The organism is Acaryochloris thomasi RCC1774 (assembly GCF_003231495.1).
Taxonomy (GTDB): domain Bacteria; phylum Cyanobacteriota; class Cyanobacteriia; order Thermosynechococcales; family Thermosynechococcaceae; genus RCC1774.
In genome coordinates this window covers 1-56590 of sequence record NZ_PQWO01000017.1, presented here as the reverse complement: position 1 = coordinate 56590, position 56590 = coordinate 1, and the positions used below count along the sequence as shown (strand labels likewise).

General features: G+C 50.5%; 58 protein-coding genes and 1 tRNA gene (1 of these 59 cut by a window edge). 37 read left to right on the top strand and 22 right to left on the bottom strand.

What is annotated here, in order from left to right; all coding sequences use genetic code 11:
- Positions 1 to 305, bottom strand: partial view of a hypothetical protein gene (locus tag C1752_RS21240; RefSeq protein ID WP_146242393.1) — the 5' portion only. It extends 94 nt beyond the left edge of the window; only the first 305 of its 399 coding nucleotides appear in the window; its start codon is at positions 303 to 305; its stop codon lies off the left edge, out of view.
- A gap of 754 nt (positions 306 to 1059) precedes the next feature.
- Between C1752_RS21240 and C1752_RS21230 the strand changes: the two genes are divergently transcribed.
- From C1752_RS21230 to C1752_RS21215, 4 genes are all read left to right on the top strand, one after another.
- Entirely contained in the window at positions 1060 to 1758 is a 699-nt protein-coding gene (locus C1752_RS21230; RefSeq protein WP_110988062.1) for a hypothetical protein, read from the top strand.
- A 40-nt stretch (positions 1759 to 1798) separates the two neighbouring features.
- The gene (locus C1752_RS21225; RefSeq protein ID WP_110988061.1) at positions 1799 to 2746 is read left to right on the top strand and encodes a DUF1822 family protein; all 948 of its coding nucleotides are present in this window, start codon (positions 1799 to 1801) and stop codon (positions 2744 to 2746) included.
- A gap of 12 nt (positions 2747 to 2758) precedes the next feature.
- Positions 2759 to 5383, top strand: a complete 2625-nt coding sequence (locus C1752_RS21220) for an ABC transporter substrate-binding protein (RefSeq protein ID WP_110988060.1) — start codon at positions 2759 to 2761, stop codon at positions 5381 to 5383.
- Between the two features lie 178 nt (positions 5384 to 5561).
- A complete protein-coding gene (locus C1752_RS21215) occupies positions 5562 to 6278 on the top strand; it encodes a TPM domain-containing protein (protein WP_110988059.1) in 717 nt (238 codons plus the stop codon).
- 156 nt (positions 6279 to 6434) lie between these two features.
- Here the strand turns inward: C1752_RS21215 and psbD are convergent, their stop codons facing one another.
- The 3 genes from psbD to C1752_RS21200 form a co-directional block, all read right to left on the bottom strand.
- Positions 6435 to 7490 (bottom strand): photosystem II reaction center subunit D2, encoded by a 1056-nt coding sequence (gene psbD / locus C1752_RS21210; protein WP_110988058.1) that lies wholly within the window; start codon positions 7488 to 7490, stop codon positions 6435 to 6437.
- 286 nt (positions 7491 to 7776) lie between these two features.
- Positions 7777 to 8808, bottom strand: coding sequence for a M28 family peptidase (locus C1752_RS21205; protein ID WP_110988057.1), 1032 nt, complete (start codon positions 8806 to 8808; stop codon positions 7777 to 7779).
- Positions 8809 to 8906: 98 nt separating this feature from the next.
- On the bottom strand, positions 8907 to 9599 hold the full coding sequence (locus C1752_RS21200; RefSeq protein WP_233501795.1) for a hypothetical protein: 693 nt from the start codon (positions 9597 to 9599) through the stop codon (positions 8907 to 8909).
- Positions 9600 to 9716: 117 nt separating this feature from the next.
- On the opposite strand from C1752_RS21200, the gene C1752_RS21195 reads away from it, so the two are divergent.
- Positions 9717 to 9986, top strand: coding sequence for a DUF3493 domain-containing protein (locus tag C1752_RS21195; RefSeq protein WP_110988056.1), 270 nt, complete (start codon positions 9717 to 9719; stop codon positions 9984 to 9986).
- Here the strand turns inward: C1752_RS21195 and C1752_RS21190 are convergent.
- The 5 genes from C1752_RS21190 to C1752_RS21170 all read right to left on the bottom strand — a co-directional run bounded on the left by C1752_RS21190 (position 9983) and on the right by C1752_RS21170 (position 14787).
- Positions 9983 to 10630, bottom strand: coding sequence for a response regulator transcription factor (locus C1752_RS21190; protein WP_110988055.1), 648 nt, complete (start codon positions 10628 to 10630; stop codon positions 9983 to 9985). The two genes, C1752_RS21195 and C1752_RS21190, sit on opposite strands and share 4 nt — an antisense overlap.
- Before the next feature lie 151 nt (positions 10631 to 10781).
- A complete protein-coding gene (obgE, locus tag C1752_RS21185; RefSeq protein ID WP_110988054.1) occupies positions 10782 to 11810 on the bottom strand; it encodes a GTPase ObgE in 1029 nt (342 codons plus the stop codon).
- A 124-nt stretch (positions 11811 to 11934) separates the two neighbouring features.
- Positions 11935 to 12321, bottom strand: coding sequence for an Hpt domain-containing protein (locus C1752_RS21180; protein ID WP_110988053.1), 387 nt, complete (start codon positions 12319 to 12321; stop codon positions 11935 to 11937).
- A gap of 55 nt (positions 12322 to 12376) precedes the next feature.
- Positions 12377 to 13546 carry a serine hydrolase gene (locus C1752_RS29060; protein WP_233501794.1) on the bottom strand — a complete coding sequence of 390 codons (1170 nt, stop codon included), beginning with the start codon at positions 13544 to 13546 and terminating at the stop codon, positions 12377 to 12379.
- A gap of 473 nt (positions 13547 to 14019) precedes the next feature.
- Positions 14020 to 14787 carry an RNA methyltransferase gene (locus tag C1752_RS21170; RefSeq protein WP_110988052.1) on the bottom strand — a complete coding sequence of 256 codons (768 nt, stop codon included), beginning with the start codon at positions 14785 to 14787 and terminating at the stop codon, positions 14020 to 14022.
- Between the two features lie 343 nt (positions 14788 to 15130).
- On the opposite strand from C1752_RS21170, the gene murC reads away from it, so the two are divergent.
- From murC to C1752_RS21125, 9 genes are all read left to right on the top strand, one after another.
- On the top strand, positions 15131 to 16639 hold the full coding sequence (gene murC, locus C1752_RS21165; RefSeq protein ID WP_110988051.1) for a UDP-N-acetylmuramate--L-alanine ligase: 1509 nt from the start codon (positions 15131 to 15133) through the stop codon (positions 16637 to 16639).
- A complete protein-coding gene (gene murB, locus C1752_RS21160) occupies positions 16636 to 17553 on the top strand; it encodes a UDP-N-acetylmuramate dehydrogenase (protein ID WP_110988050.1) in 918 nt (305 codons plus the stop codon). Before murC ends, murB begins: the two co-directional genes overlap by 4 nt.
- Before the next feature lie 89 nt (positions 17554 to 17642).
- Positions 17643 to 17999, top strand: coding sequence for a YbaB/EbfC family nucleoid-associated protein (locus C1752_RS21155; protein ID WP_110988049.1), 357 nt, complete (start codon positions 17643 to 17645; stop codon positions 17997 to 17999).
- Between the two features lie 314 nt (positions 18000 to 18313).
- A complete protein-coding gene (rpsL, locus tag C1752_RS21150) occupies positions 18314 to 18694 on the top strand; it encodes a 30S ribosomal protein S12 (RefSeq protein ID WP_110988048.1) in 381 nt (126 codons plus the stop codon).
- Between the two features lie 143 nt (positions 18695 to 18837).
- Complete coding sequence (rpsG, locus tag C1752_RS21145) at positions 18838 to 19308, top strand: 30S ribosomal protein S7 (protein ID WP_110988047.1); 471 nt, start codon at positions 18838 to 18840, stop codon at positions 19306 to 19308.
- 84 nt (positions 19309 to 19392) lie between these two features.
- Positions 19393 to 21468 (top strand): elongation factor G, encoded by a 2076-nt coding sequence (gene fusA / locus C1752_RS21140; RefSeq protein ID WP_110988046.1) that lies wholly within the window; start codon positions 19393 to 19395, stop codon positions 21466 to 21468.
- A gap of 25 nt (positions 21469 to 21493) precedes the next feature.
- Positions 21494 to 22723 carry an elongation factor Tu gene (tuf, locus tag C1752_RS21135; RefSeq protein ID WP_110988045.1) on the top strand — a complete coding sequence of 410 codons (1230 nt, stop codon included), beginning with the start codon at positions 21494 to 21496 and terminating at the stop codon, positions 22721 to 22723.
- A gap of 134 nt (positions 22724 to 22857) precedes the next feature.
- Positions 22858 to 23175, top strand: a complete 318-nt coding sequence (rpsJ, locus tag C1752_RS21130; protein WP_110988044.1) for a 30S ribosomal protein S10 — start codon at positions 22858 to 22860, stop codon at positions 23173 to 23175.
- Between the two features lie 162 nt (positions 23176 to 23337).
- Entirely contained in the window at positions 23338 to 23982 is a 645-nt protein-coding gene (locus C1752_RS21125) for an LON peptidase substrate-binding domain-containing protein (RefSeq protein WP_110988043.1), read from the top strand.
- Here C1752_RS21125 and pheA read toward each other — a convergent pair.
- Positions 23979 to 24836: a prephenate dehydratase gene (gene pheA / locus C1752_RS21120; RefSeq protein ID WP_110988042.1), complete on the bottom strand. Its 858-nt coding sequence runs from the start codon at positions 24834 to 24836 to the stop codon at positions 23979 to 23981. The two genes, C1752_RS21125 and pheA, sit on opposite strands and share 4 nt — an antisense overlap.
- Before the next feature lie 151 nt (positions 24837 to 24987).
- Between pheA and C1752_RS21115 the strand changes: the two genes are divergently transcribed.
- The 3 genes from C1752_RS21115 (at position 24988) to C1752_RS21105 (ending at position 27015) form a co-directional block, all read left to right on the top strand.
- Entirely contained in the window at positions 24988 to 26520 is a 1533-nt protein-coding gene (locus C1752_RS21115; RefSeq protein WP_110988041.1) for a helicase C-terminal domain-containing protein, read from the top strand.
- A gap of 83 nt (positions 26521 to 26603) precedes the next feature.
- Positions 26604 to 26819 (top strand): DUF2839 domain-containing protein, encoded by a 216-nt coding sequence (locus C1752_RS21110; RefSeq protein ID WP_110988040.1) that lies wholly within the window; start codon positions 26604 to 26606, stop codon positions 26817 to 26819.
- Between the two features lie 125 nt (positions 26820 to 26944).
- Positions 26945 to 27015, top strand: a tRNA-Cys gene (locus C1752_RS21105).
- Between the two features lie 320 nt (positions 27016 to 27335).
- On the opposite strand, the gene C1752_RS21100 is transcribed toward C1752_RS21105, so the two are convergent.
- From C1752_RS21100 to C1752_RS28550, 3 genes are all read right to left on the bottom strand, one after another.
- Positions 27336 to 28391, bottom strand: a complete 1056-nt coding sequence (locus C1752_RS21100) for a CobW family GTP-binding protein (RefSeq protein ID WP_110988039.1) — start codon at positions 28389 to 28391, stop codon at positions 27336 to 27338.
- 19 nt (positions 28392 to 28410) lie between these two features.
- Entirely contained in the window at positions 28411 to 28854 is a 444-nt protein-coding gene (locus C1752_RS21095) for a SufE family protein (RefSeq protein ID WP_110988038.1), read from the bottom strand.
- 158 nt (positions 28855 to 29012) lie between these two features.
- Positions 29013 to 29177, bottom strand: coding sequence for a hypothetical protein (locus C1752_RS28550; protein WP_158535159.1), 165 nt, complete (start codon positions 29175 to 29177; stop codon positions 29013 to 29015).
- Positions 29178 to 29451: 274 nt separating this feature from the next.
- Between C1752_RS28550 and C1752_RS30490 the strand changes: the two genes are divergently transcribed.
- Together C1752_RS30490 and C1752_RS21085 are read left to right on the top strand one after the other, a co-directional pair.
- Positions 29452 to 29937: a zinc-ribbon domain containing protein gene (locus tag C1752_RS30490; protein ID WP_110988037.1), complete on the top strand. Its 486-nt coding sequence runs from the start codon at positions 29452 to 29454 to the stop codon at positions 29935 to 29937.
- 310 nt (positions 29938 to 30247) lie between these two features.
- Positions 30248 to 30877: a GNAT family N-acetyltransferase gene (locus tag C1752_RS21085; protein WP_110988036.1), complete on the top strand. Its 630-nt coding sequence runs from the start codon at positions 30248 to 30250 to the stop codon at positions 30875 to 30877.
- Between the two features lie 217 nt (positions 30878 to 31094).
- On the opposite strand, the gene C1752_RS21080 is transcribed toward C1752_RS21085, so the two are convergent.
- Genes C1752_RS21080 through folE form a run of 5 tightly spaced genes read right to left on the bottom strand, consistent with a single transcriptional unit; the run spans position 31095 to position 35091 of the window.
- A complete protein-coding gene (locus C1752_RS21080; RefSeq protein WP_110988035.1) occupies positions 31095 to 31832 on the bottom strand; it encodes a metallophosphoesterase family protein in 738 nt (245 codons plus the stop codon).
- A gap of 25 nt (positions 31833 to 31857) precedes the next feature.
- The gene (locus C1752_RS21075) at positions 31858 to 32670 is read right to left on the bottom strand and encodes a metallophosphoesterase family protein (protein ID WP_110988034.1); all 813 of its coding nucleotides are present in this window, start codon (positions 32668 to 32670) and stop codon (positions 31858 to 31860) included.
- A complete protein-coding gene (locus C1752_RS21070) occupies positions 32667 to 33443 on the bottom strand; it encodes a GTP-binding protein (RefSeq protein WP_110988033.1) in 777 nt (258 codons plus the stop codon). The genes C1752_RS21075 and C1752_RS21070 overlap by 4 nt, the downstream gene beginning before the upstream one ends.
- Positions 33444 to 33447: 4 nt before the next feature.
- Complete coding sequence (locus C1752_RS21065) at positions 33448 to 34428, bottom strand: CobW family GTP-binding protein (protein WP_110988032.1); 981 nt, start codon at positions 34426 to 34428, stop codon at positions 33448 to 33450.
- A 27-nt stretch (positions 34429 to 34455) separates the two neighbouring features.
- A complete protein-coding gene (gene folE, locus C1752_RS21060) occupies positions 34456 to 35091 on the bottom strand; it encodes a GTP cyclohydrolase I FolE (protein ID WP_110988031.1) in 636 nt (211 codons plus the stop codon).
- Positions 35092 to 35234: 143 nt separating this feature from the next.
- On the opposite strand from folE, the gene thrS reads away from it, so the two are divergent.
- The 5 genes from thrS (at position 35235) to C1752_RS21035 (ending at position 39068) form a co-directional block, all read left to right on the top strand.
- A complete protein-coding gene (gene thrS, locus C1752_RS21055) occupies positions 35235 to 37085 on the top strand; it encodes a threonine--tRNA ligase (RefSeq protein ID WP_110988030.1) in 1851 nt (616 codons plus the stop codon).
- Between the two features lie 60 nt (positions 37086 to 37145).
- Positions 37146 to 37631, top strand: a complete 486-nt coding sequence (gene hisI, locus C1752_RS21050; RefSeq protein ID WP_110988029.1) for a phosphoribosyl-AMP cyclohydrolase — start codon at positions 37146 to 37148, stop codon at positions 37629 to 37631.
- 35 nt (positions 37632 to 37666) lie between these two features.
- Positions 37667 to 38308: a gamma carbonic anhydrase family protein gene (locus tag C1752_RS21045; RefSeq protein WP_315865272.1), complete on the top strand. Its 642-nt coding sequence runs from the start codon at positions 37667 to 37669 to the stop codon at positions 38306 to 38308.
- A 111-nt stretch (positions 38309 to 38419) separates the two neighbouring features.
- The gene (locus C1752_RS21040) at positions 38420 to 38773 is read left to right on the top strand and encodes a type II toxin-antitoxin system RelE/ParE family toxin (protein WP_110988028.1); all 354 of its coding nucleotides are present in this window, start codon (positions 38420 to 38422) and stop codon (positions 38771 to 38773) included.
- Positions 38751 to 39068: an addiction module antidote protein gene (locus C1752_RS21035; RefSeq protein WP_110988027.1), complete on the top strand. Its 318-nt coding sequence runs from the start codon at positions 38751 to 38753 to the stop codon at positions 39066 to 39068. The genes C1752_RS21040 and C1752_RS21035 overlap by 23 nt, the downstream gene beginning before the upstream one ends.
- A gap of 301 nt (positions 39069 to 39369) precedes the next feature.
- On the opposite strand, the gene C1752_RS21030 is transcribed toward C1752_RS21035, so the two are convergent.
- The 3 genes from C1752_RS21030 to C1752_RS21020 form a co-directional block, all read right to left on the bottom strand.
- Positions 39370 to 40623 carry a DUF3644 domain-containing protein gene (locus C1752_RS21030; protein ID WP_110988026.1) on the bottom strand — a complete coding sequence of 418 codons (1254 nt, stop codon included), beginning with the start codon at positions 40621 to 40623 and terminating at the stop codon, positions 39370 to 39372.
- Positions 40624 to 40924: 301 nt separating this feature from the next.
- On the bottom strand, positions 40925 to 41215 hold the full coding sequence (locus tag C1752_RS21025) for a type II toxin-antitoxin system RelE/ParE family toxin (RefSeq protein WP_110988025.1): 291 nt from the start codon (positions 41213 to 41215) through the stop codon (positions 40925 to 40927).
- Complete coding sequence (locus C1752_RS21020) at positions 41215 to 41442, bottom strand: addiction module protein (protein ID WP_110988024.1); 228 nt, start codon at positions 41440 to 41442, stop codon at positions 41215 to 41217. Before C1752_RS21020 ends, C1752_RS21025 begins: the two co-directional genes overlap by 1 nt.
- A gap of 415 nt (positions 41443 to 41857) precedes the next feature.
- Here C1752_RS21020 and C1752_RS21015 point away from each other — a divergent pair, with 415 nt between their 5' ends.
- The 5 genes from C1752_RS21015 to C1752_RS20995 all read left to right on the top strand — a co-directional run bounded on the left by C1752_RS21015 (position 41858) and on the right by C1752_RS20995 (position 46171).
- Entirely contained in the window at positions 41858 to 42250 is a 393-nt protein-coding gene (locus tag C1752_RS21015) for a DUF1636 family protein (protein ID WP_110988023.1), read from the top strand.
- A 20-nt stretch (positions 42251 to 42270) separates the two neighbouring features.
- Positions 42271 to 43392 carry an NAD(P)/FAD-dependent oxidoreductase gene (locus tag C1752_RS21010; protein WP_110988022.1) on the top strand — a complete coding sequence of 374 codons (1122 nt, stop codon included), beginning with the start codon at positions 42271 to 42273 and terminating at the stop codon, positions 43390 to 43392.
- Between the two features lie 47 nt (positions 43393 to 43439).
- Positions 43440 to 45089: a nucleoside recognition domain-containing protein gene (locus C1752_RS21005; protein ID WP_110988021.1), complete on the top strand. Its 1650-nt coding sequence runs from the start codon at positions 43440 to 43442 to the stop codon at positions 45087 to 45089.
- A gap of 120 nt (positions 45090 to 45209) precedes the next feature.
- Positions 45210 to 45437 (top strand): VOC family protein, encoded by a 228-nt coding sequence (locus C1752_RS21000; protein WP_110988020.1) that lies wholly within the window; start codon positions 45210 to 45212, stop codon positions 45435 to 45437.
- Positions 45438 to 45538: 101 nt separating this feature from the next.
- The gene (locus tag C1752_RS20995; protein ID WP_110988019.1) at positions 45539 to 46171 is read left to right on the top strand and encodes a hypothetical protein; all 633 of its coding nucleotides are present in this window, start codon (positions 45539 to 45541) and stop codon (positions 46169 to 46171) included.
- 308 nt (positions 46172 to 46479) lie between these two features.
- On the opposite strand, the gene C1752_RS20990 is transcribed toward C1752_RS20995, so the two are convergent.
- On the bottom strand, positions 46480 to 48450 hold the full coding sequence (locus C1752_RS20990; protein WP_110988018.1) for a heavy metal translocating P-type ATPase: 1971 nt from the start codon (positions 48448 to 48450) through the stop codon (positions 46480 to 46482).
- Positions 48451 to 48516: 66 nt separating this feature from the next.
- Between C1752_RS20990 and C1752_RS20985 the strand changes: the two genes are divergently transcribed.
- The 8 genes from C1752_RS20985 to C1752_RS20950 form a co-directional block, all read left to right on the top strand.
- Positions 48517 to 49620 carry a precorrin-8X methylmutase gene (locus C1752_RS20985; RefSeq protein ID WP_110988017.1) on the top strand — a complete coding sequence of 368 codons (1104 nt, stop codon included), beginning with the start codon at positions 48517 to 48519 and terminating at the stop codon, positions 49618 to 49620.
- A gap of 370 nt (positions 49621 to 49990) precedes the next feature.
- Positions 49991 to 50371, top strand: coding sequence for a GNAT family N-acetyltransferase (locus C1752_RS20980; RefSeq protein ID WP_158535157.1), 381 nt, complete (start codon positions 49991 to 49993; stop codon positions 50369 to 50371).
- A 180-nt stretch (positions 50372 to 50551) separates the two neighbouring features.
- On the top strand, positions 50552 to 51130 hold the full coding sequence (locus C1752_RS20975; protein WP_110988015.1) for a Uma2 family endonuclease: 579 nt from the start codon (positions 50552 to 50554) through the stop codon (positions 51128 to 51130).
- 334 nt (positions 51131 to 51464) lie between these two features.
- The gene (hemB, locus tag C1752_RS20970; protein WP_110988014.1) at positions 51465 to 52484 is read left to right on the top strand and encodes a porphobilinogen synthase; all 1020 of its coding nucleotides are present in this window, start codon (positions 51465 to 51467) and stop codon (positions 52482 to 52484) included.
- Positions 52485 to 52524: 40 nt separating this feature from the next.
- Positions 52525 to 53688 (top strand): metal ABC transporter solute-binding protein, Zn/Mn family, encoded by a 1164-nt coding sequence (locus C1752_RS20965; RefSeq protein WP_110988013.1) that lies wholly within the window; start codon positions 52525 to 52527, stop codon positions 53686 to 53688.
- A 10-nt stretch (positions 53689 to 53698) separates the two neighbouring features.
- Positions 53699 to 54484, top strand: coding sequence for a metal ABC transporter ATP-binding protein (locus C1752_RS20960; protein WP_110988012.1), 786 nt, complete (start codon positions 53699 to 53701; stop codon positions 54482 to 54484).
- Between the two features lie 34 nt (positions 54485 to 54518).
- Entirely contained in the window at positions 54519 to 55355 is an 837-nt protein-coding gene (locus C1752_RS20955; RefSeq protein ID WP_110988011.1) for a metal ABC transporter permease, read from the top strand.
- 180 nt (positions 55356 to 55535) lie between these two features.
- The coding region (locus C1752_RS20950; protein WP_158535156.1) for an iron uptake porin at positions 55536 to 56590 on the top strand (1055 nt) is incomplete at its 3' end.

Below are 56590 nucleotides of genomic sequence, written 5' to 3'. Positions count from 1 at the left end.
GATACATCTTGCTGTTCTTGAAACGTCCACCGTACAAATGCATCAAAAGACATCTGCTTTTGAACTTCATCAATCGAGCACTGACAGAATCCGGGCGGCGCTTCACCACTCCGCTCACATCCCTTCATGAAGGCTTGCACAGCGATAGAGGGGTACTCTGACGGGGGACGTTGAGAGAACGTGGAACGATCTTTCTCTGGAGCAGCTTGCTGATCATTTGCGGGTAGACAAGCAGCGACAGCACTCGTTAAGGCCGTCGGCGATGGAGTCTTTGGATTTTGCTGCAGCGCGAGAGAAAATTTCATGTAATCTCCGAAGCTCATGGTTCGCTGCAGTTCTCAAATGGTGCATTCACAGTAGGACTGAGGAACATGACTATCTTTGGAACATGCTGCGAGATAAGTCTCAACGACAACCGATGGATAGGGCTGAGCCTGACCTACAGCGGGTGGTGCCGTCATGCCGGAAAGGATAGCGCTGACGGTTCATCCAATACAGCGAGTTGTGATTCGCATGATTTAAATGCCTCATTGAGTAAAGAGTCCTAGAATATTTGGCGAAATTTTTTTCAGATAGAATTGATGATGCAAACCGCCTCAAGAGGAGAATTGAAGAATAAAAATAACCCTCCGTTCGGCTTAGTTCTAGCGTCTGATGATGAACTTCAAAGAACAATTGGATATTTTCAGGATTTATTGGAAATCGGTAATGAGGACGTGACCCAAATGTTCTGGATAATTCTGTATTGCCTGCGCAACAGCCTTACCTAAAATTCATGCAGACGCTTGTGAAAACAACAGGACTGGATCGTGGAATTTCGTGGATTGATTTGGAGCCTTCACCACATGGGGTAAAAGAATCCGGCACATCTTTTGCCAAAACAGGCTAACAGTTGATGCCCGCAAACCCTTCTGATGTTCTATAGAGAAAAGTCATCCCTTTTTCTGCAAAATCGGAAAATATTAACCTCTGTAACGAAATGCAGAATATAGGACCATCAGTCCATAAGACCCTATGAATGGAGCCGAATTTTTGCACGAATAGGGGCCAAAAGCGCCAATGCTGGAGACCACAGTTCCTGATTCAAAAGAAATAGAGACCTTAGTGCTTACAAAGGAGGGACTCTCTCATTTCTCTTCAACCTCAGAGCCAGATATGGATGAGTCCATTGATCAAAAATTATTGGCGTTAGTGTTAGAAGCTCAAGGCCATCCTTCACAGTCCATTGCTCGGCAGCAAGCATTGACTCGGCTGGTGATCACCATTGAGCAGTCAGGGCAACTGAATCGATTGAGAAAGTATGCTCAGTTCTATTCAGCCCCTGCCTTTGCTGACCTATATAACGAGGCTAAACAGAAAATGTATTTCTATATCTGTCAGAAGCCTGAGCTTTACCGACGCGAGCATCCCGTGATGGCTTGGGTCAACAGTACGCTGAGCTTCAAGTTTCGAGAGCTGATGGGCGAACAGCCTGCTGTCCCTCTTTTTGAGCCGGATAAAATCCCCTATCCTGAGGCAGATCGTGAACATGAAAAACTTCAGGTTTTTCTAGAAACAGATCCAGAGGGCAAGCTGGCCGCCTATGCCGTTAGACATCACCCAACGGTTACGTTTCAATGTTTGGCGATCGCCCGTCATATCCAAGGCAAAACCTGGCGAGAGCTGGCGGACCAAACCGGCATCCCGATCCAAACGCTGTCCTGTTTTTTCCAGCGGACTCTGCAGAAACTACTGCCCTACTTTAATCAGTATCTCTAGAATTACTCCTTAGAACCTGTCGTTGCTTTAACCCTTACCTATGACCTCTTCAACTTCAATCTCAGGTTTTCCGGTTCCGCTGACTTCTAAAGCCTGGAACATTGCCCAAAAACAGGTACAGCCGCAGTTCGATGCCGATCACAATCAGCAGCAGTTTCGCAATGGTCTAGCGGTTTATGCCGTTGATTTTTATCTGAAATGCATGGCCTTTGAGGTTGAACCGCGCCACAGTTCCATTCTTTCCCAGCTGCTAGAGGGAGCAGATCTCGTGGTCAAAGATATGGGCCGACTGGAGTGCTGCCCGATCCAGGCTGGCGAGACAACCTTTCAGGTGCCGGTGGATGCTTGGTGCGATCGCATCGCCTACGTAATGGTGCAGATTGAAGATCATCTTGAGCAGGCTCAAATTCTAGGCTTTAATCCTCAGCCCATTCCACCCAGCGGAAAAATTTTCCTTAGTCAGCTTCAGCCTATTGAAGCACTCCCTCAGTACCTGCATGAGAGTCAAACTACGGTCCTAAGTCAAGTCTGGGCCTGGGCAAGAGAACAAGGGAATATACTGGTAGAGTCTGCTGTGGGAGCATTCCACGGGTGGCAGCTATCGCAAGACTTCACGTTGGCAGAGATGAGCCTCGCCACTCGCAGCGTTGAGGCTGAGAAGCTCCAGTTATCTGCTTCTGACCTTCGTGATCAGGCGTTGGTGTCCAAAACGATTCAGCTCCATGATCTTAATGTGGAAGTGATCATGGCTCTATCGCCGAAAGCAGAGGGTAGCTTCAAAATTGAACTAGTCATTGAGGCTGAGCAGCCACTGCCCAGTAATCTACAGCTTGCCGTTGTCGATGCCGCCGGACAGACCTTTCAGCAGCTCTCGCCAACGAGTAGTGGTGACCTGATTCCTCGACCCTTTAGTGCGGCTCTCGATGAACGTTTCTATCTTCAACTGAGCTATGGCGAGGCCCAACACGTTGAAAATTTTGTCATTTAGGCGAGTAAAGTGATGCATATTATCGTGCTGAGGCTGCGGGGCCAACTGTCTGAAGGGGTCCAAGCTGCACTGGAGTGGCGCACAGAAGGAAGCTTTCAAACCCAGGGCACCCTGCTGGGCACTTTGACACCGAATACCGATCTAACGACTCTCTATGCAGACTGGCACGGATACTACTGCAATTTGGGTGAAGCCACTCGACTCGAATTTGAAGCGGCCTCAGCACAGAGTCTGAATCTAAGGCGCAAAAAGCAGCAGGCTAAGCAGCAGTGTGATGCTGCTGCCCAGCAATTGGAGAGTCGCTTTCGGCAATGGCTCAACGCCTCTGGAGATTTTCAGCGCATCACTCGTCAGCTTTCTGAAGTTTATGGTGCTTCTGAGGATATCCGGCTGCTGATTCGAACGGATAACCCTGAGCTGCAGCGGCTACCGTGGCATCTTTGGGATCAGTTACAGCGACACGATCGCCAAATTCCTATTTCGCTAGGTTCTCTAGAGTATCAGCAGGGTCAGGCCAGTACCTTGACCTCTCCGGTGCGGGTGTTGGCAATATTGGGATGCGATCGCAACCTTAACCTAACCCCAGACCTAGAAATCCTCAATGCGATTCCCCACATCGAGCTAACCTGTCTCGAACAGCCTAATCGTCATCAAGTTGCTCAAGCCCTCATGCATGAACAGGGCTGGGATATCTTATTCTTCGCTGGCCACAGCCGCACAGAAGACCAGCGAGGCATCTTATCCATTAACGAGACCGATAGCTTTACCTCGAAAGAACTCCATCATCATCTAAGGATCGCAGCCGCCAGTGGACTGAAAATCTGCATCTTCAATTCCTGTGATGGTTTAGGATTAGCGCGTCATCTCTCAGATCTAAAGATTCCCTACGTCATCTACATGCGAGAGCCGGTCCCTGATCCGGTCGCCCACCGTTTTTTCCAGTCTTTTATCCAACAGTTCTCAATTGCGGGTCGCTCAATTCACCACGCGGTGCTGGCGGCCCAGCATGATCTAGAGGCTCTTCAAGATCGTTTTCCCTATGCAACTTGGCTACCGACCCTCTTCCAGCAGCCTCAGGCTACTGCTCTGACTTGGCCTCAGGCCCCTACTGTGCCGAACAGATTACTCAAGCCTCTTCGTCTTTGGGCAAAATGTGGGGGAATTCTGGGTGCTGTCGCTGCGGGCATTCTACTCGTAGCACAGCCCTGGAGAAATCCATTAACTCATCCGCTGCAAGGTGACTACATCAGCACGGGCGAGGAGATTCTAGGGTCTCGTCCGGTTCACAAAGTTAAAGCAGTTCGTTTGCTGGCCCAGGCAAAGTATCAAGAGGGTATCCAGAAACTACTGGAATCTTGGCAAGACGATGGAGCCGATCCTGAAACGCTGATCTATCTCAACAATGCGATCATAGATGCCTCTCAAATCAAGCACCACACGATTGCCGTGAGCGTTCCATTTCTGCATCGTCAAGATAACAACCAAATTTCAAGTCACGCATTGGCTTATCAACTCCTTCGAGGCATTGCCCAGGCCCAGACAGAGGCCAATCTCAATCTAGGTAAGCTGCCAAAACCGCTAGATGTCTCATTTCTGAAACCAAACCCTGTGGGTGACCAAATCGGTCTCAAAGTTGTGATTGCCGATGACTGGAACGTGGCCGATCAAGCTCAGCAGCGAGCACGGGATCTAGTCTCTAACCCGAGGATTATGGGGGTGGTGGGTCACTACGCTAGCGACATGTCTGAACCTACAATCCCCATCTATCGGGAGCATCAGGTTCCGGTCATTTCGCCGGGTTCGACAGCCAAGGATCTGGTGCAAATGGGTGGGGGATACTTTTTCCGTACGGTTCCGGTCACAACGGTGGAAGCAACGTCTGTCGCGAACCATCTGATCAAAACCAATCAGAAAAAAGTGATGATTTACTACAACCCTCAGAGTCCCTTTACCCACTCTTTTTGGGATGACTTCAAGGACATCTATCAGCAAGCAGGCGGCCAGATCGTTCGGCAGGTGCAGCAAAACGATCCACTCTCAGATTTAGCTAGCCCTGGATTTGATCCTGAAGATGCGATCGCAACCCTAGCCCAATACGGCAACCCCAGTGAGATTGCAATCCTGCTGGTTCCAGACGGCGAAGTCTCTCCGGCTCAGGAGAACGCCTTTCAACTGATTGCTGCCAACGCCGGACGCCACGCCATCGTCGGTTCGTGGGGAATCCACAACGCTAAAACCTTAGAAGTGCTGCCGAATGTACGCCAGCCATCCCTTGTCGTCTCTGTCCCCTGGCATCCTGCCACTAGCCCCAACCCAGATTTCCCCAAGCACACAGCCCAACTGTGGGGCACCTCGATTCAAGGACAAACGGCCCTGACCTATGATGCAACGCGTGCCATGATTGCTGCCTTGCGGACCCAGACTCAACCTAGTCCGACAGGAACCCGTAATGCCCTAGCTGACCCTAGCTTCAGTGTTTGGGGGGCAACCGGGAAGATTGCCTTTGAGAAGAGTGGCGATCGCAAGTTCCCTCCACAGGTATTGATTGAGCCCCTGCAGTGCAACTCAAAAATAGATTTCGTACCCCTTGACAATACCTGTCAAACAGAAACTCAGAAACAAGAGTCTTTTTCCTGATCCGAAGCGTTTCTCTGCAGCTTCGGAAAGAGACGGAATCTCCCTAAAGCTAATTCGAGCCGTTGAGGATCGCATGACAAAGATCTGAAAAAACCCGATTGTAGTGCTCCTATTTTTACAGGAAGCTACTCATAACAGCACAAGGACAGTGCTTTCAGTTACAACTACGAGGCAACGAATGCTAGCTTCTACGCCCTTCAAAATTCAGTGTGCAGGTTTTGCAAGTGCTGCAGCCATTGCGAGTTCAACTTTGCCTGCGATCGCCGTTTCTATTGAACAAGTTCCCAACCCGCGACAGAACAATGGTGGTTGGGTCACTGATATGGCTGATGTTTTGAGCGCGCCGACAGAGCTGAAGCTTAATCAGATGATCTCAGAGCTAGAGGCTGAAAATAGTAGTGAGATTGCAGTGGTCACGGTCCCAGAGACTTCTCCCTCGAAATCTCCAAAGACATTTGCAACCGAGTTGTTTAATACTTGGGGGATTGGTAAAAAAGGGAAAGATAATGGCGTCTTATTTTTGGTCTCAAAGGGCGATCGTAGAGTAGAAATTGAGACCGGCTATGGCATCGAACCCATCTTGCCCAATACCGAAGTGAAGCAGCTCATTGACGATCAGATTATCCCCAGTCTCAAGCAAGATCACTTTGATCAAGGCGTTCTTTCGGGAACATCGGTTTTAGTCACAGCATTGCAAAACAAGGACTCAGGTCGTTCGAGCCGCCCCTGGTCTACGTGGATTAAGCAATGGTGGAAGATAATGCTCTTCGGTATTTTATGGTTATGCTCTCTATTCTTTAATCGAGGAAGTAGCCACAATCATCATGCAGGGAGTAGCGGTGGAGGTTTTGGAGGTGGTTCCAGTGGAGGTGGGGGTGCTGGAGGTGGTTTTTAGAATCAACCTTCCGGCTCACCTATTGACTTATCAATTACAACATTCAGATAGATGATTTAGCTGGCTGGAAGCTTCCAGATGGCTAAGCATAAAAAAGGAGCCTCGACTAGCAAGGCTCCTTTCAGCTATAAAGCTAAAACTTTGACATCTTTCTCTTTAGAGAGCATTACCGCGAGGCAGTACTTCTTCAGGGAAGATGAAGTTTTCATGAGGCTGGTCTTGCGGAGCCATCCAGGCACGCAGACCTTCGTTGAGCAGAATATTCTTGGTGTAGAACGTCTCAAACTCAGGGTCTTCTGCCGCTCTGACTTCCTGAGAGATGAAGTCGTAGCTACGCAGGTTCAAAGCAATACCCACAATTCCAATCGATGCCATCCATAGACCGGTAACCGGTACAAACAGCATGAAGAAGTGCAGCCAGCGCTTGTTGGAGAAAGCAATACCGAAAATCTGTGACCAGAAACGGTTTGCTGTGACCATTGAATAGGTCTCTTCTGCTTGAGTCGGGTTGAAGGCACCAAAAGTGCTGGACTCTGAACCGTCTTCAAACAAGGTGTTCTCCACTGTGGCACCGTGAATCGCACATAGAAGCGCGCCACCCAACACACCGGCAACGCCCATCATGTGAAAGGGGTTGAGGGTGAAGTTGTGGAAACCTTGAACAAACAGAATGAATCTAAAGATGCCCGCGACACCAAAGCTCGGTGCAAAGAACCAGCTTGACTGGCCCAAGGGGTACATCAAAAAGACTGAGACAAAAACTGCAATGGGTGCACTAAAGGCAATGGCGTTGTAAGGACGCACGCCGACAAGACGCGCAATCTCAAACTGACGCAGCATGAAGCCCACCAGTGAAATGGCACCGTGCAGTGCCACAAAAGTCCACAGGCCGCCCAGCTGGAACCAGCGGGTCAGGTTACCCTGTGCTTCGGGTCCCCAAGGTAGTAAGAGGGAGTGCCCTAAGCTATCGGGAGGTGTGGAAATGGCAACGGTCAAAAAGTTGCAGCCCTCTAGGTAGGAGCTGGCAAGACCGTGGGAATACCAAGATGTAACGAAGGTTGTGCCGGTAAACCATCCACCCAGTGCCAAAAAGGCGGTGGGGAATAGTAAAACGCCGGACCAACCAATAAAGACGAACCGATCACGCTTGAGCCAGTCGTCGAGGACGTCAAACCATCCTCGCTCTTGGCCGCGTCCGACTGCTATGGTCATGGACAATTCTCCGGATAATAATGGCAAATTTCACAAATAGACTCAGCCACTCGCTTAACTGATAATGATGGTGGCTCATCAGAATTAAATATGAGCCTCAACGAGTGATTGTTTAAGTTTCTTTATGATTTGTACGTTTTCTCATTATATAGAGAAGTTCTAAGATTTTCATCCAATAGAGCGGATTAGGTCATAAGCGATGCTCCTTCTAGGGTAAGCAGCTATGGAGCAGAGCCGAATCAAAAATTAATATAAAGATGCCCAATTCTCATAATCACGGGCGATCTTAAGGGCGAGGCGTGAGTAGTGGGGTTTGTCCAGCTAAGAGGCCAGAGGTGGCGTTGGCGACTATTTGCGTTACGCCCTGGAAAAAGTCGCGGTCGAAGGTGTCAGGGGTGTCGCTACTGCGATGGTAGTGAGGATTCCGCAAGAAGGCGGTATCTGTGACCATGACGGCACCCACGTTCTTGAACCAAAAGGGGGTGTGGTCGCTCAGCAGCAACATGGGGGACAGTAGGCCTTTTGCGGGGACCGGTAGGGTCAAGGTAGTGGGCAGATTGGCATCCGTTCGTTCAAAGGCTTCTAACAGTGGGCGATGTTCGGTGTCTCCGACGACGGCGAGAAAGTCACCGACTTTACTGGGGGTGGCGATGGACAAGCCTGCGGGTTGTTGCTGGCATCCCTCTGTATAGCAGGCATAGCCCAGCATTTCCAGAACGACAACCCCTGCTACATTTTCTAGATTGCGAGCTTCTTCGACATAGGCGGAGCTGCCCACTAATTGAGCTTCTTCTTGATCAAAGAGAACAATCTGCAGCGTCCGGTTTGTAGGGCGGTTGCCTAAAATGCTGGCGACTTCGAGCGCTGCGGCCACGCCGCTGGCATTGTCGTCTGCGCCTGGAGATCCTCTAACGCTGTCATAGTGGGCGGCGACTAGGATTTTCTCTGCGCTGGGATCGGCATCGGGACGTTGGGCGACAAGATTAACGCCGGTGTCAAAGGTTTGTTCACTGATCACCCATCCCTCGGCTTGCAGAACCTCTGAAGCGTAGTCACGGGTGCGTCGGCGATCGTCCTCTGTAAATCGCTCATGATTGAGGGCTTCCATATGCCCCATCAATCGCTCAATACTCACCTGTGGAGCTGGGGGCTGAGCCGATGCTGTCGGTTCTGGAATGGGGGCTGGGCTTGCCGGGGCTGCTGTAGGGATGGGGTCTGTTGGGGGGGCAATGCTGTTGCAGGCGATCAGCGTTAGGGAAAGTGCGATCGCAAATAATCCTAAGACTTGTCCCCATCTTACCCACTTTGCTCGACGCACCCATTCACTCCAATACTTCAAAACTGTCTAGTTTCCACATATATGCAATCCAACATTTAGACGCTTGACAGCTAGTAATCGTGCCCCATCTCAAAAATCTAGGCCTGGGGCCGGGCCATGACTTCTTTTCCCCACTGGGCGCGACTTCCCCAAGGCTGCAGAGCAGAGGGGAGCTGCCAATGTTTCCAGTTGAAATCATCTTTTGCGGCCCAAGCCAGATCGACGGTCTGAGGGATATGGGCTGAGCTGCTGTATTTCAAGTCGGCCTGATATTCTGCGACAAGCTTGGGATCTTGTTTCATCTCAGGGGACTGAAGATAGAGAACCGCACAGCGATAGCGCTGCTGCCACCCTGCGATCGCAAACTCCAGCTTCTCCGCTGAGGTATTGCAGACAACGGCAGCACAGCCCCACCACCAGGCTGCAACCACCCACTGCGGAAGGCTCAGATCATGGGCAATCGCTTCTTCCCAGAGCTGATCGTGACAGGTGAGTAAATGCAAGAGTTGAGGGTGAGTGGTGATTGAGTTGCGATCGCATTTCCAAACGGGAGCCGGGGGTTCCTGTTCAGGCCGCTTATCTCGCCAAGTCTTCATCAGAGCATCAATCCGAAGGTTTAGCACATCAGTATCTGGCTCATCGTACGACCAATGACGATCTTGCAGTCCCTCAGGGAAAAACGTTTCAAGCTGACAGAGGACCGATAGCTGCTCAGCACCCAAAAGCTGTTGTGTTGCAAAAATCCGCAATGGCACCGGCATTTGGTCGGTTTCAAGAGAAGGCTGAGGCATAGGAACTCCTGCTGAGAATGAGCCACACGCTCAAACTAAAACGTGAGACTTGAGCCAGATTGATATGATTAGTATTCTAGTCCCCCTGCCACCCCGTCTAAAGCCGACTGCACCTGCATGACAAATCCCAACTCATCTAACCCCAAAAACTCCCTTGATCCAGAACGCCTAGAGCGCCTGCGGGCTGAAGCCAAAGCACCTTTCCGAGGCCTGAGGCAGTTTTTCTACATCGCCTTTGCCGCCTCTGCTTTGCTAGGAGGCTTCATCTTCTTCTTCAAGCTTCTAGCCGGAGAAGACTTCAGCACGACCTTCTTTAACCTAATGGTGCAGCTCAGTGTTTTTGGTTTGATGGTTGGCCTACTGTGGCTGGAACGTCGCCCATCTTAGATCATGCGTTGTTCAATGGCCCAGCGAGCAAGCTCTGTCCGGTTGTTGAGTCCCGTTTTGCCCAGCATATTGCTGACGTGACTCTCAACCGTACGCTGACTCACGCTTAACCCTGCCGCAATTTCACGGTTTGACATGCCCTTCGCCACCAGCTGAATCACCTTTTGTTCTGTCGGTGTCAAATCAACATCAAAAGGAACATTAATGGAGACTTCACCCTCAATGGGGGCATTCTGTTGCTGCTGCATTCGCGCCGTTTGTTTCAGCGATGCCTCAATTTGAGCGACTAATTCATCCGGTTCGAAGGGCTTCACCATGTAAACATCGGCCCCAGTATTCAAACCTGTAACTCGATCCTGAATTTGTCCTTTTGCAGATAAAAATAAGACCGGTAACCAGCTCGTTTGAGGATTGTCGCGAACCCGCTTTACAAACGAATAGCCGTCCATCTCTGGCATCATGACATCGCAAATAATCAGACTGGGCAAATTTTGCTCCAGAACTCTCAATGCCTCGCGGCCATTCTTTGCGGTGACCACTTCGTAGCCCCGCAGCTCTAAATAATCTTTCACCAATAAAACAAGGTTCGGATCATCATCAATGAGCAGCAGTTTATTTTGTTCAGTGGTGCTTAGGTCTGGCATGCTTAAGGGTCCAATCTGGAGTCTATATTGATTCGCTAATATCAGGCTGCGACCGGGCAAGATCGCGTACAAAAATGATTAAAACAACGATAAATCTTCAAAACGATACGAAAATAAATAAACCTATGCTGACTCTACTGTTTATTTTGACCTAAGAAATGACATTCATGTTGGTGGTTACGGATTTTTTAATGACTTCAAGTTGTGACCAGATCTTTTGTAGTAAAGGATCGAGGCCTGTCTTCGCCACAGCAGAAATCGTCAGGACAGGAGTTGCTGTTGCCTGCTGGACTTGCTCCAGAGTGTGCCCCAACTGTTCAGGCAATATTGCATCGACTTTATTTAAGACCACAATCTGGTGTCGTTGGGCCAGGTCACGATTGTAGGCCTGCAATTCTTTCTGGATTGTTTGGTAGTCTCGTACCGGATCTTCCGCAGTGGCATCAATCAGGTGAACTAACAATCGGGTTCGCTCGACATGCCGAAGAAAGTCATGCCCAAGGCCCGTTCCTTCATGGGCACCCGCGATTAGACCTGGAATATCGGCAAAGACAATTCCGTCCCCGCTCGGGTGAGGAACAACGCCTAAATTAGGGATCAAAGTGGTAAACGGATAGTCTGCAATTTTAGGACGCGCTGCAGATAGCACTGCTATCAGCGTTGATTTCCCGGCATTGGGTAGACCAATGATACCTACATCTGCCAGCAGCTTCAGCTCTAAACGGAGGTTCCGCTCTTGTCCCAACAGTCCAGGCAGCGAATGTTCGGGGGCGCGGGTTCGATTGCTCAGAAAATGCTTGTTTCCCAGCCCCCCTTTGCCACCGATGGCAACGATCAAAGTTTGATCGACCTCTGTCAGATCACCAAGTAGTTCACCCGAGTCAACATCGTATACCGCCGTGCCGCAGGGAACTTCGACGTTCAGATCATCTCCTCCCGCTCCCGTCAAATTTTTGGGGCCTCCCTTTCGCCCATCCTGGGCTGCAAAGATCCGGGAATATTTGAAGTCTAATAAAGTCTGGAGGTTCGACACAGCCTGCAAAATGACGGAGCCACCTTTCCCACCATTGCCGCCTGCCGGTCCGCCCGCTGGCACATATTTCTCGCGCCGGAAGGCCACCATTCCATCGCCCCCCTTGCCGCCTTGCACTCGAATGTCTGCCTGATCAATAAATCGCATCTAGCGGTTAGTACCCCAACATATTTACTCTGATTGTAGAGGTTGGCCCTGTGATCCATCACTTTGGAGCGCGACAAAACTTGAAAACCCTTTCTATAAATTGGATCTGATGCAGGGCTGCAGGCTAGACCTTGGACCATTCCTGGACCTGATCGGTTAGATCAACAAAAACACGCTTTAGATCAGCTAGGTGATGCTCACAGCGCTCAGCTAATTCCTGCTTTGCATCCTGTTCTAACTGCGCCGCGATGCTTTGAAAGGCATCGGCACCGATATTGCCGCTGGCCCCCTTGAGTTGATGGGCTTCTTCATAAATAATCTCCAGCGTTTGAGAGATGTCACTCCTCTGTAAGCCTGTTGCTGAAGACATACCGTTAACTGCATCTTCTATTCTGTTCAGGTGCTGCCGTGCATCCGTTACGAATAGATCCAAGAGTTCTTGCTCAAACTCAATATCTCCCCCAGAGTATTCTTGTAACCGATTGCGATTGATGGGCGCTGACAAAGTCATGAACGTAACATCCCAGTTGTATTGCAGGCCACGCCACGATGGAAGCGGCAGATGCCTATTGGGGTAGCTCTGGCTGAGTTTTTTGACTGAACACCTTGTAGGTCATGCGAGAAATCTTACGAATCAGCTCCTGAGCCCGAGGATCATTATGGGGACGTTCAACCATCACGGTTGCAACATACCGTTGACCGTTGGGCATCTCGATTAGACCTGTATCTCCGACAATTGAACCAATATCTCCGGTTTTATGAGCAATGCTGGCCGCTGAATCGAGTCCCCGAGGCAGCAGCGTTTTGGTCACCGTGTTGCGCATAATCTTGAGTGTCTGATCGCGACTCTCGATAGACAGTAGCTCGCCACGGCTTAGCTTCAGCATCAAGTTAGATAAATCTTGAGGGCTTATGGTGTTTGTCCCATCTAGATCAGGCAGTGGATTACGAATCTCAGTATGCTTCAGCCCCCACCCCCGGAACTGGCGGTTGAGACGATCTGCGCCACCCAGTAAATCAATCAGCATATTGGTCGCAGTATTGTCGCTGATGGTGATCATTTTCTGCGCTGTTTCCAGGGCGCTGAACTCAGTCCCGGGGGGCTGATACTGCATCGTCCCTGACTCTGTTGCAATCAGATCAGGACGCATGACCAGCTTATCGTCAAGGTTAACTTCACCCGCATCAATCGCCTGGAAGAAGGCCAGCAGTACAGGTACCTTGATAGTGCTGGCCGCAGAAAAAGCTTGGTCTCCAGCAATATCAAGAGTTGCGCCTGTGTCTGCATTCAGGAAGTACATGCCTGGCGTCAAACCCTTTTGGGCCGCCGCCATTTGCCCAATTTCCGATTTCAGAGCATCGAGCGCTAGCTGTTGGGGGTGTCGTGGCTTGCTGACTTTTGGTTGCTTTGCCTCTTCTGCGAGGGTTGCATTGATAGATGAGTTAAGTGTACTTGGAGAACCTGAAGGGCCTAACGCCTGTACTGTGGCTTCCGGGACAGATAAAACCTCTGTTGAGCGAGTTGATAGTGTTGACTTAGGCGTTGGATCGACAATGGCAAGAATTGTGCCTGCGATCGCACCTACCCCTAACCCTGTCACCAAGAGCCGAACCGGGTAAAGGATCGGACGCTGTGCAGAAGTTTCATTGCGAGAGGAATTTAACGGCGCTCGCTTAGATGGGATGGCTTTTGTGCGGGTCTCGACCACCGGTGACACCACAGGTTTTCGATTCACTGCTGATTGACTAGCGATTGTGAAGCGAGGAGCAGTGGCTGTTTGCAGAGGCTTTATCTGGGGCGACCTTGTCCGTGATGAAGGCGTAGACGAAATCATCGGGGAGCGACGCTTTGACGCTATGCCATGGGCCACGTTTCGAGAGCTTCCCTGAGGAGATGGAGTGTTGCGATGGAACGAAACGGTTCGAGACCGTTGATGGGCACGCTGCCGTCGCTGTTTAAGAAGGTATCGACGTTTTCGGTAACTTAATGTTTGTCCAGAGCTTTGTAACACTGGGAATTCTCCTCGATTAAGCGACCTAAAATATACGGCCATGAATGCTAGCACGCTACAGTTGCTAGAGGAATTTCACCGATCCTACAACCGGTCTAAATTGTTCTTGCTACTCTAGCGCCTTGTGTACTGGCTGTATCAAAGTATCTGTTTTTTGGCAATATTGCCAAGGTTCTCGAACAATGCAGACCCAAATCTTAACGAATTTGCGACAGCTTCCAGCTAATCTGGCGATGAATACCGCGCAGCATTGCAACCTCTGATTCTGAGAGATTGGCTCGATTAAACAATCGCCGCAGCTTCATCATCCGTGCCTGGGCCGTATGAGGGTATAGAAACCCAACCTCCAACAAGAGTGCCTCTAGCTGCTCGTAGTGGGCTTCTATTTGATCAAGCGTTGCAGGCACATGGTCGCGGGGTAAGATGTTGTGCGGTTCTACTATAGGTGCAGGAAGGTCAGGACCGGAATGAATGATCGCCTGACGCAGTTCATAGGTACAGACTGCAACGGCCTGAGCCAAGTTGAGCGCTTTGTACTCATCGCTGGTGGGAATGCACAAAAATCGCTGGGCATAGTTCAATTCCTGGTTGCTTAAGCCTCGATCCTCTGGACCAAAAATAAGGGCTGACGGGCAATCTAACAGCCACGGCAGCACGGTGCGAGGTGGATGCGGCTCAATAGCTAAATGACGCTGGCTCCGGGCTGTTGTGGCGATTGCTCGCTGGCAACCCGAAAGGGCCTCTGGTAAAGTTGCAACTTGCTGAGCTGATTCAAGTAAGTCTTTAGCATGAACTGCCATCCATTGGGCCTCTTGCCCCAGGGGATCGCATTGAGGGTTTACAAAGGTAAGGTGCTGCAGCCCCATGTTCTTCATGACTCGGGCCACGGAGCCTACATTGGCTGCCCCAGCAGGTTCAACCAAGACAACGCGAATATTATTGAGGGTTTGAGAGGAGAGACTCATCTATAGGTGGAGAGCCTTTAGCGATAGGGCGAGCATCCGTTTTTAGGGGGATAACGCCAGCAACATTACGGATAGAATGTGGGTCTCTAGCATACAGGCAAAGCTTCATCCTGCTTTACGAAAATTTGTGTTGACACAAATCCGACAATCCCGCACACTCTGGTTAAAACACGTGTTCTACTGGCGAGCTAGGCTCCGACCGTTAATCAATGTTTTGGGCAAAGATTAAGCAAATGTAGAGCCATCTGGGGGTAAGGCTTAGAATCTACCGAGATCTCAGTGGATTCCTGCTATGATGTCGCGTGTAATCCAGTGTGATGCGTGAAGGAGTAAAGCTGAAGAGATGCCTGATTCCGTTGATTTAACTGGTCGACCAGTCCACTTTATCGGGATTGGCGGCATCGGAATGTCGGCCCTTGCTCACGTGCTGGTTCAGCGAAATTTACCCATTTCTGGCTCGGATGTCCGTCAGAGTAGCATTACTCAGAAGCTACAGGCACTGGGTGCTCAGATTTTTTGGCGGCAGGATGCGGGTAATCTCACTCAACTTCTAGCGTCACAGGCCGAGGCAAATCAAAAGAGTCAGGATGCCTCTCCCGTTCTGCCTCAAGTCGTTTGTTCAACCGCGATTCATGCTGATAATCCCGAGTATCGGGCAGCAGTGGAGTTAGGTTGCCCGATCTTTCATCGTTCAGATGTACTAGCGGCCTTAATTAAGGAAACGCCCTGCGGTATTGCTGTGGCTGGAACGCATGGTAAGACGACGACTAGCAGTTTGTTGGGCTACGTTCTCTTAGAGGGGCGGTTAGATCCTTCAATTGTGGTGGGTGGAGAGGTGGCGGCCTGGAATGGTAATGCTCGGGTGGGTAATAGTCCTTACTTGGTTGCTGAGGCCGATGAGTCCGATGGGTCGCTCGTCAAGTTTTCTCCAAAAATGGGTGTGATTACGAATATTGAGCTCGATCATCCTGATCACTATACGACGCTGGATCAGGTACTCGAGATTTTTCAGGCTTTTGTCAACCACTGCCAATGTTTGATTGTGTGTATTGATTGCCCAAATATTCGTGAACGTCTGATTCCGGCAAATTCCACAAAAGAAATTTTGACCTACAGCCTCAACGAAGAGGTCGGGGCTGATTATTCTGTGCGACAGGTGATCTATACGGCCTCTGGGACAGTTGCACAAGTCCTGGAAAAGGGAGAGTTATTGGGAGAGATGCATCTCAATTTGCTGGGAGAGCATAATCTGAGTAATGCGCTGGCTGCAGTTGCGATCGCACGTCAACTCAACCTAGACTTTCCCACCATTGCTAATGCTATGGCTAGCTTCGAAGGGGCCAGACGACGGTTTGAACATCGCGGCGAAGCCCAAGGAATCTGCTTCATTGATGACTATGCCCACCATCCTAGTGAAATCACGGCGACTCTGGCTTCAGCGCGACTGCAGGTACAGCCGTCACAGTCAGCACCAGCCCCCATCTATAAGCGCGTAATCGCCGTCTTCCAGCCCCATCGCTTCAGCCGGACCCACACTTTTCTAGAAGAATTTAGCCAAGCCTTTAGCGACGCTGACGTCGTCCTTGTGACCGACATTTATAGTGCAGGTGAAGAGGATTCTGGCCTGATCGATGGCGAACAGGTGACGGCAAAAATTGCTGCTCATCATTCAGGTACCGTGTGCTACCAGCCCGAGCTTACAAATGTTACAAACTATCTTTGTCAGAATCTTTGCTCTGGTGATCTCGTCATGTTCTTAGGGGCGGGAAACTTGAACAGAATTATTCCTGATGTTCTTTCCCATTTCCAAGCTAAAGCAGCGGATTCCTTAGATAGGGTAGCGCTACCATGACTCCGATGCTCATTAACCTACCCTCTGGCAGCGAGATTCAGACGCAGTTCACTCTGTCAGATCTAACAACTTTCAAGGTCGGTGGTCCTGCTGAATGGTTTGTTGCACCGCAGTCCGTTGAAGATCTGCAGGCCAGCTATGTATGGGCCGTTGAGAATAATATCTCTGCTACCTTGCTGGGGGCAGGGTCTAACCTACTCATTAGCGATCAGGGATTACCTGGCTTAATTATCTCTACGCGTTTTCTCAAGCATCACAACTTTGATGAGCAAACCGGGCGAATCACGGTTGAAGCCGGCAAACCTCTCCCCAAGCTTGCCAAACAAGCCGCGCGCAAAGGCTGGGCCGGTCTAGAATGGGCGGTTGGAATCCCCGGGACCGTGGGTGGAGCCGTGGTGATGAATGCCGGTGCCCACGGCGGCTGCACCGCTGACAACTTAGTTGAGGCCCACGTTCTCAATCCCGACGGCTCTATTGAAATTTTGCCCGCATCAGCCCTCAACTATACCTACCGCTCATCTATCCTGCAGCAAGATAGACGTCCTCTGATTCGCGCCGTGCTGCAGCTGCAGCCAGGTGCAGATCCTAAGGTTGTGCAGACCACCACCCAGACTCACCTCAGCCATCGCCTCAATACCCAGCCCTACGACTGGCCAAGCTGTGGCAGCGTCTTTCGAAATCCCCTACCGCGCTCTGCAGGGTGGCTCATTGAGCAGGCGGGGCTGAAGGGCTACCAACTTGGTGGCGCTCAGGTTGCGCAGAAACATGCCAACTTTATTCTGAATTGTGGGCATGCTACGGCAAGTGATATCTTCAACTTGATTCGCCATGTTCAGCATCGCGTTGAGCAAGAATGGTCTCTCTCTCTGCATCCAGAAGTCAAGATGTTAGGAGAATTCTTTGAGGTTGCGTAGAGATATCCCAGTATCATGAAGAGAGTCTGTGCCGTACGGCCTAGATCTCGAAATCGTCAATACCCATCTATAGATTAAAGCTAGGAAATATGGCAGAAGGACAAGGACAAGGTTTTGGTTTCGGTCTCGGCAAAATGAAAGAGCTGGCTGAAGCCATTAAGAAAGCACAGCAGGTTCAAGAAGGTGCCAAGCAGCTGCAGGAAGACCTAGAGGCTATGGAAATCGGAGGCGAATCCGGTGGCGGCATGGTCAAAGTTTTCATGAGTGGTAACCAAGAACCCCTTCGAGTAGAAATTTCTCCAGCGGCCATTGAAGAAGGTGCTGAAGTTCTCTCTGATCTGGTCGCCGCTGCGATGAAAGATGCCTACGTCAAATCAACAGATACCATGCGAGAGCGGATGGAAGATTTGACCGGCGGGCTTGATCTGCCCGGTCTCAATATGTAATTTCAAGAGACCGTTGATCTTCGGCGATACTCTACAGCGATTCTGTTTGGGTAGAGTCGAGGCGTTGTCCCATTGATAATTCATTGATATCAGTACAAGACACGAGCGTTAGAGATAAAAATGCTCATGTCTTGTACTTTTTTTTGCTGCTCAGTCCTTGTATCATATGAAGTCACTGCGTTGTATAAGAAGCCATTGAGTAGATGGCTCGGAAATTAACAACTCGACATTTGACAGTTGTAATTGGCAGGCGATATAGTCAGGGTTTGGTAAAATAATCACTACTGAGCATACGCTTGCTTCGATATTAATCCATGCCCACAATTCAGCAATTAATCCGTAATCAACGGCAAGAAATCCTGAAGAAGACGAAATCTCCAGCTTTGAAAAGCTGTCCCCAGCGCCGGGGCGTCTGCACACGGGTTTACACTACAACACCCAAAAAGCCAAACTCAGCTTTGAGAAAGGTTGCTAGGGTTCGTCTCACCTCCGGTTTTGAGGTGACAGCTTACATCCCAGGGATTGGACATAACCTTCAGGAACACTCGGTTGTGATGATTCGTGGTGGTCGTGTTAAGGACCTGCCAGGTGTGCGCTACCACATTATCCGAGGCACCTTGGATACAGCCGGCGTGAAGGATCGCCGTCAGAGCCGTTCTAAATATGGTGCTAAGAAGCCTAAGCCAGAGAAGTAAGCATTGCTTGCCCGTCAAGATAGATGTTTCGAGTCCTGGGAAAAGGTCTGGAAATAGGCTCTGAGATTAATTCCATCGAATTCTAGCCCTCTTCTATGGGTTAGTTGTTCAATCATTGTCCTGAAAGATTAAAGTAGGTCTCCATGTCTCGTCGTATTCGCGTCCAAAAGCGTCCCGTCCCACCTGATTCTGTTTACAACAGTCGATTGGTCAGCATGACTATTCGTCGTCTGATGACAAGTGGCAAAAAGTCGGTTGCCTCGCGCCTCCTCTATGACGCCATGAAAGTCATCGAAGAGCGCACCAATCAAGACCCCCTTGAGGTCTTTGAGACGGCGGTGCGGAATGCGACGCCACTGGTTGAAGTCAAGGCTCGACGGGTGGGTGGTGCAACCTATCAGGTGCCCATGGAGGTTCGCTCTGAACGTGGTATTGCGCTTGCGTTACGTTGGTTGGTTTCTTTCTCGCGTCAGCGTGGAGGTCGCTCGATGGTTAGTAAGTTAGCTAATGAGCTAATCGATGCAGCCAATGAGACCGGTGGTGCAATTCGCAAACGAGAAGAGACGCATCGCATGGCTGAAGCAAATAAGGCCTTCGCTCACTATCGCTATTAAAGCGGATTGAGGACAGGCATCAGTTGATTGAAAGATCCAGTGGAGCCTGGGTAAGTTAGCTTGCTCAGACGTAAGGAGAGAGCTGTGGCAAGGTCCATCCCCCTCGAAAAAATACGTAATATCGGAATTGCTGCTCATATTGATGCGGGCAAAACGACAACAACAGAGCGTATTCTGTTCTATTCCGGCGTGGTTCACAAGGTGGGAGAGGTTCACGATGGCAACACCGTGACGGACTGGATGGATCAGGAGCGAGAGCGGGGAATCACGATCACAGCTGCGGCTATTTCAACAACTTGGAAAGACCACCACATCAATATCATTGATACGCCGGGACACGTTGACTTCACCATTGAGGTGGAGCGCTCGATGCGCGTGTTAGATGGCGTGATTGCTGTGTTTTGCTCTGTGGGAGGAGTGCAGCCCCAGTCAGAGACGGTGTGGCGACAGGCTGAGCGTTATTCAGTACCTCGGGTTGTGTTCGTCAACAAAATGGACCGCACGGGAGCCGATTTCTTCAAAGTTTACGATCAGATCCGTGAGCGGCTGAGAGGAAATGCGATCGCAACTCAAATTCCCATCGGTAGCGAAGACAACTTTCGCGGAATCGTTGACCTCGTCAGAATGAAAGCCTTCATCTACAACAACGATGAAGGCACCGATATTCAAGAGACAGAGATTCCCGCCGAAGTCAAAGATCAAGCTGAAGACTATCGCACCCGTCTGGTGGAGAGCGTCGCTGAAGCCGACGATACGTTGATGGAAAAGTATTTAGAAGGTGAAGCACTCTCTGAAGAGGAGATTACCGTGGCGCTGAGAAAAGGTGCCATTGCAGGCACCATGATTCCCATGCTGTGTGGTTCTGCCTTTAAGAATAAAGGTGTGCAGCTCCTGCTAGATGCCGTCATTGATTACATGCCCTCCCCCATAGAAGTTCCCGCCATTCAGGGGCACTTAGAAGACGGGAGTGAAGCCGAGCGTCCTGCTGACGACAATGCACCGCTGTCGGCCCTAGCCTTCAAAGTCATGACTGATCCCTACGGTCGCCTCACCTTCCTCAGGGTTTATTCTGGTGTCTTAACGAAAGGCAGCTACGTCCTCAACCCAACCAAAAATAAAAAAGAGCGGATTGCTCGCTTGATCATCATGAAGGCAGACGATCGTATCGAAGTCGATGAACTCCGGGCAGGCGATCTAGGTGCAGCTCTCGGTCTCAAAGACACCTTCACAGGCGAAACACTGTGCGATTCCAAATCTCCAATCATCCTGGAATCTCTTTTCATCCCTGAACCCGTTATTTCGGTGGCCGTTGAGCCTAAAACAACCCAGGATATGGACAAGCTCTCCAAAGCGCTGCAGTCCTTGTCTCAGGAAGATCCGACCTTCCAAGTCAGTATCGATCCCGAAACCAATCAGACCGTGATTGCAGGGATGGGTGAACTCCACCTTGAAATCTTGATTGATCGGATGCTGCGGGAATTTAAAGTACAGGCTAATATTGGTGCGCCACAGGTCGCCTATCGCGAGACCATCCGCAAAGCTGTAGAAGCGGAAGGAAAATTTGTGCGTCAGAGCGGCGGCAAAGGTCAATATGGCCACGTTGTGATTCAGCTCGAGCCGGGCGAGCCAGGGACAGGCTTTGAGTTTACATCCAAGATTACAGGGGGAGCAATTCCCCAGGAATTTATTAAACCTGCAGAGCAGGGTATGAAAGAAGCTTGTGAATCTGGTGTCTTAGCGGGTTATCCTCTTATAGATGTCAGAGTGACCCTGATTGATGGGTCGTATCACGATGTGGACTCTTCAGAGATTGCCTTCAAGATTGCCGGTTCCATGGCCATTCGAGAAGGTGCCCTCAAAGCATCACCCGCTCTTTTAGAGCCGATGATGAAAACTGAGGTCGAAGTCCCCGAAGAGTTTTTGGGGCCTGTCATGGGAGATTTAATCTCTCGCAGGGGCCAAATTGAAGGACAGGAAGTGACCCAAGGGCTGTCTAAGGTCACAACCAAAGTTCCTTTGGCAACCATGTTTGGGTATGCCACGGATATCCGGTCTATGACCCAAGGTCGAGGTATCTTTTCTATGGAGTTTAGCTGTTATGATGAAGTACCTCGGAGTGCGGCTGAACCAATCATCGAAAAAAACAAAGGGTACGCATAGATCATTGAAAAGGAATAGTTGATTCATGGCACGCGCAAAGTTTGAAAGAAACAAACCTCACGTCAACATTGGCACCATTGGTCACGTTGACCACGGTAAAACAACACTGACAGCAGCCATTACTATGTCTCTGGCAGCAGAGGGTAATGCGAAAGTCAGAAAATATGACGAAATTGATGCTGCCCCTGAGGAAAAAGCTCGCGGGATTACCATCAATACCGCCCACGTTGAGTACGAGACCGATGGTCGTCACTACGCTCATGTTGACTGTCCTGGACACGCTGATTATGTCAAAAACATGATCACAGGCGCAGCTCAGATGGACGGTGCGATTCTGGTTTGCTCCGCTGCCGATGGTCCTATGCCCCAGACCCGTGAGCACATCCTGCTCGCCAAGCAGGTCGGTGTCCCTAGCCTCGTTGTTTTCTTGAACAAAGAAGATCAGGTTGACGACGAAGAGCTGTTAGAGCTAGTCGAACTAGAAGTTCGTGAACTGCTCTCTGAATATGACTTCCCTGGCGATGATATCCCCATCGTTGTAGGTTCTGCCCTCAACGCAGTGGAAGCCCTCACGTCAAAAACTGACCTTAAAAAGGGTGATGACAAGTGGGTTGATAAGATTTTAGCCCTCATGGACGAAGTGGATGCCTACGTTCCTACACCTGAACGTGACGTTGACAAGCCATTGCTGATGGCTGTTGAAGACGTTTTCTCAATTACAGGTCGAGGAACCGTTGCCACAGGTCGAATCGAGCGCGGCGTCGTCAATGTTGGCGAAACTGTGGAAATCGTGGGCATCAAGGATACAAACTCTACTACCGTTACGGGCGTAGAAATGTTCCAGAAGACTCTGGATCAAGGGATGGCTGGCGACAATGTAGGCCTACTCCTTCGCGGTGTTCAAAAAGAAGATATTGAGCGGGGCATGGTTATTTCCAAGCCTGGTTCGATTACGCCTCACACCAAGTTTGAGTCTGAGGTCTACATCCTCAAGAAAGATGAGGGTGGCCGTCATACGCCTTTCTTCCCTGGTTATCGTCCCCAGTTCTACGTTCGTACAACTGACGTAACCGGAACCATTGATGCTTTTACGGCTGATGATGGTAGCTCGGCTGAAATGGTCATGCCCGGTGACCGCATCAAAATGACAGTTGATCTGATCAACCCCATCGCCATTGAGCAAGGAATGCGCTTTGCGATTCGTGAAGGTGGTCGTACTGTTGGTGCTGGCGTTGTCTCCAAAATCCTCGCTTAAAACCAGGTACTGAAGAGAGCTGCTGGAACCTGTCCAGCAGCTTCTTTTTGTCTTAATCGCATCAGGCCAAAAATTATTGGGAGGCACAATCCCGTGTTTTCCCCTGAACCTAGAAAATAAAAGAGAACAGACCTATGGCAACCTTAGATCAGCAGAAAATCCGGATTCGACTAAAAGCTTTTGACCACAGACTTCTTGATACCTCCTGCGACAAAATTGTCGAAACGGCAAAGCGTACGAATGCGTCGCCTGTTGGTCCTATCCCCTTGCCTACCCGCCGTCGCATCTACTGTGTGCTTACATCACCTCACGTTGATAAAGATGCTAGAGAGCATTTTGAGACCCGAACCCATCGCCGCATCGTTGATATCTATCAGCCTTCACCCAAGACAATTGATGCACTCATGAAGCTAGATCTGCCTGCCGGAGTCGATATTGAAGTCAAGCTCTAGGTCTCTTGTTGCGGTAGTCGAAACGGCGGAAAGATCGGCAGAAACTGAGTTAGGACGTTAATTAGGGAGGAACTCAGTTGTTCTTCCTGAGACTTACTAAGCTAGATGGGCTAGAGTAAGAAATACTAATTTTCAACGCGTCAACATATCTGCATTTCGGCAATGGCTTTTCCTTCTTCGCTCGCAGTTAGAGAACTTCCTCTCTTTCCTCTTCCTGAGGTTGTTCTATTCCCCAACTGTCCCCTGCCTCTTCATATTTTTGAGTTTCGCTATCGGATCATGATGAACACGATCCTAGAGAGCGATCATCGGTTCGGTGTCCTCATGTGGGACCCAGAGCAGGGGCAAGCTGCAGCCGTTGGTTGCTGTGCTGAAGTCATTCGCTATGAGCGTCTTCCTGATGACCGGATGATGGTTCTTTGTCTCGGTCAACAGCGGTTTCGTGTACTTGATTATGTGCGAGATAAGCCCTATCGAGTGGGTTTAGTTGAATGGATTGGGGATACGTCAACGCAAACGGATCTACAGCCGTTAGCCTCTGACGTTAAGCAGCTATTTAAAGATGTTGTGGGTTTGTCGGATAAGCTCACAGATCAAGAAACTGAACTTCCTGATGATATTCCTGAACAGGCCACTCAGCTGTCCTACTGGGTCGCTAGCAAATTTCATGGAGCAGCGCCTGAACAGCAGGCTCTTTTAGAGATGCAGGACACACAACTGCGGCTAGAGCGAGAGACCGAAATTCTGACATCCACACGGAATCATTTGGCAGCCCGAACGGTTTTGAAGGATACGCTCAATTCTTAGCTGATCGTGACTAGCGGGTAGCTCCCAAAACTTTTCAGCACCTCTGTTGATGCTTGAAGCTGCTCCAAAGCAGAGTGGAAAGTGGTTTGCTCCGCACTGATTTCTGCGTCAATAAAAAATACGTAGTCCCCCATTGATCGTCGGCTGGGTCGAGATTCGATGCGGCTCAAGTTGATACTGCGCTCTGCAAATATCTGGAGGGTTTTGAGTAGTGCTCCTGGTTGGTTGGCGGGCAAGCTGAAAGCAAGTGAGGTGTAAGTTTGATCTGTTTCAATCACGGGAGGTAGGTCTGCAGTTTTTTGCTGATTGATTACCCAAAAACGCGTGCAGTTATCTGGGTGGTCTTGAATGGTGCGTTGAACGATAGGTAGCTCATAGAGCTGGGCTGCCCGCTCAGAAGAAATAGCCGCGGCTGACGGATCTGCCTGGACGTATTGGAGAGCTTCTGTTGTCGAGTTGGTCGCAATCGCAGTTGTTTGAGGCAGGTTAGTGGCTAGCCATCTTTGGCATTGCCCCAACGCTTGAGGATGTGAGTAAACTGCTTTAATTTTTTGCAGATTAGGAGTTTGAGCAATCAATACGTGTCTGATGGGTAAGACCAAAGCCTGACGAATTTGGAGGTCGGAGCATTGCCATAAAGTGTCTAGTGTTGTGGCAACGCTACCCTCAATTGAATTTTCGATGGGAGCAATCGTTAGATGGGTCTCTCCCTGGGCGGTTGACTGGATTGTACGGGCAATACTGGCATAGGGACGCAATGTCGTAGACGGCGTGGAATGTAAGTCTAGATAGGCGAGTGCGGCTTGCTCAGCATAGGTTCCAGGAGGACCTAAATGGGCGATTGACAGTGTCATAAATCCACCGGGCTGTTTTTGTTAGTGTATCGGTGCAGTGTTCAGTTCTTAAAGCTTCGCGACTAGGAATGCTGAGTTATTTCTACCTATCAGCTTCTGGGATGGACTATGCCACAATGAAGGTCATGCCGTTACCGTCAATGGGTTTATTTTGCTTGAGGTAGACGTCCACCAGCAACTACATGCTTTTTTGCGTGATCAGGGAGAAGTTCGCTGGCCCCACCACTTGTCTGTGGCCCGACTGGTCGCCCGAGCTTTACGCCTTCAGCGGAGCGCTCTCATCCAGGTGAGTGCGGCAGCTCGGTATCGGGGGCATTATCGCTGTAGCTATCTTGTACCTCTATTGCTGTGGCCTGATCCTGTTGTACTGGTTACTCCTGCTGCTGTTCAGCAACGGCTTTTACAGATAGATATTCCTAAGTTGAGTGAGTGGCTGGGGTTTAAAAAGCCGGTTTGCACTGTGCAGCAGTGGCCCGGGCCTCACTTTAGCGGTCTCCTTATTCTTTCGCCTCAGGAGTGGTTGGCACAGCGGTCTGATTGGACAATCGGATCTGGCCTAGTGCTGCTGGATGGGGTGGATGAACTAGAGAGCTGGACTCGCAAGCATTTAACGGTCTCCCTTGATTTGCAAGATTGGGAGCAGCTGCGATGGTGCTATCCTCATCAGACCCAGCTTCTGCGAGGTGCGCGCGCGCAGTTAACTCGCAGCATCTTTCAGCATCCGGTTAATCCCTATGGCTGTGCTTTATTGACCGAGGGTGAGCATCAAGTTCTTGAGCATCTGCATCACGATCTGCTGAGCTGCGACTTAAGCATGGGGCCTAAGTCTTGGCAACGTTTTTGGCAGCAGTATACTCGGCCGGATCAACTGCTTTGGACAGAGATCCATCGGCAGCAGGGATCGTTCACGCTTCACTGTGCGCCGATTGATGTTGAACCCTATCTACGGGCGATTTGGGAGCAGCAGACAACAGTGCTTTTCGGTGGAGGTGTGAACGTGCAAGCGAGCGCCCACCTCTATGAAAAAACGCTGGGGATCGAAGATGTAACCTGTGTTCAGTTTGGTGCGGATCGGCATACAGAGGCTATTCAGCTTTATATTCCCGATGGTTTACCCATGCCCAATACGCCTGAATTTCAGGCGCGAATCATGATTCAAATTCGTGATTTGTTGGCCCTTAGTCGAGGGCTAGGTCGGCCTACCGTCTTGGTAATTGATGACCTGCCTTTGAAAGCGCAGATTGCGGCTTTGCTGGCGGCTGAGTTTGGATCTCGGGTACAGGTTGAGACACCTGCTTTGGGCCAAGACAGCATTTTAGTCACGGGCTGGGACTACTGGCTGCAGGTGCAGCATCATGTTCCGGCTCCGCCTCTATTGGTGATTGCAACGCTGCCTATTCCATCATTGGAGGATCCGCGGGTGGCTGGGCGAGTGGCTTACTATAAGCGGCGGCGTCAAGATTGGTTCCGTCTCTATCTCCTGCCCCAGACGCTGAGAATGCTGCAAGATGCGATCGCACCTGCTCGTGAGCAGCAAGGCGTTGTTGCGCTTTTAGATGCCAGAGTTATACATCGTAGCTATGGTCAGCAGATTCTAGATGCGCTTAGTCCCTACGCACGGATTAATTACCTCGACTCAAGTTTATTTACACAGTCTGCCTTACCACTATTGGATCATGCCTAGGCTATTAAGATTCCACGAGTAACGTGACGGTGCTCCCTGATCGCCATTAGGATCAGTTGAGTAGCATTGATGAGGGCAAGAGGATGGGAGAATCAAAGCGACGCCAAGAGTCACAGGGTGAGCAGTATGGAAAAGATCCCAGGATTTTGCCCTGGATCCCCTTCTCCGAACAGCAGCTGATTCAGTTCTTTCGAGTGGCAAACAAGGGTGCCTGGGTTGGGATTGGGATTGTAGTGATTGCTTGGGTGATCTTGCGCTTCATCGGTCCCCTCTTGGGTTTATGGGAAGTTCAATATTGATTAAGGGCTAGCCACAATGAATCTGTACTGGACAGAGAGAAAGGTAGACGGTATAGTTATCAACTACCGTGTCTTTACTCTTCTCTAGTTGGCAGAGACTTTTGACACGTCCTTCAGGAAATGATGGTGGCATAGCCAAGTGGTAAGGCAGGGGCCTGCAAAGCCTTTATCCCCAGTTCGAATCTGGGTGCCACCTTTAGATAAGACTAATGCTGTAAGCCAGTTACGGCGGTTTTAGTAATGATGTCAGATTGTTCCGGGTTGACGACAAGAAACCTTTCCACCAAAGTCCCGCATCACTCATAAAACCAAGCCCTACCAACAGCGGTTGCCTCTCGGATTGCCGGTCAATGTGGCAGGACGGCATGGCTCGCTTAAGGAGTGATTACTAAAATGTAATTTCATTTTCCTTCAGACGCCAGAGGCTCCGGCACCCGATTTAGTGGCGGCTGGGATAAATCCTGACTGGCTTCCATAACGCATTGGAAAGGGCACTATGTTTTGCCGAGGTGTGTCTTATTGAGCCAAGCAGTCTTGAAGTTGTTGCCGTAGTGCCTGTGTATCTAAATCACGGCCAATCAGCACTAGCTGTGTTCTCGGTGTGGTGGGCCAGTCATCGGAGTCCATCGTGTAGCGCTTGCCACTGAGCTGAAAGATGTAGCGCGGGGCAACCGCCTCAAACCACAAAAATCCCTTGGCCCGAAAGACGTTCTCTGATAACTGTTCCGTCAGCCAAGTTTGAAATTTTTCAAGTTCAAAGGGACGATCGCTCTCAAAGGCCACCGATAAAAAACCATCGTTGGCAAGGTGGTCAGAGTGATGATGATGATCGTGGCCGTGGTGACCGTGGCCGTGATGATCATGATCATGATCGTGGGCAGTTTCGCTGAGAGCTTTCGCTTCTGCGGCATAGCGATCAGGGCGAAACAGATCGGTCTCTAAAATTAACGGTAGCGGGACTTGGCTGTGTTGCGATCGCAATATCCGCGCCCCCCACTTCTGCTCACGAATCCACTGCTCTAAATCTTCTACCTGCTGCTCTGGGGCTAAGTCAGTCTTATTGAGGACAATAATGTCACCATAGGAAACCTGGTTCAGGGCTGCTTCACTCTTAAAATGCTGTGGGGAAAAGGTTTCAGCATCCACTAACGTCACGATGGAATCGAGGTGGGTTAAGTCCCGCAGCGGCGGACCCACAAAGGTGAGGGCCAAAGGCAGCGGATCTGCCACCCCCGTCGTTTCAACAACCAAGTGATCCACCTTCTCGTCCCGCTCCAAAATGCTGTAGACCGCTTCGACGAGATCATCATTAATGGTGCAGCAGATACAGCCATTGCTTAACTGCACCATATCTGATTCCACAGAAATCAAGAGCTGGCTATCAATATCGATATCGCCCAACTCATTCACCAACACCGCCACTTTCAAATCCTGGCAATTATGGAGAATGTGATTGAGCAGCGTGGTCTTGCCGCTGCCGAGGAAGCCCGTAATGATCGTGACCGGCATCCCTCGCTTGGGCAGTTGCAGATCGGTTTGCGGCAGGGCTTGTTGAATGGGCGATTGAATCATGGGTTGACTCCGTCTGCGGTTAATGATTTTGCTCTGGGGGCATGAGCTGCAGCGCTAATCGCTGCAGAGTCGTGAAAATGTTGTAGAACCCGTTGCTGCGTGACGGGGTAAGGCTAACGTTGAGGCCGGTCTGTTCAATAAAGTTTGGGGTGAGCTGCACAATTTGTTCGGGCGGCAATCCATTGAGACCTTCAATCAGCAGCCCCACCAACCCTTTGGTGATTTGAGCGTCGGAGTCCCCTTGAAAGTGAACCCCGCCGTCGGTCGAAGTGGCAGTGAGATAGACCTGGGACACGCAGCCCACGACCTTATTGCAGGGCTGTTTATCAGCTTCTGGGAAGGGGGGCAATCGCTTGGCGAACCAGAGCAGATATTCGTATCGCTGCTTGGGATCAGAGGTCTGCTCGAAGCGCTTCACAATTTTGGCAAGGGCGGGGGGGAGAGGGGTCGTCACCATAGACATAGCGCCTGGAGTGCAGGTGTATCGTTAAAATGATAATGATTATCATTCACTATATCAAGAGGCGGCATTGTGTTGAAACTTAATTCAGGGTGAGGAGCCTGTGAGATAGCGGTTCCCAGTCTTAAGAATCGCCAAGATGGTTTCTCAGCACAGTCTATTTAGGAGAATAAGGCTTCAAACCCTAGCCTGTTCATAAAATCTGGGAGTGGTTGTGCGATCGCAATCGGTGAGAGGTGCGATCGTTCGAGCGTCAAACACAGTGGTTTCCGATGCAATGGGTGCTCATGAATGGTCTGAACTTCGAGTTCGAGAGATGGACTCATGACTTAATTGACAGGAAAGCTGCCAATACCCTATAGGCAGAGCTTTGCGCTCTTGGATCTCTAGTCCTTATGGCGAAAGTTTGCGCGGATGTGGTCAAAGAGAGCTGACAAGTTGGATAGGGACAGGGATTCTTGAAAGCTTTACGGGGAAAGGCATATCAATCTTAAGATTCCCAAACGGGGTGGCTTGATGGCAGTAAACTACTGGATAATGCCCTCAGAGTCGGAGTTATCAGCCGCTATCCGTAGAATTTAGTAGTTATCCGCCTCAAGGATGCACATGGACTCCTTTGGCGAAACCAGTTCGGTAAACATGCCCCGACATTTCTTCTGGGAATGCTTGCACCTCAATCACGATTCTGCAGTACGTGCTGATGTGTCTCGCCAAAACTACTCGGTGTGCCCACGCCATTGGTATGTCGATGCCACATTCAAATGTTCTCGCTGCTCCGAGAAGTTTTGCTTCACCGCCGCTGAGCAAAAACGATGGTACGAACAACTCGGTTTCTACGTCGATTCATATGCAAAAAACTGTCCTACGTGTAGACATGACGATCGTAAAATGAAATCGCTTCGACAAGAATACGATCGTGCCATAGCATCAACACTTCAATCAAAGGATGTCGAGACGAAAAAACACATGGCTGGCGTCATCGACGAACTGTATTCTTATAACACTGACCTGCCCGTGAAAATTCACGCGAACCGCAAAGTTCTTGGTCGACAAATCACTCGAATCACAACTCAGACCGACGTATAACAAAAAAATGTACCGGATCGCGAAGCCGGGTATATTCAAATGGAGAATCACTTGTCGCGACCCGGTGATTTTGGACGTTAGGGCTTGCTGAAAAAGTCTGAGCCAGCTAAATAGACCCTGAACCCTCTGTAAACTCGTTCTCAAAATCTCTTTTTTTGAGAGCTTTGGATTTCCACGTACAAAGCTAAATCGGCTATAACGTCGAGGATGCACAACTTGACCGTGCACTCCCTGTCAACCTTATCGGCTGTAATGACTGTATATCAACGGTTCTTGCTTTTTTAGGAAGCTTTAGTTAGGGCATCAAACTATGCATCGTTCTGATGTGCTCCAGTTACATTCATCGCAGATTGAGAATGCCAGTGAAATTGCCGCGAATGCATTGATCGCTGATCCGGTATTTAGCTACTTAACACCGGATGATCCAGAACTGCGATTTCAGGCTTTAAGTTGGCTGACAAGTCAATTAATGGTTTACTGCATTCAATATGGGCATGTCTACACGACATCAGACTTTCAAGGAGTAGCGGCTTGGTTGCCGCCATCAGGAGAATTCTCTACCAATCTACTCCAACAATTAAAGATGGCGCTTCAGGTTCAGTTGTATAAGTTGCCAGTGAAGGTAGGTTGGAATCGATTGGCACGATGGCTAAATATGTTGTCTGCAATCGAAAGAGTTCAGCAACAAGATATGGGCAATTCTCCCTATTGGGATTTAGGGCTGATGGTTGTGCAACCAGAGAGTCAAGGACAAGGGATAGGGACTCAATTACTACGGCCTATTTTGTGTCGAGCAAGTGATGAGGGGCTTCCTTGTTCTGTCGTCACGGCGACAGAGTTAGCCGTGCGGTTTTACCAGAAAAATGGGTTTGAAATCGCGCGTAAGCAACAACTTACAACTGATGCTCCGCCATTTTGGATACTCAAGCGTAATCCATGACCAGCGTACTACTTGATCAAGATTGGTGTTGTAGAACCTAGAAATCTCGTTGCAGCAGTTTGCCAAACGTTTAGGGTGGAGTAATCGTATTTTTTACCTGCTGAACGACAATGTTGAGTCTCTGTTCTGGGTTGTGGCAGTCGATGTAGTGTCATCTCTGAGCGTTTAAAGCAATAAGCGATCGCACCTGCACCGAGTGTCATCTCTCATGACGCTCCTATGCGCTTTGCAGGGCAAAGCCCTTGGCTTTACTATATTTCACGGTCTTGAAGGTAATGTGATTATTGGCAGGATTATAAAGTGTATAGGTGGCTTGTCCCAATGTGCGCCCCACGCTGCCAACGCCGACAATGCGTCGGGGCGTTCGATTTTGCGTTTGAGGAGCCTGTGTTCCATCTAAGGTCATGACGGTGGAGCATAGATCACTTGGTTCGATCCAGCATTCAAAGGCTAAGCCTGAACGTCCACAGAATAGATTGTTGGCATCAGCGCGAATCAGGCGATCGCACAATTGAATCGCGGGCGTCTCCGGCGTGAGTTCATCGGCGTAGCCCACCGTGCTGCCGTGAATCAAGAGACAGTCGAGTTCGTGAAACCCAAAGTGAAGCGATCGCATCCAGTCCACCGCCTCCCGTGATACTGACTCCCAGAGGTGCTGCACAGCGTCGGCCCCCTCTTGCTCTATTAACTCTGGCGCATCGGGCAATCCGCCCAACCCGTACAAATTAAAACACTGCTCTTCCCACCAGCCGATACAAACCTGGGGTTCTAATTCCCCGGCGCGCGGAGACTGAAGCCGCCGCATCACAGCCCGGTTGTCGCCCTTAAGTCCCACAATATCTCCTAAGACATAGAGGTCCGTTACCGGATAGCGCTGTCGCCGGATATCGGCCAGCACCGCCTCATATGCATCGAGATTACCTTCTATCCCGCTTAAGATAGCCCACTGTTCCATTCTTCACCTCCTTAATTGGGGCCAGCTACCGCTGACACACATGACTAGGATCATCAGCCCGTTCTGCAAACTCCATCCCCCGCGCCAATCGCCATGCAAAAATAGGCGGTAAGCCCTGCTCAATAATGGCTAAACAGGTTTTTGTATAGTCGTAGGGCACTTCTCGGAGTGTGACCTGTGCCGTCTCTGTGTCATAGAGAACATAGGTCGCATTGGGTCGTCCGTGGCGAGGCTCTCCCACCGATCCGGCATTGATAATCCGCTTCAGGGAAACCGTGGACTGCTGCTGTGTTTCTTCTTTTCCAGGTTGATGAACCCGCATCGAAAGTTTGCCATCGGCTAGATCACGCACGTAGGGGACATGGGTATGACCGCAGAACAAGACATCTGCCCCGGTGGATAAGACCCGTTCTAGGGCGGCAAATCCGTCCATGCTGGGGAGTAGATATTCATGCTGACTGTTGGGGCTACCGTGAACAAAGGCCAGATTTTCAGATTGCAATGTGATCGGCAGACTTGCTAAATACTCCCGCACCTCTGGATGAACGACTCGGTCCGTCCATTCATGGGCTTGCTTCCCTCGCTTTTCTGCTAACTGTGAAGGATAACTACAGTCACAGGCATTGAGGCCATCGACAATATCTTCGTCCCAGCAGCCCTGACAGGTGGGAATATCGAGGGAACGAATCATCTCCACCACTGCGTTGGGATGGGGACCGTAGCCCACCAGATCGCCGAGACAGTAAATCTGATCGGTTTGCTGGCGATCGATATCAGAGAGCACGGCATTGAGTGCCTCAACGTTGCCATGAATACAGGAAATCACTGCGAGTTTCATACAGAAACAGCCTCCTCGACTGGCTCTAAGGTCTTGTATTGCTGTTGATAATAGGAGAGCGTCTCATCTGCCAAGCTGCTATCCAATAGGGTCTGAGCAATGATCTCTTGCTCTAGGTTGTCGCCGATCACCTCAACGCCGCTGTAGCGATGGGGGCGTCCCTCTAGCCAACGAGGTATATTCAGTTCGGTATATTCGATGCCCTCTAGCCCTGCTACAAAATCGATGCTAAGGGCTTGTCCATCGGGCATCTCAAAAATGCCTTTTAAGCGATGGACTTTACCGTAGGCTCCCCCTGCTATTTCAGTCAACACGACCTCTAAGCTAGGGGGATCAAAGACCTGTCCCTGTAGAGGCGTATGCCATAGCTCAGGCGGCTTGGCTACATCAGGAGTCGCAATATCGTTGCCCAGACAAATTTCATCGGCCCATTGATGCCATTCAGAGTCTTGGAGATCAGGGGGGAGCACTGCAACTTGATGGCAGGGCAAAGCGCTGAGAAATGGTGAGTCTAAATTCAGGTGAAAGCCCAGCTCTAGGTAAACCACCGCCTGGTCTGGCAGTGCGGTGAGTGCCTGCTGTATTTGGCTCTCAGGAATCACCTGCACCCAGGGAAAGGTATAGCCAATCCGCATCAGATCTACGGAAACGTTGCCTAACCCCGGATAGAGATAAAACAAGGGAGCCGTTTCATCTTTGAGAAATTGTTTAATCCAGGTGGTTTTACCACTGCCAGGGGGACCAGAAACGGCGAGAAAAGAGGGAGTACTCATAAAATCAATGGGTCAAGGCTAAACACTGCTGGAGCTGTTGCTGTAATTGTTCTGAATCTAAGTTGCGACCGATACACACCAGTTGATTTTTGGGCGGCTGAAACCAAGATTCATCCTGAAACTGGCTCCGCTTACCGCTCAGTTGAAACAGATGCCTGTGGGGGCTTTCTGTAAACCAAAGAACGCCCTTGGCCCGAAAGACATCTGCAGGTAACTGGTAGTCCAAAAACTGCTGAAATTTTTTGAGCACGAAGGGGCGATCGCTTTCAAAGGGCACGGCAACAAAGCCATCGTCTTGTATATGCAGGGTGGCTGGCGCAGCACTTGCTTCTCTGTCACCTGAGAAGAGTGCCACATCGAGAACACTCGATAACGGGACTTGACCATAGGTCATGGGTAGGACCCTTGCTTGGGGCTTAAGGCGCTTAATTTCAGCCTCTAAATGACTGAGCTGTTTGTCCCCTACGAGATCGGCCTTGTTGAGTAAAATAATATCTCCGTACTGGATCTGACGGAGGGCAGTCTGACTCTGGAAGTGCTCAGCGGTAAACGTTTCTGCATCTACCACCGTTAGCACCGCATCGAGGCGAGTCAGGCTCCACAGCTCACTGACCCTAAAGGTGAGCATGATGGGATAGGGGTCTGCCACACCCGATGTTTCTAGGAGAATCGCCTCTAAGCCCTGCTTGCCTGCAGCTTTTTGCATGTGGTCGTAGGCTAACACCCGCCTCAGCGCCCTTAGAAAGTCCTCCTTGACCTGACAGCATACGCAGCCGTTCTTGAGGGAAACAATGTCTTCATCAACGGCCACTAGAATTTGGCTATCAATATCAATGGCCCCAAATTCGTTGACAAACACAGCCACGCGCCGACCGCCAAGATGCCCCAACAGATGATTGAGCAGGGTGGTTTTACCGCTGCCCAAAAATCCCGTGATCATCGTGACGGGCAGGCGTTTTTCAAACTGTCCAGGGAGGGGGAGCATCGCTCAGTCCTGAATAAGAGAGTTTCATTAACGAATTGCAGCGGAATGAGCAACCAGATTGAAAAACTCTTGGCGGGTACGGGCATCACCGGCAAACGCGCCCCGCATGGCGCTCGTCGAGGTCCAAGAGCCAGGTTTTTGTACCCCCCGCATCACCATGCACATATGGGTGGCTTCGACAACGACGGCCACACCTTGGGGCTTGAGCAGTCCCTGCAAGGCATCGGCAATCTGGGCGGTCAACCGTTCTTGCACCTGTAGCCGCCGAGCGTACATCTCACAAATGCGGGCAATTTTAGAGAGGCCAATAACTTTGCCGTTGGGAATATAGGCAACATGGGCTTTACCCAAAATCGGCAGAATGTGATGTTCGCAGGAACTAAACAGGTCAATATCACGCACTAAGACCATCTCGTCTAAGTTCTCGGAAAAGACGGCCCCATTGAGCAACTCATCCAGGGACATTTGATACCCGGAGGACAGAAATTTTAAAGATTTGACGACTCGCTTGGGGGTATCTCGCAGCCCCTCTCGATCAGGATCTTCCCCCATGCCCAGCAACAATGTGCGGACGGCGTCCTGCATTTGTGCTTCCGAAACGATGGGTTTAGCCTCAGTGGCAATAGTATCAGGCACAAACGAGGGCATCGAAGACAGGGTCATACAAACTCCTAACGTAGAAAGGGATATAGGGAACTCCGAAGTCCAGTCGATTTCAATACAGAAGCAAACTGGAGACTGGCAAGTATAATGATAATCATTATCATATTCATGGGCAACCCATTGCCGTTATCTCTAATCCCTCTATGTCTACCGTTTCTCGTACGCTGTCAGCGCCTAATTCCACCGAACAGCTACAGCGACTTCGCCACACCTGCGCTCATGTGATGGCTATGGCGGTGCAGCATCTGTTTCCTGAGACAAAGGTGACGATTGGTCCAACGACTGAGACAGGTTTCTACTATGACTTTGACCGTGCCCAGGCTTTTACGCCAGAGGATCTGGATGCGATCGCAACTCAGATGCGGCGCATCATCAAGGCCAATTTGCCCATCATCCGCGAACAAGTGGATCGCGATCAGATGACGGCTGAACTAGAACAGTTGCAAGAACCCTACAAATTAGAAATATTGGCCCAGATTCCTGCAGAGGAAGCGATTACCCGCTATTTCATTGGCAGTCCTGACACAGGCCGGACACAGCATCCAGAGGCGGAAGCCTCGCTGATTGCTCCGTTGTCAGTGGCCCCTGATGAATTTTGGTGGGATCTGTGCTCGGGTCCCCATCTCAACAGTACAGGCGAGCTGCATTCAAAGGCATTCATGCTCGAAAGTGTCGCTGGAGCTTATTGGCGTGGCGATGAAACCCAAGCTCAACTGCAGCGGATCTATGGAACCGCCTGGGAAACTCCAAAGCAGTTAAAAGCCTACCTACACCAAAAAGAAGAGGCTCAGCGCCGAGATCACCGTCTTTTGGGAAAGACACTGAAGCTGTTCAGTATTGAAGAGGCTGCTGGAGGGGGGCTGGTCTTTTGGCATCCTCGCGGGGCCAGGATTCGCCACATCATCGAAGACTACTGGCGGCAGGCACATTTAGCAGCAGGGTATGAGCTACTCTATACGCCCCACATCGCCAATCTTGATCTCTGGAAAACGTCCGGCCATTTTGAGTTCTACCGCGACAGCATGTTTGATCAAATGGCGGTGGAAACTCAGGATTATCAGATCAAGCCGATGAACTGCCCCTTTCATGTGCTCACCTACCAGCATGAACTCCACTCCTATCGAGAGTTTCCCCTACGGTGGGCCGAGCTGGGAACGGTCTATCGTTACGAACGCTCCGGGACACTGCATGGACTGATGCGGGTCAGGGGCTTTACTCAAGATGACGCCCACGTCTTTTGTCTGCCTGATCAGGTGGCGGATGAGATTTTGGCCGTCCTGAATCTCACCGAAAAGGTGCTGTCTGACTTTGGCTTTAGCGATTATGAAATCAACCTCTCAACCCGGCCTGACAAATCCGTCGGCAGCGATGACATTTGGGACTTAGCCACCCAGGCATTGAGCACAGCCCTGGAGCGTAAGGGTTGGGATTACCTCACGGATGAGGGCGGCGGCGCGTTCTATGGTCCCAAAATCGATCTGAAGATTCGAGATGCGATCGGGCGGCTGTGGCAATGTTCCACCATTCAAGTCGATTTCAACTTGCCAGAGCGCTTCGAGATGGAATACGTGGCCGCAGACGGATCACGGCAGCGCCCGATCATGATCCATCGAGCCATTTTTGGATCGCTAGAGCGGTTCTTTGGCATCTTGATCGAGAACTATGCCGGGGATTTCCCGCTGTGGTTAGCGCCGACGCAGATTCGATTGCTAACCGTCAGTGATGCCCAGCAAGAGTATGCCTTTGAAGTCTTAAACCAGCTTACGCAGAAAGGCTGGCGAGCTGAGGTCGATAGGAGCGGCGAGCGTCTAGGGAAACAAATTCGTTTGGCTGCCCTAGAAAAAATTCCTGTTGTGGCGGTCGTGGGCAAGCGAGAAGTGGAAAACCAGACCCTCAGTATTCGCACCCGACAGGCAGGAGAGCAGGGACCGTTAACGCTCTGTGACCTGTACGAAAAAATGCAGTCAGCCATTGACGCTAAACAAAAGATTTAGATCAGGAGAACTGATGAAAGCTGTATCTGTTTCCATCCATCGTGATCACCGAGGTTTACCATGACGACTCTATTTGCGGATCGCACCTGTGTAGAAGCTGTCGAAGAAGGCACGTCCCTCGCGCCCAAATTTAATCAAGCGGGCTTAATTCCTGTTGTGACAACCGATGCCCAGACAGGCGAACTATTGATGCATGCCTATATGAATCAGGCCGCCTTGGTCAAAACTATCGAAACCGGAGAAGCCCATTACTACAGCCGCAGTCGTCAGACCCTCTGGCACAAAGGCGCGACCAGTGGCTTGATCCAATACGTCCAGCAATTGCTGATTGATGATGATCAAGACTGCCTTTGGATGCGGGTGACTGTTGCAGACTCTGGAGCCAGTTGCCATGTGGGGTATCGATCTTGTTTTTATCGTCAAATTCCTTTGGGAACGGAAGCGGTGAGGGAAAACTATCCCATTACATTGACCTTTACAGAAACCGCAAAAACCTTTGACCCTCAACTGATCTATGGGGATACCCCCAATCCGACACAGCTTTGATGGGTTCACTTGAATTTAAACCTGTGGAGTAAAAAATGCCCCTACGCCAGCAGCCTTCGCCCCCGACACCTTGGGATCGAGGGCTAGACCAACCCCAAATGGATCCGTCAGCTTACGTGCATCCCTCGTCAAGTTTGATCGGAGATGTTCGCTTGGGTCAACAGGTATTGATTGCACCCGGCACTTCCATTCGAGCAGACGAGGGCATGCCCTTTTATATCGGTGCGAACACCAATATCCAGGATGGTGTGGTTATTCATGGCTTAGAACAGGGGCGGGTCAGAGGCGATGATCATCAGCCCTATTCGGTCTGGATTGGCGAAAATACCTGCATTACCCACATGGCCTTGATTCACGGACCTGCCTATATTGGTAATGACTGCTTCATTGGCTTTCGATCAACAGTGTTTAATGCCAAGGTGGGTGATCATTGTGTTGTGATGATGCATGCGCTGATCCAAGACGTGGAGATCCCAACCGGGAAATATGTCGGATCAGGGGCTGTCATTATCCATCAAGCTGACGCTGATCGGCTACCCGATGCCAAGACCGTCGATCATCAGTTTTCTCATCACGTAGTGGAAGTCAATCGAGCCTTATTGGCGGGCTATCACTGTGCAGATGATTCTGCCTGTATTGCTACACTGCACGAAGGCCATAGGGCCGCTAGGTCTTGAACAACAGCCAGCCCGTCAGCAGAAGAATGAGGTTGAGTGCGATCTCACCAATACAGGATTTACATTCGATAAGATTTAGTAGTGTACTGTGGTACGCACTCTGATAGAAGCTTGTCCAACTCCTCACTACCGAAACAGATCCTTGTCTATGCAGACGCATTAGGTCAAGAGCCTTTCAGCCAATGGCTTACAAGTCTTCGGGATACGGTGGGTCGCAAGCGGATCTTGAGTCGTCTACGTCGTCTCGAACAAGGTAACTATGGTGATTGCAAAGCTTTAGGGGGTGGAGTCTATGAACTCAGACTATTCTTCGGGCCTGGATATCGAGTTTACTTTGGCGAAAATGGCCCAACGCTCGTCATTTTGCTTTGTGGCGGCGACAAAAGTACTCAGAATCTTGATGTTAAAACGGCTCAAGCTTACTGGAAGGAGTATTTAACCAATGCGACAACTGAGAACCCTTGATCAGCTAGAAGCTGAATATTTCCAGCAACATCCTGAAGAAATAGATGAATATCTCTCTATTCTCTTTGAAGACTATGCTCAAGATGGTGATATCGGAGCTTTGCTTGCGTCTCTACGAACCATCGCCCGAGCAAAGGGGATCACCGCAACTGCTGCGGCTGCGGGGATGTCACGGAAAGGATTGCAAAAAGCGCTATCAATCGAGGGAAGTCCAAAATTTGAAAGTGTGAATGCTATTCTCAATGCCCTGGGATATCGATTGACTCCTGAAAAGATTTCTGTTGCGAAGTGCTAGCAATCTGCACAGCTTTGACCAAGAGTTTTATCTATGCTATCGATCCGTCGTTATGCATGTTGTCGTAAGCAACTTGTTCAAGATAGCGATCGCGTTTTCCGCCGACATCAACCACAACACTTGGTCACTTAATTGAGTTTTTGGATGGCTGATATCTAACGTTTTGGTACAGACGCAAAAATTTCACATAGCGGAATTTTCGTCTGCTGCAACCGCTTATTAGAGCTGGCCTGCGCTCGATCTCGTGAGTATCCAATGTGGACTGATTTCTTTGCGGTTGTTCTAGACACCATCTTTATCTCTAAATAGCCTGTGCTTTGATTGAAGTCATCGTTTCTTCTGACGCGAGTTCACTGACAAGAAAGTTCACCCAGTGCTTGGAATAGAGATAGCCATCGAATCCCTCGATAAAGCTACAGTATTTCCCTCGAAAGCCCTTTTGCAGCTCACGAGGTCGAGCTTTATAGTACTTCCAAGACTTCGTGTGCATGGTCATATTGAAGCTCGCTCTTTTTTCCCTTACAAGTTCAATAACTTTGGTCGGTCTAAGCTTGTAGGGATTTTCAATTCCCTTTATGAAGGCCACCCCTTGTTCATAGTTAGCAAGTTCGTCTTCAGACAATTCGTTGACGTTGATAAATTCGATAGCAATATCGCTGCTTGTTGCATGATTTCCAAGTTTTGGAACGAGGAATGCTCGAATACGGTATTTCTGACTCTGGACAACCTCATCGTCGAGATCGTTCCGGTACGTTTCCATGTACTCCTTAACTACTCTGTAGTTCTCCTTCTGTAGCTGCTTTAGTGTGTCAATCTGTGCCTGCTCAGAAATTCTACTAAGCTGCATGGCAATCGCCAGATCTGCTATCAGAGCGTGTTCATCACCAAACTCTTGTACGAGGAGATCTTCGAAGTTCGCCAGTGCAGCCTGACACTCCCCAGCGACCGCAAGGTCAATAGCTGGTAGACTCCGGTGTTCAATTTTGTTCCTAAGCCCAGTTAGGAAGCGTAGGTTAGCTGCGACTGGGCTTGTTACTCCTTTCCAATATTCACGTACACACTCTGATAACTCCCAGACTTTCTCGTCTCCGTCAATAAGTACTGGATGTCCGCCTGCATCAAGATGCGAGCAACAGATTCCCCGTTTCTCGAATATCGCATGAAACAATGCAACATAGGCGACGACAATATTTACAATGAACCCATACGTTTTGAATTTAGTGAATGGATTGTTGTATACGGAGACAGCAAGCAAGGCGAATTCCCTTGCTTTATGAATCAGCATTCCCCTCGTGGAAAGGTCGGTAGTTTGTTGAAGCTTTTGAGAATGAAGAGCCTGAAAATCTTCTTTGCTTAGAAATAATATAGCTTCGCTTGAATACTGATCTCCATCCCTTTCTAAATACTGATGCCAACGCTTTGATAAATAATTTTTGCATGTTACGACAGCCCACCCGGTTGCTTCGGATAGTTGTTGAACAGTAAAGGATTCGTCTTGCTTCTCCTTGGCCACCAAGAATTCGTATGCTAGGTCGACTTTGGTATATCGGCCCATTCCTGCTCTCCAATTGAAGCTCTAACTACGATTATATGGATGGTGGTTGATAAATCCGGTTGGAAGGATATTATCTGCCAAGAATCGGATGACTCCGAGATAAGGGCATTATCAATCAGAAGTCGTATAAATCTGGCCCTAAGGTTATCATTCTGTGGTTCACTGTGTTTCAAATAAACGGCCTTTCTTAGGCATCAGGTTTACTTGGCGTGGAACGTTAGGTGACTGTGCGGGCAATTCTGGCTTTTATTAAGCGGGGACGATGTGTACAGGGGGAACCGTGGAGCAAGTGAGGTGGTCTTTACGATTCCAAACGATCTTGCCAATAATTGGGATCTCTACGACAACTCATGACTGCGGCAATTACGACTCTATCTGAAAAGACTCGATACAAGATGGCATAGGAAAACTTGGGGGTCAAATAACGACGAATCTCACCTTGAACAACCGGCCAGCGTTCTGGTGCTGAAATAACCCGAAATATTGAACTTTCTATGATGTCGATGAAATCCTGATGCCGGTCTTTTTGGGCAAAAAACTCTACAGCCTCTGCATATTCTTGCAGGGCTGCTGGGTGGAATTCATATTTCATTACCCTAAGCGTTGCCGAACCTGTGCTAAAGCAATATCTCCGGGAATAGCTTGGACTGCACCGCTCTCAATCTCAGCGATGCGGTCTTGAGCTGTCTGGATTCCCTGGCTCAAAACGTCCCGGTCAACTCGCTCTTCCATGCTTTCCACAACTTTGTCTATGAGGACTGCTTTGTCTGTATCGGGTAAGGCAGTCGCCTCTGAAATAAGCTGATTCAAAGTTAGCATGAGATCTTTCGCACTTAGGAGCTAGCCTGATCCTAGCATTCAAAAACTAACGGGCCATTTCGCACACTACCTGCATCGCATGGCAAAGTGACATTCACAATCTGATCCAGATACTACGCCAACACCTCTCCCATCAACGGATAGGCCGTAATATCTGTCTTAGCAAATCGCTCAGCAGCAGAGCCAAGCTAAGTGCGATCGCAAATCTCAGCCCCTCGCATCCGCAACAAAAACTGTGCACCCTCCTCGCTATTCAAACTCAGAGGCGCATCTGCTATCAGGTTGTGAGAGCAAGAAAGTCGGGTGGCTAAAGACAATGAGAATGATTATCATTTTTAAGTATAGGATTTTGTACAAACGGTTCAATCCATTCCGGGTGGATAATCTCGCTAGCGATCACCCATAGCGTTTCAGTATGGCAGTGCCCATTATGGCTCAACACGCTCTATTCGTCTGTCGGTCCTGTGTCTTCTCGCGTACCCAACGAGACTACGTAGGACAACGCGGTGGCTATCACCTGCTCAGCAATTTACTGCGGCTTCAGGAGCAGTGGCCCCTCCCCCTTGAGTTCAAGATCGAAGCGGTGAACTATCTAAGTGCTTGCGATCGCTCCTGCACCATTGCCCTAGCAGCAGCAGGGAAAACCACCTTAATGTTTGGTGACATGCTGCCTCTGCACAGTGCGGCAGCCGTTTTGCAACTGGCCCACCAATATCACTCCAGCTCAGATGGTATCGTTCCCCGTCAAAGTCGTCCAGAGTCAATGCAGAAGGGGATTTTAGCAAGGATTCCCTGTCCTAGCCTGTAATCGTATCCGAACAATATTCCATGACTCAATCAACTTCTTTCTATGATGTCGTGATCGTCGGTGCTGGACCTGCTGGGGTGGGTTGCGCTGTTGCGTTGCGGGAGCTGGGCCTGGACAACTTTATCCTGGTGGATCGGCTGCAGGTGGGAGCCTCCTTTAGCCGCTGGCCAGTGGAGATGAACTTGATTACCCCCTCGTTTCCGAGTCATGGTTTTGGCCTACTCGACCTCAATGCCATCACCCTGAAAACATCTCCAGCGCTCGCCTTTCGACGAGAGCATATCAATGGCCAGCAGTATGCGCTCTACCTACAAACAGTGGTGGATCACTTCCAGTTGCCTGTGCAGACAGAAACAGATGTTTTAGCAATTGAACCCCTCTCTCAGTGTCGCGGGTTCATTCTAAAAACTTCTGGCGGGGACTTCACAACCCAGTTTGTGATCTGGGCCGCTGGAGAATTCCAATACCCAAAGTTAAATCCATTTTTGGGCGCAGACCACTGCATTCACAATTCCCAGATTCGCTCTTGGTCCAATTTGCCAGGGGATGAATTTACGATCATCGGCGGCTATGAAAGTGGTATGGATGCCGCGACCCATTTAGTCGCCTTAGGGAAAAAAGTCAGGGTTTTAGATCGGACTGGGGTGTGGGGTAGCCAGGAGACGGATCCGAGTGTTTCATTGTCACCCTATACGCTGCAGCGCCTGAGGTTGGCCCATCAAACGGGCCGTCTCGAACTGCTCAGCAATGTCTCCATTGGCGAAGTCAAAAAAATGCCAGGGGGCTATGCCGTCTACAGCGAATACCAGAAATGGCTGACGGTGCATCCCCCCATTCTCTGTACGGGTTTTGAGACCAGCTTGAAGCAAATTGCCCCGCTGTTCCACTGGTCGGAGAATCATGCCGTCTTGAACGAGCAAGATGAGTCTACCCGCACCCCTGGTCTGTTTGTGGTTGGCCCTTCAGTGCGTCATCCTGGTCTGATTTTTTGCTTTATCTATAAGTTCCGGCAGCGGTTTGCGGTGGTGGCCCATGCGATCGCCCTCCGTTTAGGCATTGATCCTGCGCCATTAGAAACCTACCGCCAGTCAGGACTGTTTCTAGATGACCTATCGTGCTGTGACAACGACTGTATCTGCTAAGGCCCTGCTGAAAAATTGTAGATTGCCCTGTTCTCTTGCTGCCTGCCATGCCCCTGCTTACCCCTCCAGTCCAGCGCTCTATCGTCGTTATTGGTAAAGAGAATACGGGCAAATCTCAACTGATTGCCGCCCTGACCGGATGTTCGCCCTATAGCAGCAACTTTCGCGGTTCTACTATTGCCTGTGAAACCTATGTCAGAGATGGGATGACCTTTGTGGATACGCCCGGTATTTTGTACCGCTCTGATCGAGCCACAACGCAAGCGGCCCTGGCGCAATTACAAATCCATGACGTTGTGCTGCTGGTGGTTAAAGCAACGCATGTTGATGAAGATCTGGCGGATTTATGGCCTTTGGTTGCAGGGAAGCTCGGCATTGTTGTGATCACGTTTTGGGATAAAATTGCGAGTTCTGGGTTCACCCATTCGGTTGTTCGTGACTGGAAGCAGGCTTCTCATTTAGAGTTTATGCCGGTGAACGCGAGAAATTTGACCCGCACGCAGCGTCATGAAATAGTCGCAAGTCTCTCTGCACCGTCGGCCTTTCCTTACCAATGGCAACCGCACCCTGCCGGATGGCGGATTGAACCCCAGCCCACCATTTTGGAGCATCCGCGCGTCGGTTGGCTCGTTGCGATTTTGCTCCTTTTTTTGCCTGCCATGCTGGCGGTTGGGTTTGCCAATCGCTTTGCTGCGATCGCCGATCCCCTAGTGCAATGGCTGATCAAGCCCCTCATCGACGCTCTGACGGGCTTACTCCCTCTACCTGAAGCCATGCTGATCGGACGCTACGGCTTGCTGACGATGGGGCCGCTCCTGTTTGTCTGGGCTGTGCCAACGGTCATTCTGTATGCCCTATTTCTGGGCACTTACAAAGCCAGTGGCTTGGTCGAACGGATCACAGTCGCTCTGCATCCGCTGTTGCGCCCCTTTGGCCTATCTGGCCGGGATCTGGTGCGAGTCATGATGGGGTTTGGCTGTAACGTCCCAGCGGTGATCAGTACCCGTGCCTGTTCTAGCTGCGCTCGCAAAACTTGCATCTCGGCGATCGCCTTTGGCTCAGCCTGTTCCTATCAATTGGGGGCCACGCTGGGGGTGTTTAGTGCAGCCAACATGCCCTACTTGGCGATTCCTTACCTGGTTTATCTGACTTCAACAACCTTAGTCTACACACGCTTGATTGCGCCCAAGTCGGCTCGCTCTCTTCAGAACAGCCTGATGATTGAACACCGTACCTTTTTAGAACGGCCACGCCTAGTCGCGATCTGGCGAGAAGCCCAAGGAACCCTCTACCAGTTTTTTACGACTGCGATTCCCATTTTTGTCGCCATTACCTTAATCGCATCCGTTTTAGACGAGTGGAATCTCCTGACTGCTTTGGCAACCATTCTTCATCCCCTGATGGGCATCTTTCATCTCCCGTCGGATGCTGCTTTACCCATAATCCTGGCCTCTATTCGTAAAGATGGCCTGCTACTCTTTGCTGAGGTTGATACCCTCTCGGTCCTCACACCGCTACAAATTCTTACAGGGGTCTATCTGGCCGGTGTATTGTTGCCTTGCCTCGTCACGGCCCTCACCATTGCCCGCGAACAGTCACTCCGGTTTGCACTAATTTTGATGGGGCGACAGGCTGTGGCTGCGATGGTTTTTTCCCTGGTATTGGCATGGGCAGGGTACTGGATTGAGCGTACATGATCCAAACGGTACCAAAACCGAAAGTCTGGCGGAGAATACCCTTCTTACCAGAGTTATCAGCCGCTATTCGTATAATTATAGTTATCCGACTGAAGTTCACACGACCAAACGATAGCAACAATGACGGCAACCCCATATCTGATCGCTGACGACGCTACTTTCGCTACCGGGCTGACTGCTGGCGCGACATCGGTATCGCCACCGACGGACCAATTTGATGGCGACCGACGGGGAACACTAACTGATCTGTCTGGCCACACTTGGTTAATCATGACCAAACGCGACCATCTGATCACTGACGAACTAACCCGTCGGTTTGCCAACATGATGACCAAAGACGGCGGATAACCATGACATGCACCGGAGTGGCGGTGGTTATTTTTTCGTCTGCTTGCAAGTCGTTCGCCGCCACCCGGTGATGTCTACCGTTATGTAGCATTGTGTCTATTATGAGTCGAGCAAAAGATGCTCTTCAAACCTATCAAAAATACTATATTGACAGGGATTACGAGCAATTAGATTTGTTTCAACTACTAAAAAGTGAGTTTGGAATCAGTAGCGTAATTTATCCTGGAAGCTTCGTCCATGTTTCACCTTCTTTTGTCTTTCAAACTGTTACCTATATTGATTCAGATAAGAATGCCAAACTATTCTTTCAAGAAGAACAAGTACAGGCACTCATCCAGCACCGCAAACAATACAAAGAGGCACCCAGTGTCACGTTTTACGGCGCGGACTACAGTAAGATACATAGCGAGCTTATAGATTCTTGTGATTTACTAATCTCTCAGTATGCGGGTTTTATTTCAGAGGCTTGCAAAGCTTATCTCAACATAGACGGATTACTGTTGGTGAACAATAGTCATGCTGACGCAGGTCTAGCGGCACTTGATAAAGACTATAAGCTCATAGCTACCGTACATAGAGATAAAGGTAAATACCGCATTTCATATTCTGCTTTAGAGGCTTATTTTGTTCCAAAAGGCAAAACTTCCATCACTCGAGAATCTCTACATGGATTAGGTCGAGGGGTTGGCTATACTAAAACAGCTCCTCTATATATTTTTCGCAGGGTATCGTGACACTACATAACTACACGCTGTAAGGGACGCTGAATCGTTCTGCGAAATTTCTAGACAAGAGTTGGAAGCTTCAAATTCAGCCGTTCTGGTCAGCGCCTCTGAGCTTAATCCGCTAAGTCTTTGTTCTGCGTTGTGGCAGTCGATGTGGTGCTATCTCTGAAAGTTAAAGTTGTCAGATATAGCACATGAACCAAATGCTATATCTCGTGAGGCATTGTCAGACAAAAGGGCAAGAACCCGATGCTCCCGAGAGGCCAATCCTGACGTTCGCAGCAAGTCACTGTTGAGTTGCGATCGCAACTTCAGCCCTACAAGTAAGATATAGAGGCGATAGCGGCATCGGTTCTCAGTAATCGCAAGCCATTGAGCGTTACCAACAACGTTGCCCCCTCGTGCCCCAGCACCCCAGCAGGCAAGGTCAGTTCACCAAAGAAGTTAGCTACCATCAACAGGGCAATAGAGGTCAGCGCTAGAGCAATATTCTGTTTGACAATCCGTTGAGACTTGGCTCCAATACCAATCGCCTGCGTGAGTTTCTCTAAACGATCGCCCATCAACACCACATCCGCCGTCTCTAAAGCTACATCACTGCCCGTCGTCCCCATCGCAATGCCCACCGAGGCTTGAGCCAGAGCCGGAGCATCGTTAATGCCATCCCCCACCATCGCCACGGTGCCGTACTGCTGCTGGAGTTTTTCAATGGCATCTACTTTGTCCTCCGGTAGTAAATCGGCGTAGACGGCTTCTACCGCCACAAGTTGGGCAAGGGTCTGAGCGGTGGCGGCATTATCCCCCGTCAGAATCACCGTCGCAATTCCCAGTTGCTTGAGGATAGCTAAGACTTGAGCGGCTTGGGGACGTATCTGATCGGCGACGGCCAAAAGTCCGATCAAGTGCTGCTGCTCCGTGACCCAGATCACGGTTTTGCCGGTGGCTTCTAGCTGATGGCTGGCCTGAAGCAGATGAGAGTCTGCCGTTTCGGACAGATCTGCCGTGACAAACTGAGGTTTACCGATCCGGGTTAGGGTTCCGGCTAGATGACCGACAATGCCCTGACCTATCGCAGCTTGAACAGCATTGGCTGACAAAAGCGACAGTCCCTGCTGTTGGGCCTCAGCCACAATCGCATCCGCAATGGGATGCTCGGAATAAGCCTCTAGGGAAGCCGCCACCTGTAGCACATGATTCGCGGCGACGCCTGCAGCAGGCACTAGATCGCTGACCTGCAGAACGCCCGTGGTTAGGGTGCCGGTTTTATCGAAGGCGATCGCCTCAATTCGCCCCATCGTTTCCAACTGAGCACCATCTTTAAATAGAATCCCCTGTCGTGCCCCCTGAGCAATCCCAGAGAGTAAGGTGGGCATAATCGCCGCCATTAGGGCGCAGGGGGAGGCCACCACCAGAAAAATCAAGGCTCGGTAGATAGTGGTTTCCCAACTCCAGGCCAGCAAGAGGGGCGGCATTATTGCCAGGAGCAACCCGACGCCGACAATCAGGCGGGCATAGCCCCGCTCGAATTTTTCTAAAAATAATTGAGATCGCGGCTGCGAGGTTTTGGCCTGCTCCACTAAGCGGATCACTCGCTGAATCAGGCTGCTCTCTGGGGGCTGGTGCAGCTCGACCGTGATCGCTCCACTGCCGTTGAGGGTGCCCCCGAAGACTTCATCCCCAATGCCTTTCTCCACTGGAATCGACTCGCCGGTTAACGTCGCCTGATTCACCGTACTGCTGCCAGTCTGGACCACACCGTCCGTGGGAATGAGTTCGCCCGGTTTGATCAGGATGCGATCGCCCACCTGCAACTGCTGCGTTTTGATCCGCTGCGTTTGACCGCCTTGCCACCGCCAAGCGGTATCTGGAGTGAGCTGCATCAGGCTCCGAATATTGCGCTCGGTGCGCTGGAGGGCAATATCTTCTAAGGCTCCGCTGATGGCAAAGATTAAGATCAAAATTGCCCCATCCACCAGCAAATAATACTCCCGCTGCCATAGCCCCAAGGTGGCCGCCCCCAGAGCCGCCACAATCATCAATAGATCGACATCTAATTCCCGTTCTTGCCACAGGGTCGTTAACCCTTCACGAGCGCTTTCATAACCCCCAATGCCGTAGGCAATCAACAAGATCCAGACGGCCCCGCCCACCTGCCCGGCCACTAACGCCAACCAGCCCAGCAGCGTTAGCAGGGCACACAGCGCAGCCGTTGCGACGGCAGGATAGGTTTTAAACCAAGATGGAATCCGGCCCTGTTGTGGAAACCTCAGTTGTGTCACATTCTCCATCAGGGCAGCCTTAGCATTAACAGCTTCCTCAGGGTAAACCTTGACATTGATGTTAAGGTCAAGGGTATGTTGACTATTAAAGAACTGACGCAATCCGTTGGTCACGGCACGACCCCCCGGATGGTGAGGCACTATCACCAGATTGGACTGCTGCCCCAGCCGATGCGATCGCACAGCAACTATCGCCTCTACAGCGCAGCCGATATACAGCGCCTCCAGCGAATTGTGGCCCTTAAACAACAGGGGTTTCAGCTCTCCCACATCCAGCAAATGCTAGTCGCTCAGTCCCAGCCGATGGCGGTGGACCCCTTATTGGACCAGCTCCAGAAGCAGTATCAAACCGTTTTGCAGCAGATGATCAAGCTCCGGCAGACTGCTACGGCTCTAGAGGGATTTATTGGACGCGACCAAGCTTGCCAGTCTGTCCAAGCTGAAGCCCTGGCACAGTTGCGGCAGTTGGCGGCTGAAACAGAGACCGCGACGGCCTTTACCGAAGATCTTTGGCAGCAGCTCGATGCCGCTGTCCCAGATCATCCTGAGCACTTCCAGGAGGCTCTCTTTCGCTTGCTGCCCGATCTTTCGCAGCGTCCTGAGATTGAAGTGGACGTACTCTCTCACCTGGTGTTAGCCTGCGGCGATGTAAGCCTAGCGACTTTCGTGCGCTTTAGTTCCGATGCCATCAAGGCAGCCCGTGAGACTCTATCTGCAGGCTGCACCATAGTGGGGGACGTTCCTGCCGTGATTGCGGCCCTAGACCAACCCCGTCTTACCCATTTAGGCTGTCAATGGGCCACGCTGCTGGACAATCCCCATATAGACAGTGCCGCCGATGCGGAACAGCAGTTCTGGCAGGATAACGGCTGGCACCAGCGGTTGCGGGATTTGACAGACGGCAATATCTGGATGGTGGGTTACGCGCCATCAGTCTTGATGAAACTTTGCGAAGCCATCGAGACGGGAGTGGGTCGGCCTGCCTTAGTCATTGGTCTGCCCATTGGGTTTAGTCATGCGCCAGCGGCCAAGCGTCGGTTGATGCAGTTATCGGTGCCCTACGTGACTACTGAAAGCGCCCTGGGCGGTGGCCTGCTGGCGGCAGTGGTACTTAATCGGCTGGCGGCTTCGTTGATTGAGAAGCCAGATTGTCACTGCTATCTCGGGGAGGCAAATTAAGACGTAGGCCACCACCATTGGTAAGGCTTGCCTTATTGAAATCTGCTACGAGCTGACGAGCATAGGGATAGGGAGTCTTGAAAGCTTTGAAGGGCGGGGCTTATTAATCTCAAGATTTCCAAATAGGGTGGCTTGATGACAGTAAACGACTGGATAGTACCTCTTGGGTCGGAGTTATCCGACTTCTGCTTGATAATGCTCTGATCGCGGAGTTATCTAGTTTTTGGCGGATAATACCCTTCCTACCGGAGTTATCAGCCGCTATCCGTATAGTTATAGTTTAGACAGCTTCTACGTCCCTCTAATGCACATTCGGTCTGCTATCTCCAGCGATGATCAGAGGCTTCTTGCGATACGTTGGCATGCCATTATGAGTCTTGCCGATGATTTCGGACACGCTGCAGCCGAGCGCTGGGCAAACTCTGCCAGTTCCGATCGCGCTGCATTAGCGATCAAGCACAACAGTGTCTGGGTGGCAGAGTGCGAATCGGTTGTTGTGGGTTGGATCGAGGTCAAGGCCGCAACAATCAAAGGACTCTACGTGACTCCCTCTGCTTCTCACTCAGGTGTTGGCTCGTTACTTATGGCATATGCAGAGTCCGCAATCCGGGCACAAGGAGAAATTACAGTAAACCTAGACGCTAGCCCGAATGCCCTACCTTTCTACGCCCGGCTTGGATATAAGGTGGCAGGAGATCCAAACCTAGATAGCTCAGTTCCTATGGTTAAATATTTTGGTAACGATGCCTAACCCTATGCTGCAAATGACGCTCAGCTAATGTAATATCTGTTTGAATTTTTGGTAATCTTTCGCGCCCCTGAGCATATCCGTTTGATTGCCAAAATGCAGCGAAGTTGCGATCGCACATCCCATCACCCGACCGCGATAAAATAGGGTCAATTCCCGCCCCTACAGAAACGCCCTCTCATCATGATCGCTGCTCAGGAAAACGTCTCTCCACTGACCCCCGAAGCCTACTTCGCTTGGGAAGAGCAGCAGCTAGAAAAACATGAATATATTGACGGTCAAGTCTATGCCATGAGCGGCGGCAGCGTAAATCATGGTCGCATCGCCATCAGATTCACCGCCCTATTCGACAGCCACCTAGAAAATACGGGCTGCATCACTGGCAATTCTGATATCAAAATCAATATCCTCGAAACCAGCAACTACACCTACCCTGACGCCAGCGTTACCTGTGACGATCGCGACAAAACCACAATCCAATACATTACCTATCCCTGCCTCATTGTTGAAGTTCTGTCCGACAGTACCGAAGCCTACGATCGCGGCGGCAAATTTAGGATGTATCGCCAAAACCCCGCTCTTCGAGACTATCTACTCGTTAGCTCCACCAAAATCGAAATTGACCTGTATCGCAAAAATGACTCGGGCGAATGGATCATTCTCAACTACAAGGCAGGCGACACCATCGAACTCCGAAGCATTGACCTCAGCCTTGCGATCGAGCAAATCTATCGCGGCCTCGCACTCACCTCAGCGGCTTAAAAGTAAATCAGTAGTATGGATCTGCTTTCTCTTCTCGCGGCCACCTTTTACATCACCAACGGAAGCCAGCTAAAAATATTGATTGTGGACAATGCCAATTCCAGGCTCGACAAAATGGGTAAAGGTTCGCCCCTTGATACAGCTTGATCTGAGCGTTATCAGAAAGGGGCAAGAAACTGTCTGGGGCTGGATCTAATAACTATCCCAGAATAGACAAGTTTCCCAGGATCGTTAGTGCTGAAATAAACCTTGGCAAAAGAGAATTTTTGTTGAAGCTCTACACCATTACGCTGACCTAAGATATGATAACGATTATCATTTTACTGATATCTTTATGGCTCCCGCTCAGTCCAAGGTAGAGGCTTCCAGTCAAGTTGCCGCGTCCCAACGCCCCCGACGACTGCGGCGCACTGCAGCTCTGCGGCGGATGGTTTGTGAAACACAGCTAACGCTCAATGACTTGATCTATCCGATATTTGTCAGGGAAGGTACGGGGATTGAGGAGGCGATTCCGTCAATGCCAGGGCTAAGCCGTTATTCCTTGGACTTGCTCCTAGAGGAAGCGGCAGCGGTGTATCGTCTGGGTATTGGGGCCATTGCTCTGTTCCCCCTCATCCCCATCGACCAGAAAGACAATGCCGGAACCGAGAGCTATAACCCCGACGGGTTAGTTCCCCGAACCGTGAAAGCCTTAAAAGAAGCGCTTCCTGATCTGCTGATCTTTACAGATGTCGCCCTCGATCCCTATAGCAGCGAAGGTCATGACGGTATTGTCCAAGATGGCAAAATTCTCAATGATGAAACGGTTGCAGTGCTGGTCAAGCAGGCATTGTGCCAAGCCGGAGCCGGAGCCGATTTTGTTTGTCCCTCGGATATGATGGATGGCCGGGTCGGAGCCATTCGCCAAGCCTTAGATGCAGAAGGGTGGACCCAGGTGGGCATTCTGGCCTATTCTGCCAAATACGCTTCAGCCTACTATGGGCCTTTCCGTGATGCCCTAGACTCAGCCCCTCAGTTTGGCGATAAGAAGACCTATCAGATGGACGCCGCTAATACTCGCGAAGCCCTCAAAGAGGTGGCCTTAGATATTGCCGAAGGCGCAGATCTGGTGATGGTGAAGCCTGCCCTTGCCTACATGGATATTATTTGGCAGATCAAGCAGTCCACAATGCTGCCTGTGGTGGCCTACAACGTCAGCGGCGAGTACGCAATGGTGAAGGCGGCAGCGGAGCGCGGCTGGATTGATGAACCACAGGTAGTAATCGAAACCCTCACCAGCTTTAAGCGGGCCGGGGCTGATTTAATCTTGACCTATTTTGCCAAGCAGCTCGCGCTTCAGTTGCGATCGCAATAGCCCACATTCAACCCTTTTTATCCCATAACGAACAGGTGTCATGAAATTTAGTCATTTTCTCTTTCATCAGTCTCAATCTACGGCTCGACTCTCTGTAGCCTTTATCTCAGCTCTGGCTGTGGGCTTAGGCAGTTGTGCTTCGACGCCTTCGGGAGAATCAAATGCGGCGCAAGGGGGCGAGAAGCTGCAGGTAATGACCACCTTTGTACCGATTACGAATTTTACGAAAGCAGTAGCGGGCGATCGCGCCCAAGTCACCCAGCTTTTACCCAACAATGTTGGCCCCCATGACTTTCAAGCTAAACCCGCAGATGTACAGAAGCTGACCACCGCCGATGTGCTAATAGAAAACGGCCTAGAGATGGAGGCATTTCTAGAAGACATGGTCAAAAACGCGGGCAATGACAAGCTAGCCGTGATTGATTCGAGCCAAGGCATTACCGTAATCCCCAATGAAGAAGAGGAGCATAAAGGCGAAGAACACGCTGAAGGCAAACACGACCACGGCGAAGAACATGCTGAAGGCGAAGAACACGCTGAAGGTGAGGAGCATGCCGAAGACGAAGAACATGCTGAAGGTGAGGAGCACGCCGAACACGACCACGGCGAAAACAATCCCCACATCTGGCTTGATCCCAAACGGGTAATCCAGCAGGTCGAGAATATTCGGGATGGATTGATAGCCGCTGACCCCGAGGGCCAGTCCACCTATGAAGCCAACGCGACGGCCTATATCGAAGAGCTGAAAAATCTTGATGCTGAGTTTACCGAGCAGCTTAAGCCCTATGCCGGGAAAACCTTCGTCACCTATCATGATTTTGCTGACTACTTTGCGGGCAGCTACGGCTTGAAAGTAGAGTACCTAGTAGGCATCCCGGCAGAAAATGCCAAACCAGAAGACGTGCAGCGGGTTTTAAAGGCAGCCAAAGACTCTAACCTGAATACGCTACTATCAGAACCCCAGGCCACGGGTAGCCCCTTCGAAGCCCTAGCGAAGGATCTCAATGTGAAAGTGGGCACCTTTGATCCGTTGGAATCTGGTGGTCCAGAGGCATTGGAAGCAGACTACTATTTAACAGCGATGCGAGAGAATCTCAAAAACTTAACAGCGGCCTTTGGCGGTCAAGCCCAGTCTTGGGTTCCGGCTCCATCCCGGCAGCGGACTGTTGCTACCTTGCCTCAGTTTGTGCAGGTCAATTTCTAGGAGATTCAGCTTGCAAGATTTCATTGTGCGGGTCTCGGGCTTGACGGTGGCCCGCAACACCCATATTGCCGTCGAACAGGTCTCATTTTCGGTGCAGGCCGGGACGAATGTTGCGATTGTCGGTCCCAATGGGGCCGGTAAAAGCACATTGATTCAGGCAATGTTGGGCATTCTGCCTTGTCACAGTGGTGAAGTGGAAATACTGGGCCATCGCCTCAGTCCCAAAGGGGTACTGCCTGCCCGGGTGCGAGAGCAGATCGCCTACCTGCCTCAGAACTTTATCTTCGATCGCCGCATTCCGATGACGGTGGATGAAATGGTGGGATTAGGCTGGCACGCGCTGGGCTTCCAGTGGCCTTGGGCAGGGCGGCGGGAACGGCAGGTGGCCGTTCGTCAAGCGCTGGCTCAAGTCGAAGCCCTGCACTTAAGAAACAAACGGGTAAGCAGCCTTTCGGGGGGAGAAACCAAGCGTGTTTTACTGGCCTATTGCTTGGTGCGGCCCCGCCGCCTGCTGGTTTTAGATGAAGCGCCAGCAGGCTTAGATGTGCGGGGCGAAGCAGAGTTCTATCAGCTACTGGAGCAGCTCAAGCAGACGCAGGGATGGGCCATTATGCAGGTTTCTCACGATCTCAATATGGTGCAGCGTCAGTGTGATCATGTGCTGTGTCTGAATCGCACCCTCCGCTGTGAGGGAATGCCGGATGTTGCCCTCTCTCGCGACAGCTTAAGTGCCGTATATGGGCCAGAGTTCGCCCGGTACCATCATTCCTGTATGTCAGACTCTACATTGCATTAAGATTGTTGCCTCATGTTTTCTCACGTCAAACGCTATGTCATTTGCTAGTGAAATAGTCCGAATTGCCGATCTCTTTCAGCTCCCGTTTATGCAGCGGGCAGTATTGAGCGGCGTCCTTACTGGGCTGGCGGGTGGAATGTTGGGGAGCTTTACGATTCTGCGTCAGCTCTCTTTCTTTAGTGATGCTCTGGGGCACTCTGCGCTGCTGGGCCTCAGTTTTGCCGTCCTTCTGGGCTGGAACCCCACGGCGGTTTTGCTGCCCTTCGCGGTGGTGTTTGCCCTGGGCGTGACTTACCTACTAGAGCGCACCCAGCTATGGACTGATGCGTTGCTCAACATTATCTATTCATCATCGTTAGCGATCGCAGTCATTGTCCTCAGCTTCACCGACACCTATAAAGGCGGGCTCCATCAGCTTCTGTTTGGCGATATCTTGGCCGTCCGAGAATCGGATTTGATCTTCAGCGCTGTTTTACTGCTAGCCTGCACCTTATTTATTGGCCTCACATTGCGGACTCAAATGCTGATCACGTTGCATGAGCCATTTGCGATCGCAAGGGGCGTTTCGGTCTCATTCCATCGCACCACTTTTATTGTGCTGCTGGCCTTGGTCGTGGGGATTGCCATTAAGGCCATTGGAGTCCTGCTGATTAGTGCCTTTGTGGTGATTCCAGCCTGTGCATCCCAGTTATTATCTCGGCGGTTTAGCCACCATGTAGTGCTATCAGCAAGCTTAGGGGCCATCAGTGCTGTGGTGGGGATGGGACTATCGGCGACCATGAATTTACCGTCAGGGCCGAGCATTGTGATGGCTCAACTGGGACTCTTTTTGGGCGCTATGATTTACCCTAGGCTGTCAAGAAGTTCTTAAAGATCACCCTCTCATCAAGGCTTCAAACATGAATACCTCCAGAAACAATATCGTGAAGCCCCTTGACAAGAAAAAATGAGAACGATTATCGTTACTAATCTGAGGTGTCTTCTCTGTCTACAGATATTTATGCAGTGACCCATCTTGCTTTGTATATTTTGGTGTTGTGGAGCCATAACTATGTATAAAAGATCCTTCTTGGGCGGGGGGCTAGGCCTCTTCGGTGCCCTTGCGTTGACTGCTCCAGCATTTGCAGACACATCGGTTTCAGACCTGATTGCCGAAACAGAATCAGACAGTACTGGCCAGGTGACCTCTGTCTCTCAGTTATCTGATGTGCAGCCCACTGACTGGGCTTTTCAAGCCCTGCAGTCTCTAGTGGAACGCTATGGCTGTATCGCAGGCTATCCCAACGGCACTTTTAGGGGCAACCGCTCAGCCACTCGTTACGAGATGGCTGCAGCGCTCAATGCTTGCTTGGACCAGATTAGCGATCGCTTCGCCTCCAAAGCCGACCTTGATGCCGTCAAAGCCCTACAGGATGAATTTGCAGCAGAGCTTGCCACTTTAAGAGGCCGGGTCGATGGCCTAGAGGCCCGCGTTGATACCGTTGAAGCCCAGCAGTTTTCAACCACCACCAAGCTCGAAGGCTCCGTGATTGGAACCATTCAGTTTGGTGACCAAACCGACGTTGACGGTGGTATTGGCAGCAGTCGTGCTTCAGCGCTGGCAGAAGTTGGATTAACCTTCAACACCAGCTTCACGGGGGAAGACTTACTGCAGATTACCCTCTTGACAGGTAATGGTGGTAACGACTTCTTTGGCGAGTTCTTTGACGCAGGGGGTGGCCTTGCCGGTGGCACCGTCAATCCCGGCGCTATCGAGTATCGAGATACTGGCCCAGGCGTTGAGCTAGATCGTCTTGCCTATGAATTTAGCCCTGTGGAGAACCTTTCAGTCACCATTGGACCACAGCTCTATCCCAGTGATTTTATCGATGGCAATAGCTACGCCAACGATCCGGGTGCCGACTTCAACTCTGGCTTTTTCATTAACAATGCTCTGATCATCAATGATGCCGTCGATGATCCCGGTGGGGCGGGCTTTGGCTTCAACTATAACGTTGGGGGCGGTCCTCTGAGCTTGCGTGCAGGGTACGTGGCCGCTGCAGGCGGTAGTGCGGTTGAAGGCGCAACAGAGACAGAAGGCCTTTTCGGCGACCCGCATCAGGCGGT

What these genes read in the sequence shown, in the direction of transcription:
- C1752_RS21230 (WP_110988062.1), top strand. Translation starts at nt 1,060, where the DNA reads ATGCTGGAGACCACAGTTCCTGATTCAAAAGAAATAGAGACCTTAGTG.
- C1752_RS21225 (WP_110988061.1), top strand. Translation starts at nt 1,799, where the DNA reads ATGACCTCTTCAACTTCAATCTCAGGTTTTCCGGTTCCGCTGACTTCT.
- C1752_RS21220 (WP_110988060.1), top strand. Translation starts at nt 2,759, where the DNA reads ATGCATATTATCGTGCTGAGGCTGCGGGGCCAACTGTCTGAAGGGGTC.
- C1752_RS21215 (WP_110988059.1), top strand. Translation starts at nt 5,562, where the DNA reads ATGCTAGCTTCTACGCCCTTCAAAATTCAGTGTGCAGGTTTTGCAAGT.
- psbD (WP_110988058.1), bottom strand. Translation starts at nt 7,490, where the DNA reads ATGACCATAGCAGTCGGACGCGGCCAAGAGCGAGGATGGTTTGACGTC.
- C1752_RS21200 (WP_233501795.1), bottom strand. Translation starts at nt 9,599, where the DNA reads ATGCCTCAGCCTTCTCTTGAAACCGACCAAATGCCGGTGCCATTGCGG.
- C1752_RS21195 (WP_110988056.1), top strand. Translation starts at nt 9,717, where the DNA reads ATGACAAATCCCAACTCATCTAACCCCAAAAACTCCCTTGATCCAGAA.
- C1752_RS21190 (WP_110988055.1), bottom strand. Translation starts at nt 10,630, where the DNA reads ATGCCAGACCTAAGCACCACTGAACAAAATAAACTGCTGCTCATTGAT.
- obgE (WP_110988054.1), bottom strand. Translation starts at nt 11,810, where the DNA reads ATGCGATTTATTGATCAGGCAGACATTCGAGTGCAAGGCGGCAAGGGG.
- C1752_RS21180 (WP_110988053.1), bottom strand. Translation starts at nt 12,321, where the DNA reads ATGACTTTGTCAGCGCCCATCAATCGCAATCGGTTACAAGAATACTCT.
- C1752_RS21170 (WP_110988052.1), bottom strand. Translation starts at nt 14,787, where the DNA reads ATGAGTCTCTCCTCTCAAACCCTCAATAATATTCGCGTTGTCTTGGTT.
- murC (WP_110988051.1), top strand. Translation starts at nt 15,131, where the DNA reads ATGCCTGATTCCGTTGATTTAACTGGTCGACCAGTCCACTTTATCGGG.
- murB (WP_110988050.1), top strand. Translation starts at nt 16,636, where the DNA reads ATGACTCCGATGCTCATTAACCTACCCTCTGGCAGCGAGATTCAGACG.
- C1752_RS21155 (WP_110988049.1), top strand. Translation starts at nt 17,643, where the DNA reads ATGGCAGAAGGACAAGGACAAGGTTTTGGTTTCGGTCTCGGCAAAATG.
- rpsL (WP_110988048.1), top strand. Translation starts at nt 18,314, where the DNA reads ATGCCCACAATTCAGCAATTAATCCGTAATCAACGGCAAGAAATCCTG.
- rpsG (WP_110988047.1), top strand. Translation starts at nt 18,838, where the DNA reads ATGTCTCGTCGTATTCGCGTCCAAAAGCGTCCCGTCCCACCTGATTCT.
- tuf (WP_110988045.1), top strand. Translation starts at nt 21,494, where the DNA reads ATGGCACGCGCAAAGTTTGAAAGAAACAAACCTCACGTCAACATTGGC.
- rpsJ (WP_110988044.1), top strand. Translation starts at nt 22,858, where the DNA reads ATGGCAACCTTAGATCAGCAGAAAATCCGGATTCGACTAAAAGCTTTT.
- C1752_RS21125 (WP_110988043.1), top strand. Translation starts at nt 23,338, where the DNA reads ATGGCTTTTCCTTCTTCGCTCGCAGTTAGAGAACTTCCTCTCTTTCCT.
- pheA (WP_110988042.1), bottom strand. Translation starts at nt 24,836, where the DNA reads ATGACACTGTCAATCGCCCATTTAGGTCCTCCTGGAACCTATGCTGAG.
- C1752_RS21110 (WP_110988040.1), top strand. Translation starts at nt 26,604, where the DNA reads ATGGGAGAATCAAAGCGACGCCAAGAGTCACAGGGTGAGCAGTATGGA.
- C1752_RS21100 (WP_110988039.1), bottom strand. Translation starts at nt 28,391, where the DNA reads ATGATTCAATCGCCCATTCAACAAGCCCTGCCGCAAACCGATCTGCAA.
- C1752_RS21095 (WP_110988038.1), bottom strand. Translation starts at nt 28,854, where the DNA reads ATGTCTATGGTGACGACCCCTCTCCCCCCCGCCCTTGCCAAAATTGTG.
- C1752_RS28550 (WP_158535159.1), bottom strand. Translation starts at nt 29,177, where the DNA reads ATGAGTCCATCTCTCGAACTCGAAGTTCAGACCATTCATGAGCACCCA.
- C1752_RS30490 (WP_110988037.1), top strand. Translation starts at nt 29,452, where the DNA reads ATGCACATGGACTCCTTTGGCGAAACCAGTTCGGTAAACATGCCCCGA.
- C1752_RS21085 (WP_110988036.1), top strand. Translation starts at nt 30,248, where the DNA reads ATGCATCGTTCTGATGTGCTCCAGTTACATTCATCGCAGATTGAGAAT.
- C1752_RS21080 (WP_110988035.1), bottom strand. Translation starts at nt 31,832, where the DNA reads ATGGAACAGTGGGCTATCTTAAGCGGGATAGAAGGTAATCTCGATGCA.
- C1752_RS21075 (WP_110988034.1), bottom strand. Translation starts at nt 32,670, where the DNA reads ATGAAACTCGCAGTGATTTCCTGTATTCATGGCAACGTTGAGGCACTC.
- C1752_RS21070 (WP_110988033.1), bottom strand. Translation starts at nt 33,443, where the DNA reads ATGAGTACTCCCTCTTTTCTCGCCGTTTCTGGTCCCCCTGGCAGTGGT.
- C1752_RS21065 (WP_110988032.1), bottom strand. Translation starts at nt 34,428, where the DNA reads ATGCTCCCCCTCCCTGGACAGTTTGAAAAACGCCTGCCCGTCACGATG.
- folE (WP_110988031.1), bottom strand. Translation starts at nt 35,091, where the DNA reads ATGACCCTGTCTTCGATGCCCTCGTTTGTGCCTGATACTATTGCCACT.
- thrS (WP_110988030.1), top strand. Translation starts at nt 35,235, where the DNA reads ATGTCTACCGTTTCTCGTACGCTGTCAGCGCCTAATTCCACCGAACAG.
- hisI (WP_110988029.1), top strand. Translation starts at nt 37,146, where the DNA reads ATGACGACTCTATTTGCGGATCGCACCTGTGTAGAAGCTGTCGAAGAA.
- C1752_RS21045 (WP_315865272.1), top strand. Translation starts at nt 37,667, where the DNA reads ATGCCCCTACGCCAGCAGCCTTCGCCCCCGACACCTTGGGATCGAGGG.
- C1752_RS21035 (WP_110988027.1), top strand. Translation starts at nt 38,751, where the DNA reads ATGCGACAACTGAGAACCCTTGATCAGCTAGAAGCTGAATATTTCCAG.
- C1752_RS21030 (WP_110988026.1), bottom strand. Translation starts at nt 40,623, where the DNA reads ATGGGCCGATATACCAAAGTCGACCTAGCATACGAATTCTTGGTGGCC.
- C1752_RS21025 (WP_110988025.1), bottom strand. Translation starts at nt 41,215, where the DNA reads ATGAAATATGAATTCCACCCAGCAGCCCTGCAAGAATATGCAGAGGCT.
- C1752_RS21020 (WP_110988024.1), bottom strand. Translation starts at nt 41,442, where the DNA reads ATGCTAACTTTGAATCAGCTTATTTCAGAGGCGACTGCCTTACCCGAT.
- C1752_RS21015 (WP_110988023.1), top strand. Translation starts at nt 41,858, where the DNA reads ATGGCAGTGCCCATTATGGCTCAACACGCTCTATTCGTCTGTCGGTCC.
- C1752_RS21010 (WP_110988022.1), top strand. Translation starts at nt 42,271, where the DNA reads ATGACTCAATCAACTTCTTTCTATGATGTCGTGATCGTCGGTGCTGGA.
- C1752_RS21005 (WP_110988021.1), top strand. Translation starts at nt 43,440, where the DNA reads ATGCCCCTGCTTACCCCTCCAGTCCAGCGCTCTATCGTCGTTATTGGT.
- C1752_RS21000 (WP_110988020.1), top strand. Translation starts at nt 45,210, where the DNA reads ATGACGGCAACCCCATATCTGATCGCTGACGACGCTACTTTCGCTACC.
- C1752_RS20995 (WP_110988019.1), top strand. Translation starts at nt 45,539, where the DNA reads ATGAGTCGAGCAAAAGATGCTCTTCAAACCTATCAAAAATACTATATT.
- C1752_RS20990 (WP_110988018.1), bottom strand. Translation starts at nt 48,450, where the DNA reads ATGGAGAATGTGACACAACTGAGGTTTCCACAACAGGGCCGGATTCCA.
- C1752_RS20985 (WP_110988017.1), top strand. Translation starts at nt 48,517, where the DNA reads ATGTTGACTATTAAAGAACTGACGCAATCCGTTGGTCACGGCACGACC.
- C1752_RS20980 (WP_158535157.1), top strand. Translation starts at nt 49,991, where the DNA reads ATGAGTCTTGCCGATGATTTCGGACACGCTGCAGCCGAGCGCTGGGCA.
- C1752_RS20975 (WP_110988015.1), top strand. Translation starts at nt 50,552, where the DNA reads ATGATCGCTGCTCAGGAAAACGTCTCTCCACTGACCCCCGAAGCCTAC.
- hemB (WP_110988014.1), top strand. Translation starts at nt 51,465, where the DNA reads ATGGCTCCCGCTCAGTCCAAGGTAGAGGCTTCCAGTCAAGTTGCCGCG.
- C1752_RS20965 (WP_110988013.1), top strand. Translation starts at nt 52,525, where the DNA reads ATGAAATTTAGTCATTTTCTCTTTCATCAGTCTCAATCTACGGCTCGA.
- C1752_RS20955 (WP_110988011.1), top strand. Translation starts at nt 54,519, where the DNA reads ATGTCATTTGCTAGTGAAATAGTCCGAATTGCCGATCTCTTTCAGCTC.